The organism is Pseudarthrobacter sp. AB1, assembly GCF_014926485.1.
Classification (GTDB): Bacteria; Actinomycetota; Actinomycetes; order Actinomycetales; family Micrococcaceae; genus Arthrobacter.
Genome location: NZ_PZKO01000036.1, coordinates 55,928 through 112,579, shown reverse-complemented (window position 1 = coordinate 112,579; position 56,652 = coordinate 55,928). Strand labels below are relative to the sequence as shown.

At 64.4% G+C, this 56,652-nt stretch carries 54 protein-coding genes and 2 pseudogenes (2 of these 56 only partly in view); 22 read left to right on the top strand and 34 right to left on the bottom strand.

The annotated features are described in order from the left end of the window. The 5 genes and pseudogenes from metH to DAD99_RS10640 form a co-directional block, all read right to left on the bottom strand. A protein-coding gene (gene metH / locus DAD99_RS10660; RefSeq protein ID WP_193341514.1) for a methionine synthase crosses the window boundary here: on the bottom strand, window positions 1–1,136 show its 5' portion. The gene continues 2,515 nt to the left of window position 1, outside the view; 1,136 of the gene's 3,651 nt are visible here — the first part of the coding sequence; its start codon is at window positions 1,134–1,136; its stop codon lies off the left edge, out of view. 186 nt (window positions 1,137–1,322) lie between these two features. Then, window positions 1,323–1,616 carry a type II toxin-antitoxin system RelE/ParE family toxin gene (locus DAD99_RS10655; RefSeq protein ID WP_193341513.1) on the bottom strand — a complete coding sequence of 98 codons (294 nt, stop codon included), beginning with the start codon at window positions 1,614–1,616 and terminating at the stop codon, window positions 1,323–1,325. Beyond that, window positions 1,613–1,888, bottom strand: coding sequence for a type II toxin-antitoxin system Phd/YefM family antitoxin (locus DAD99_RS10650; RefSeq protein WP_193341512.1), 276 nt, complete (start codon window positions 1,886–1,888; stop codon window positions 1,613–1,615). The genes DAD99_RS10655 and DAD99_RS10650 overlap by 4 nt, the downstream gene beginning before the upstream one ends. A gap of 66 nt (window positions 1,889–1,954) precedes the next feature. Next, window positions 1,955–2,671 (bottom strand): annotated as a pseudogene (locus DAD99_RS10645) (ROK family protein); the annotation flags it as partial. Between the two features lie 564 nt (window positions 2,672–3,235). Then, window positions 3,236–4,120 (bottom strand): annotated as a pseudogene (locus DAD99_RS10640) (ABC transporter ATP-binding protein); the annotation flags it as partial. Between the two features lie 514 nt (window positions 4,121–4,634). Between DAD99_RS10640 and DAD99_RS10635 the strand changes: the two are divergent. After that, complete coding sequence (locus DAD99_RS10635) at window positions 4,635–6,074, top strand: GntR family transcriptional regulator (RefSeq protein ID WP_185261742.1); 1,440 nt, start codon at window positions 4,635–4,637, stop codon at window positions 6,072–6,074. A gap of 21 nt (window positions 6,075–6,095) precedes the next feature. Here the strand turns inward: DAD99_RS10635 and DAD99_RS10630 are convergent, their stop codons facing one another. The 4 genes from DAD99_RS10630 to DAD99_RS10615 form a co-directional block, all read right to left on the bottom strand. Beyond that, window positions 6,096–7,916, bottom strand: a complete 1,821-nt coding sequence (locus DAD99_RS10630; RefSeq protein ID WP_193341510.1) for a glycoside hydrolase family 15 protein — start codon at window positions 7,914–7,916, stop codon at window positions 6,096–6,098. A gap of 400 nt (window positions 7,917–8,316) precedes the next feature. Further along, window positions 8,317–10,356, bottom strand: coding sequence for an ABC transporter ATP-binding protein (locus tag DAD99_RS10625; RefSeq protein WP_375372208.1), 2,040 nt, complete (start codon window positions 10,354–10,356; stop codon window positions 8,317–8,319). Next, entirely contained in the window at window positions 10,353–12,101 is a 1,749-nt protein-coding gene (locus DAD99_RS10620; protein ID WP_193341509.1) for an ABC transporter ATP-binding protein, read from the bottom strand. Before DAD99_RS10620 ends, DAD99_RS10625 begins: the two co-directional genes overlap by 4 nt. Before the next feature lie 187 nt (window positions 12,102–12,288). Next, window positions 12,289–12,597, bottom strand: a complete 309-nt coding sequence (locus DAD99_RS10615) for a hypothetical protein (protein ID WP_193341508.1) — start codon at window positions 12,595–12,597, stop codon at window positions 12,289–12,291. Between the two features lie 322 nt (window positions 12,598–12,919). Between DAD99_RS10615 and DAD99_RS10610 the strand changes: the two genes are divergently transcribed. Then, window positions 12,920–13,222, top strand: coding sequence for a DUF4193 domain-containing protein (locus DAD99_RS10610; protein ID WP_193341507.1), 303 nt, complete (start codon window positions 12,920–12,922; stop codon window positions 13,220–13,222). Between the two features lie 79 nt (window positions 13,223–13,301). Here DAD99_RS10610 and DAD99_RS10605 read toward each other — a convergent pair whose 3' ends face one another. Continuing rightward, the gene (locus tag DAD99_RS10605; protein WP_185261747.1) at window positions 13,302–13,631 is read right to left on the bottom strand and encodes a hypothetical protein; all 330 of its coding nucleotides are present in this window, start codon (window positions 13,629–13,631) and stop codon (window positions 13,302–13,304) included. Window positions 13,632–13,859: 228 nt separating this feature from the next. Continuing rightward, window positions 13,860–14,123, bottom strand: a complete 264-nt coding sequence (locus DAD99_RS10600; protein ID WP_193341506.1) for a GlsB/YeaQ/YmgE family stress response membrane protein — start codon at window positions 14,121–14,123, stop codon at window positions 13,860–13,862. A 153-nt stretch (window positions 14,124–14,276) separates the two neighbouring features. On the opposite strand from DAD99_RS10600, the gene DAD99_RS10595 reads away from it, so the two are divergent. Beyond that, on the top strand, window positions 14,277–14,450 hold the full coding sequence (locus DAD99_RS10595; RefSeq protein ID WP_185261749.1) for a CsbD family protein: 174 nt from the start codon (window positions 14,277–14,279) through the stop codon (window positions 14,448–14,450). A gap of 109 nt (window positions 14,451–14,559) precedes the next feature. On the opposite strand, the gene DAD99_RS10590 is transcribed toward DAD99_RS10595, so the two are convergent. The 3 genes from DAD99_RS10590 to DAD99_RS10580 all read right to left on the bottom strand — a co-directional run bounded on the left by DAD99_RS10590 (window position 14,560) and on the right by DAD99_RS10580 (window position 17,786). Continuing rightward, complete coding sequence (locus DAD99_RS10590) at window positions 14,560–15,165, bottom strand: hypothetical protein (protein ID WP_227007902.1); 606 nt, start codon at window positions 15,163–15,165, stop codon at window positions 14,560–14,562. Between the two features lie 93 nt (window positions 15,166–15,258). Next, entirely contained in the window at window positions 15,259–16,191 is a 933-nt protein-coding gene (locus DAD99_RS10585) for a glutaminase (protein WP_185261751.1), read from the bottom strand. After that, complete coding sequence (locus DAD99_RS10580; protein ID WP_193341505.1) at window positions 16,188–17,786, bottom strand: CdaR family transcriptional regulator; 1,599 nt, start codon at window positions 17,784–17,786, stop codon at window positions 16,188–16,190. Before DAD99_RS10580 ends, DAD99_RS10585 begins: the two co-directional genes overlap by 4 nt. 281 nt (window positions 17,787–18,067) lie before the next feature. Here DAD99_RS10580 and DAD99_RS10575 point away from each other — a divergent pair, with 281 nt between their 5' ends. Both DAD99_RS10575 and DAD99_RS10570 read left to right on the top strand, forming a co-directional pair. Then, window positions 18,068–18,577, top strand: a complete 510-nt coding sequence (locus DAD99_RS10575) for a thioredoxin domain-containing protein (RefSeq protein ID WP_193341504.1) — start codon at window positions 18,068–18,070, stop codon at window positions 18,575–18,577. Window positions 18,578–18,592: 15 nt separating this feature from the next. After that, complete coding sequence (locus DAD99_RS10570; protein ID WP_193341503.1) at window positions 18,593–19,405, top strand: cytochrome c biogenesis CcdA family protein; 813 nt, start codon at window positions 18,593–18,595, stop codon at window positions 19,403–19,405. Between the two features lie 21 nt (window positions 19,406–19,426). Here DAD99_RS10570 and DAD99_RS10565 read toward each other — a convergent pair whose 3' ends face one another. Continuing rightward, on the bottom strand, window positions 19,427–20,317 hold the full coding sequence (locus DAD99_RS10565) for a response regulator transcription factor (protein WP_193341502.1): 891 nt from the start codon (window positions 20,315–20,317) through the stop codon (window positions 19,427–19,429). A gap of 514 nt (window positions 20,318–20,831) precedes the next feature. On the opposite strand from DAD99_RS10565, the gene DAD99_RS10560 reads away from it, so the two are divergent. Further along, window positions 20,832–21,824 (top strand): hypothetical protein, encoded by a 993-nt coding sequence (locus tag DAD99_RS10560; protein WP_227007901.1) that lies wholly within the window; start codon window positions 20,832–20,834, stop codon window positions 21,822–21,824. An 89-nt stretch (window positions 21,825–21,913) separates the two neighbouring features. Here the strand turns inward: DAD99_RS10560 and DAD99_RS10555 are convergent, their stop codons facing one another. Beyond that, entirely contained in the window at window positions 21,914–22,078 is a 165-nt protein-coding gene (locus DAD99_RS10555; RefSeq protein ID WP_185261756.1) for a hypothetical protein, read from the bottom strand. A 5-nt stretch (window positions 22,079–22,083) separates the two neighbouring features. Next, entirely contained in the window at window positions 22,084–23,133 is a 1,050-nt protein-coding gene (locus DAD99_RS10550) for a glycosyltransferase family 2 protein (RefSeq protein WP_193341501.1), read from the bottom strand. A 466-nt stretch (window positions 23,134–23,599) separates the two neighbouring features. Here DAD99_RS10550 and DAD99_RS10545 point away from each other — a divergent pair, with 466 nt between their 5' ends. From DAD99_RS10545 to DAD99_RS10535, 4 genes are all read left to right on the top strand, one after another. Further along, window positions 23,600–24,073 (top strand): sensor histidine kinase, encoded by a 474-nt coding sequence (locus tag DAD99_RS10545; RefSeq protein ID WP_193341500.1) that lies wholly within the window; start codon window positions 23,600–23,602, stop codon window positions 24,071–24,073. Between the two features lie 117 nt (window positions 24,074–24,190). Further along, complete coding sequence (locus DAD99_RS22030) at window positions 24,191–24,325, top strand: hypothetical protein (RefSeq protein WP_255482181.1); 135 nt, start codon at window positions 24,191–24,193, stop codon at window positions 24,323–24,325. A gap of 98 nt (window positions 24,326–24,423) precedes the next feature. Then, on the top strand, window positions 24,424–25,062 hold the full coding sequence (locus DAD99_RS10540; protein ID WP_193341499.1) for an SRPBCC family protein: 639 nt from the start codon (window positions 24,424–24,426) through the stop codon (window positions 25,060–25,062). 139 nt (window positions 25,063–25,201) lie between these two features. Next, window positions 25,202–25,540 (top strand): hypothetical protein, encoded by a 339-nt coding sequence (locus tag DAD99_RS10535; protein ID WP_185261760.1) that lies wholly within the window; start codon window positions 25,202–25,204, stop codon window positions 25,538–25,540. 121 nt (window positions 25,541–25,661) lie between these two features. Here the strand turns inward: DAD99_RS10535 and DAD99_RS10530 are convergent, their stop codons facing one another. Beyond that, window positions 25,662–26,060: a cupin domain-containing protein gene (locus DAD99_RS10530; RefSeq protein ID WP_185261761.1), complete on the bottom strand. Its 399-nt coding sequence runs from the start codon at window positions 26,058–26,060 to the stop codon at window positions 25,662–25,664. A gap of 319 nt (window positions 26,061–26,379) precedes the next feature. On the opposite strand from DAD99_RS10530, the gene bcp reads away from it, so the two are divergent. From bcp to DAD99_RS10505, 5 genes are all read left to right on the top strand, one after another. After that, on the top strand, window positions 26,380–26,859 hold the full coding sequence (gene bcp / locus DAD99_RS10525) for a thioredoxin-dependent thiol peroxidase (protein WP_193341498.1): 480 nt from the start codon (window positions 26,380–26,382) through the stop codon (window positions 26,857–26,859). Window positions 26,860–27,637: 778 nt separating this feature from the next. Further along, window positions 27,638–28,762 carry a PP2C family protein-serine/threonine phosphatase gene (locus tag DAD99_RS10520; RefSeq protein WP_193341497.1) on the top strand — a complete coding sequence of 375 codons (1,125 nt, stop codon included), beginning with the start codon at window positions 27,638–27,640 and terminating at the stop codon, window positions 28,760–28,762. Next, entirely contained in the window at window positions 28,759–30,729 is a 1,971-nt protein-coding gene (locus DAD99_RS10515; RefSeq protein WP_193341496.1) for a glycosyltransferase family 2 protein, read from the top strand. The genes DAD99_RS10520 and DAD99_RS10515 overlap by 4 nt, the downstream gene beginning before the upstream one ends. After that, the gene (locus DAD99_RS10510) at window positions 30,719–31,051 is read left to right on the top strand and encodes an STAS domain-containing protein (RefSeq protein WP_185261765.1); all 333 of its coding nucleotides are present in this window, start codon (window positions 30,719–30,721) and stop codon (window positions 31,049–31,051) included. Before DAD99_RS10515 ends, DAD99_RS10510 begins: the two co-directional genes overlap by 11 nt. Further along, window positions 31,044–31,466 (top strand): ATP-binding protein, encoded by a 423-nt coding sequence (locus DAD99_RS10505; protein ID WP_185261766.1) that lies wholly within the window; start codon window positions 31,044–31,046, stop codon window positions 31,464–31,466. The genes DAD99_RS10510 and DAD99_RS10505 overlap by 8 nt, the downstream gene beginning before the upstream one ends. Here DAD99_RS10505 and DAD99_RS10500 read toward each other — a convergent pair whose 3' ends face one another. Continuing rightward, entirely contained in the window at window positions 31,467–32,702 is a 1,236-nt protein-coding gene (locus tag DAD99_RS10500; protein WP_193341495.1) for a GAF domain-containing sensor histidine kinase, read from the bottom strand. 167 nt (window positions 32,703–32,869) lie between these two features. Between DAD99_RS10500 and DAD99_RS10495 the strand changes: the two genes are divergently transcribed. The 3 genes from DAD99_RS10495 (at window position 32,870) to purM (ending at window position 36,138) form a co-directional block, all read left to right on the top strand. Continuing rightward, window positions 32,870–33,178 (top strand): hypothetical protein, encoded by a 309-nt coding sequence (locus DAD99_RS10495; RefSeq protein ID WP_193341494.1) that lies wholly within the window; start codon window positions 32,870–32,872, stop codon window positions 33,176–33,178. Window positions 33,179–33,280: 102 nt separating this feature from the next. Then, entirely contained in the window at window positions 33,281–34,969 is a 1,689-nt protein-coding gene (gene purF, locus DAD99_RS10490; protein WP_193341493.1) for an amidophosphoribosyltransferase, read from the top strand. Next, the gene (purM, locus tag DAD99_RS10485; protein WP_193341492.1) at window positions 34,966–36,138 is read left to right on the top strand and encodes a phosphoribosylformylglycinamidine cyclo-ligase; all 1,173 of its coding nucleotides are present in this window, start codon (window positions 34,966–34,968) and stop codon (window positions 36,136–36,138) included. Before purF ends, purM begins: the two co-directional genes overlap by 4 nt. Here the strand turns inward: purM and DAD99_RS10480 are convergent. After that, the gene (locus DAD99_RS10480; protein ID WP_193341491.1) at window positions 36,135–36,914 is read right to left on the bottom strand and encodes a VOC family protein; all 780 of its coding nucleotides are present in this window, start codon (window positions 36,912–36,914) and stop codon (window positions 36,135–36,137) included. The genes purM and DAD99_RS10480 overlap by 4 nt on opposite strands. A 235-nt stretch (window positions 36,915–37,149) precedes the next feature. Next, on the bottom strand, window positions 37,150–37,383 hold the full coding sequence (locus DAD99_RS10475) for a DUF3073 domain-containing protein (RefSeq protein WP_185263854.1): 234 nt from the start codon (window positions 37,381–37,383) through the stop codon (window positions 37,150–37,152). 273 nt (window positions 37,384–37,656) lie between these two features. On the opposite strand from DAD99_RS10475, the gene DAD99_RS10470 reads away from it, so the two are divergent. Beyond that, window positions 37,657–38,298 (top strand): septum formation family protein, encoded by a 642-nt coding sequence (locus DAD99_RS10470; RefSeq protein WP_193341490.1) that lies wholly within the window; start codon window positions 37,657–37,659, stop codon window positions 38,296–38,298. A 29-nt stretch (window positions 38,299–38,327) separates the two neighbouring features. Here the strand turns inward: DAD99_RS10470 and DAD99_RS10465 are convergent, their stop codons facing one another. From DAD99_RS10465 to DAD99_RS10425, 9 genes are all read right to left on the bottom strand, one after another. Next, entirely contained in the window at window positions 38,328–38,630 is a 303-nt protein-coding gene (locus DAD99_RS10465; RefSeq protein WP_309233244.1) for a lipopolysaccharide assembly protein LapA domain-containing protein, read from the bottom strand. Between the two features lie 228 nt (window positions 38,631–38,858). Continuing rightward, a complete protein-coding gene (locus DAD99_RS10460) occupies window positions 38,859–40,043 on the bottom strand; it encodes an MFS transporter (RefSeq protein WP_193341489.1) in 1,185 nt (394 codons plus the stop codon). A gap of 41 nt (window positions 40,044–40,084) precedes the next feature. Further along, complete coding sequence (locus tag DAD99_RS10455) at window positions 40,085–40,714, bottom strand: DUF624 domain-containing protein (protein ID WP_193341488.1); 630 nt, start codon at window positions 40,712–40,714, stop codon at window positions 40,085–40,087. Further along, complete coding sequence (locus DAD99_RS10450; protein WP_193341487.1) at window positions 40,711–42,696, bottom strand: DUF4962 domain-containing protein; 1,986 nt, start codon at window positions 42,694–42,696, stop codon at window positions 40,711–40,713. The genes DAD99_RS10455 and DAD99_RS10450 overlap by 4 nt, the downstream gene beginning before the upstream one ends. Beyond that, entirely contained in the window at window positions 42,693–44,516 is a 1,824-nt protein-coding gene (locus DAD99_RS10445) for a heparinase II/III family protein (protein ID WP_193341486.1), read from the bottom strand. Before DAD99_RS10445 ends, DAD99_RS10450 begins: the two co-directional genes overlap by 4 nt. After that, window positions 44,513–45,313 (bottom strand): SDR family NAD(P)-dependent oxidoreductase, encoded by an 801-nt coding sequence (locus DAD99_RS10440; protein WP_227007900.1) that lies wholly within the window; start codon window positions 45,311–45,313, stop codon window positions 44,513–44,515. The genes DAD99_RS10445 and DAD99_RS10440 overlap by 4 nt, the downstream gene beginning before the upstream one ends. Before the next feature lie 7 nt (window positions 45,314–45,320). Further along, the gene (locus tag DAD99_RS10435) at window positions 45,321–46,256 is read right to left on the bottom strand and encodes a carbohydrate ABC transporter permease (RefSeq protein ID WP_193341485.1); all 936 of its coding nucleotides are present in this window, start codon (window positions 46,254–46,256) and stop codon (window positions 45,321–45,323) included. Beyond that, a complete protein-coding gene (locus tag DAD99_RS10430) occupies window positions 46,256–47,212 on the bottom strand; it encodes a carbohydrate ABC transporter permease (protein WP_193341484.1) in 957 nt (318 codons plus the stop codon). The genes DAD99_RS10435 and DAD99_RS10430 overlap by 1 nt, the downstream gene beginning before the upstream one ends. 36 nt (window positions 47,213–47,248) lie before the next feature. Then, a complete protein-coding gene (locus DAD99_RS10425) occupies window positions 47,249–48,526 on the bottom strand; it encodes an extracellular solute-binding protein (RefSeq protein ID WP_193341483.1) in 1,278 nt (425 codons plus the stop codon). Window positions 48,527–48,830: 304 nt separating this feature from the next. Here DAD99_RS10425 and DAD99_RS10420 point away from each other — a divergent pair, with 304 nt between their 5' ends. From DAD99_RS10420 to DAD99_RS10410, 3 genes are read left to right on the top strand one after another with little or no spacing between them, the layout of a single operon-like run. Then, window positions 48,831–49,928 (top strand): LacI family DNA-binding transcriptional regulator, encoded by a 1,098-nt coding sequence (locus DAD99_RS10420; RefSeq protein ID WP_193341482.1) that lies wholly within the window; start codon window positions 48,831–48,833, stop codon window positions 49,926–49,928. Between the two features lie 34 nt (window positions 49,929–49,962). Beyond that, window positions 49,963–50,622: a bifunctional 4-hydroxy-2-oxoglutarate aldolase/2-dehydro-3-deoxy-phosphogluconate aldolase gene (locus DAD99_RS10415; protein WP_193341481.1), complete on the top strand. Its 660-nt coding sequence runs from the start codon at window positions 49,963–49,965 to the stop codon at window positions 50,620–50,622. Then, the gene (locus tag DAD99_RS10410) at window positions 50,619–51,569 is read left to right on the top strand and encodes a sugar kinase (protein WP_193341480.1); all 951 of its coding nucleotides are present in this window, start codon (window positions 50,619–50,621) and stop codon (window positions 51,567–51,569) included. The genes DAD99_RS10415 and DAD99_RS10410 overlap by 4 nt, the downstream gene beginning before the upstream one ends. A 65-nt stretch (window positions 51,570–51,634) precedes the next feature. On the opposite strand, the gene clpB is transcribed toward DAD99_RS10410, so the two are convergent. From clpB to modA, 4 genes are all read right to left on the bottom strand, one after another. After that, a complete protein-coding gene (clpB, locus tag DAD99_RS10405; RefSeq protein WP_193341479.1) occupies window positions 51,635–54,289 on the bottom strand; it encodes an ATP-dependent chaperone ClpB in 2,655 nt (884 codons plus the stop codon). A gap of 207 nt (window positions 54,290–54,496) precedes the next feature. Beyond that, a complete protein-coding gene (locus tag DAD99_RS10400; RefSeq protein ID WP_193341478.1) occupies window positions 54,497–55,558 on the bottom strand; it encodes a sulfate/molybdate ABC transporter ATP-binding protein in 1,062 nt (353 codons plus the stop codon). Then, the gene (locus DAD99_RS10395) at window positions 55,555–56,418 is read right to left on the bottom strand and encodes an ABC transporter permease (protein ID WP_193341477.1); all 864 of its coding nucleotides are present in this window, start codon (window positions 56,416–56,418) and stop codon (window positions 55,555–55,557) included. Before DAD99_RS10395 ends, DAD99_RS10400 begins: the two co-directional genes overlap by 4 nt. Before the next feature lie 67 nt (window positions 56,419–56,485). Continuing rightward, on the bottom strand, window positions 56,486–56,652 hold the 3' portion of the coding sequence (gene modA / locus DAD99_RS10390) for a molybdate ABC transporter substrate-binding protein (RefSeq protein ID WP_193341476.1). 649 nt of this gene lie beyond the right edge of the window; 167 of the gene's 816 nt are visible here — the last part of the coding sequence; the start codon falls outside the window, past its right edge; the stop codon is at window positions 56,486–56,488.

The window sequence follows — 56,652 nt, the reverse complement described above, 5'->3', positions numbered from 1 at the left end:
GCCTTCGAACCGTTCGCGTTGGTGCGTTCGCCGATGGCGAGGTACGCGGATTCCTGGTCGAAATTCACGTGGTGGTAGAGGGAAGCGATGCCGGCTTCCCGCTCGGTGGGAACGCGGCCGCCGTCGGCGCCCCGCCCGCCGCTGGTGACGGCGCCGTTGGCGCGGAAGGGCGCAAGACGTTCGACGACGGCGGCCATGTGCTCCGGCGTCGTACCGCAACAGCCGCCCACCAGGCCCAGGCCGAACTCGCGAACGAACTGCTCGTGTGCGGTGGCGAGTTCGGTGGGCGAGAGCGGATAGTGCGCGCCGTTGGGACCAAGGACGGGCAGGCCGGCGTTGGGCATGCAGGCGATGGCGACGGAGGACTGCTTGGAGAGGTGGCGCAGGTGCTCGCTCATCTCGTCCGGCCCGGTGGCGCAGTTCAGGCCGATGGCGTCGACGCCGAGCGGCTCGAGGGCGGTGAGCGCGGCGCCGATCTCGGAGCCCATGAGCATGGTTCCAGTGGTTTCGACGGTCACCGTAACGAAGATGGGGAGCCGGATGCCGCGGGTGACGATGGCCTGCTTGCAGCCATTGACCGCGGCTTTGGTCTGCAGGAGGTCCTGGCTGGTTTCGATGAGGAAGGCGTCCGCGCCGCCGTCGATGAGGCCCTCGGCCTGCAGGGCGAAGGTCTGCTTGAGGTAGTCATAGCTGGTGTGTCCGAGGCTGGGGAGCTTGGTGCCCGGCCCCATCGAGCCGAGGACCCAGCGCACGCGGCCGTCTGTTGCTTCTGCCGCTTCGGCGCGTTCCCGGGCAATTTCTGCGCCTTTGCGGGCGAGCTCTTCGATCCGGTCGTCGATGCCGTAGTCGGAGAGGTTGGACCAGTTAGCGCCGAAGGTGTTGGTTTCCACCGCGTCGATGCCGGTGGCGAAGTACGCGTCGTGGATGTCCGCGAGGACGTCGGGCCGCGTGGCGTTGAGGATCTCGTTGCAGCCTTCGAGCCCCAGGAAGTCGTCCTCGAGCGAGAGTTCCCGGCCCTGCAGCATGGTGCCCATGGCCCCATCGGCAATGACGACACGGTGGTTCACCGCATCCAGGAGTTCCTGGGCGCGGACAGGGCGGGGGACGGAGTCAATATCAAGCGCGAAACGAGGCATCTAAACAGGTTACGGGTGGGGGCTGGAACGTTGCGCTGTGTGTCCGTGTACTACGACGGCGGCTGGTGGCCTCGCTAGGACCTTCAGGCAGCGCCTGTGAGTTAACGCACAACCGATAGCGGACGTTTCGTCAGCCTGAGCTGGGGGAGAGGCGCCCAAATGGCACAAATTCGATGAGTTTGGCTGCTAACGGGGTTTGTAGACATCCGCACGGTGCTCGATGCGGTGGACGTATAAGGTGTGCTCTTCAATGTCGAGGGTTAACAGCACGCGGTAGTCACCACGGCGTGCGGTGCGCAGGCCAAGGAGTTCGTTGGTGAGGGGCTTGCTGAACCGGCGCGGATTATCGGCCAGGACACCCGTAACGAATTCCACGATAGCGGCGGCAGCCTTCTCCGGCAGCCGACGAAACCCTTTCAGTGCAGGGCTGGTGACCTCGATTTTCCATAACCCGCGCCCATTGGATGATTCCTCGGTCACCTCGACGGCAGTCCAAATTCGCGGCGCAGCTCATCGCCGCTGACCGTGTTGCCTTCGGCGATGTCGTGCCGGGCCTGGTCCAAATCTTCGCGGATACCCGGACGTGAGAGCCAATGGATCGTTTCCTGCAGGGACTCCAGATCGTCAGCGGACATCAACACGGCTAGTGGATGCCCATGGCGCGTGATCTGGATGATCTCATGCGTCTTGTCTGCTTCCTCTACAAGCGCGGAAAGCTTGTCCTTGGCTTCGCTAAGAGGTACCGTTCTCATGGCATAAATATAGCCTGAAACCAGGCTAATCACTAGCCTGACTTTTAGCCGATAATAATGATTGTGTCAAGCTGAAGTCGCAGTCAAGGCCTCTAGGTTTGCCGGCTCGAGAACATGTTCAATAGCCATGATGCCTGCCCCGATGACCCCGGCGTCGGCCCCGGTACGGGCTTGAACGATTGAAAGGTGCTGGGTAGCCAGAGGGGTGGAGCGTGAATAGACAACTTCCCGCATCCCCGCGATGAGCTGTTCACTCGCTTCAGCCATCGAGCCGCCGATAACAATAAGGGACGGGTTGAGGATGCTGACGCACATGTTGAGGACCTCGCCAATATCCCTCCCCGCCTGGCGCACAGTCTGGCTCGCCAGGAGGTTTCCTTTTCGGACCAGGGCAACCACGTCGCTGTCGCGCTCAAGCTCTACGCCCTCAGCCCTCAGAGCCGCCGCTATAGCCGGCCGTCCGGCAATGGCTTCCAAGCACCCGATATTCCCGCACCGGCAAGCGATGCCTGCCGCCCGCCCGATTGCAATGTGCCCAACATCGCCTGCGGAACCGTCGGCACCGCGCTGCAGCTGTCCGCTGCTGATGATTCCGGAACCGATGCCCGTGGCGACTTTGAGGAAGATCATGTTCTCGGACTCCGGCCACGCCACGGCCCGCTCGCCGAGAGCCATGATGTTGACGTCGTTATCCACCAGGACCGCCACCTCGTAGCTGCGCTGGACATAGCGGGGAACGTCGAATCCGTTCCAACCCGGCATGATGGGCGGCTGCGAGGGTCGCCGCCGGCGGCCACCGCCCGTATCGAATTAAACAGACCAACCATGCCTAAATGCGAAGGGCCAGATTACCCCGGAAATGCAGCACATATGTAAAAGCGTGTTAGGAGGGGAACCAGTGAGCAAAGTGCCGCCCACTGCATCCCATCGCGCCTTGTCTGGAAGCTGCCGGGCCAACGAGCCACAAAGTGGCAGCAGGGGTTAGGCTCAAACAATTGTCCAGACAGTGGCTGGAAAATTTGGGCTGGAACGTCAGAGCTGCCAACTGGGCCTTCAGAGGCATCACATTCCTCCGTTGGCGAGCGTCCTCCGGTTCCCCTCGGCGATGGCTAGAAGGTCTGGGTCGATCGGTCCGTTAGAGTTTGTCACCGCCGCGACCCATTCCAAATATTCGGTGTGGTCAGGATGCATCGGGTCAGCGAGGGCCCTCCTTTCGTATCCGGAGAGGCCCCCAGAGATTTCCAGCTGCCTAGTTGTGGTGCTCGCGCCGGAGCACGTCGTCGACGAGGGTCACATAGAAATTTAGTTTGCCAAGATCAGGCTGAGGTAGTCGGCAGTCTCACATACTCAAACCTCCGCCACCGGAGCCGCGAACTGCGCCTCGTACAGCCGCGCATAGGCCCCGCCCGCGGCCAGCAACCATGCGTGCGTCCCCTGCTCCACGATCTGCCCGGCCGCCATCACCAGGATGAGGTCGGCGTCGCAGATCGTGGACAGGCGGTGCGCAATGACAAAAGACGTCCGGTCGGACCGCAGCGCACGCATCGCCTTCTGCACCAGCACCTCGGTCCGGGTATCCACCGACGACGTCGCCTCATCCAGGATCAGCACCGACGGCCGGGCCAGGAAGGCCCGCGCAATCGTCAGCAGCTGCTTCTCCCCCGCGGACACATTCGAGCCTTCATCCTCCAGCACAGTGTCGTACCCCTCCGGCAGCGAATGCACGAACCGGTCCACATGCGTCGCCCCCGCAGCCTCCAGAATCTCGGCCTCAGACGCCGAAGGCCGGCCGTAGGCGATGTTGTCCCGGATGGTCCCGCCGAACAGCCACGTATCCTGCAGCACCACGCCCAGCCGCGAGCGCAGCTCCCGCCGCGGCACCGAAGTGACGTCCATGCCGTCGAGCGTTATGCGCCCGGCATCCAGCTCGCAGAACCGCATCATCAGGTTCGCCATCGACCCCAGCTGCGCCAGCGGCATAGTGAACTGCCGCGAGTACTGGATGAACGCCTGCATGTCGCCCAGCTGCATGGCCCCGGTCGCCACCTGCAGGCCGCCCATCACGGCGATCCCCACGTACACCAGTTTCCCGATGAACGTCATCGCCGGCATGATCAGCCCCGAAATGAACTGCGCGCCGAAACTCGCGTCGTACAGCTCCACATTCTTCTGCCAGAACCGCTCCTCCACCTCGCGCTGCCGGCCGAACACCTTCACCAGCGCATGCCCGGTCCCCAGGAGGCTCCCGCAGCCGAAATTTGTCTACGCCGCCGTACGCCGCAAGAGTAAACGTACGACGGCGGGACTTCCCGCCGTCGTACGCTGGAGGCTTGGTGCCTTTGTCATCCGGGAGCAAATTATGGCCATCGCCGTGGACAGGCCACGCGGCGCTTCAGCCTCTGACAAGCTGCGTGGACCCGTTGGTCAGGCGCCCAATCTAGTGGTGGGTGCCCCGCCTGCTTTGAGGCAAACACGTGAAAAAGGAGGGCTGCTCAACTGGCGCAAGCGGGACGACGAGCCACTGGCCTCCATAGAACTCGACGTACGAGTCTGAAGGGCAACCTGCATAGGCTTCTTCACGTGTCATGCCGATCATTCCTTTCAAGAACCCGGTTGTGGAGAACATCTCTCCTGTCCTTCAACAAGTCTTAGACCTTTAACCTTATATGTCAATAGACATTTGAAGTTAAAGGTTAGATAATAAAGATGGCGGTACCAAGCACGCCCGACGAAGGAGCAAGGGTCCATGACCACGTGGAGAGAGCAGCTCGCCTTCGCCCCCTTAGCAACCTTTGACCGGGGGGAAGAGGTGGGAAGGCGGCTCAGGTATGCCATCGAACTCGGGGTGCTTGAAGACGGGACCCAGTTGCCCAGCGAAAACGAGCTGGCAGCCAAGATGGGCGTGTCGACGCTAACCCTTCGCGCGGCGCTGGCCGAGCTGCGGGGGCGCGGCTTGCTCGAGACGCGGCGGGGCAAGGGCGGCGGAAGCTTCGTCAAGGCCAGCACAGGCGACATCATCAAGGCGGAGCGTGAATCGCTCATGGCCTATTCTCTCGATGACCTGCGCGACATCCGTGACTACTGGGCCGTCTTGGCGGGCTCTGCAGCGGCTGCCGCAGCGGAGCGGAGTGGGCGGCTTTCCCTCGGGCGCCTTGCGTCCATGGCGGTGAAGATCGCGTCGTCTGAGGATTCTGCGCAGGCGATTCGCGACGACAGCAGGTTTCACATCGAGCTTGCCGCCAGCTCGGGTTCTGTCAGACTCACACGCGAGGAAATGGCGATGCAAGCCGAGGTTGGGCCGCTGATCTGGGCAGCCCCTGCCGGATACGGCAACGCAGCAGCAGAACATGCGTCTATCGTGGAGGCCATTCGGTCCGGAGACGGGATGCTTGCCCGGGCTCTGGCCGAGGAGCATGTCCGGTCGGATATGAACCGGGTACTCGATTTGCGAATGAGCGTCGATGCATCCCGCGAAGAATCCTTTCCTGACCCCGGCAAGGAAGAACGCGAACTGGCATTGATCGGATCCTTCACCGAGCTTCTGGCAGATACGGCCTCAGCTTCGATCCGTTCGATCGAACACGCGGTGCACGTTCAGCTCGGCTCTAAGCGGCAGGGAGACAGCTCTGATCTGGACGCAATCTACGACGCTTCGCGACAGACTCTTGAGGGAGCCGTTCCACTGTTGTACGGAGCGGGCTTCCTGCCTGACGTTTCATTCGGCCCTGCGGGCGCGGCCTGGTGCCACGCCCCGTCGGGACCTCAGTCACTTCAGCGGCTGGTGATCGACTGGGACTTATATGAAGGCGGCACCGCAACGTGGCGCCCCGAGGACTACGGCGACGGAGCCATCCACATCAGCCATGCGTACCTGGATGCCAACGGGAGTAACGAAAACATCGTCACTTTCAGCAAAGCCGTTTTCGTGGGGGAAGAAATGGTCGGGATCGTCGCTGCGGATGTACTGGTCCGGGGAATCCAGAGCCACCTCGAACCGCACCTTCGGGCCTTATACCCGAATACGTGCCTCGTCGACCAGAATGATGTGATCATCGCAACCAACACCGGCCGCTTCATGGGGGGAATCTACTCACCCGCGCAATACGCCGGGAAGCAGATCGACCTCCACGCAATGCCCTGGAGACTCTTCGTGGGCACCCCTACTGCAGGCTCCCCTGGAGAATGAGGCACCTTCCAGGACGTGCCACTAAACGAGAGCGTCGACGGCAAGACTGAGGCGGTCAACCCCGTGCATGGCATCTGCCGCCCGGACCAGGGTCAGGTGCGAGAAGGCTTGCGGAAAGTTCCCCGCCATCCGATCCTCGTCTGTTGCGTACTCCTCGCTCAGCAGACCAAGCTCGTTGGCAAGCCCCACGAGCTTGTCCATCAAGACCTTCGCTTCCGCTTGGCGACCTGTCCGCGCGTACTGCTCCACAAGCCAGAAAGAGCATGCGAGGAAAGGATGTTCACCCGGTTCCAGGCCGTCAACGCCGCTCTCTGTCCGGTAGCGCAGCAAAAGGCCGTCGTCGGTCAGGAGTTCCTGTTCCAGCCGCTTGACTGTGCTGAGCATGTGCTCGTCGTTATAGGGGAGAAACCCGACCTGGGGCATGACGAGCAGGGCCGCATCTGTTTGCGTTCCGCCATAGGTCTGCGTGAAGGAATTGATGCTCCGGTTGAAGCCCTCGCGCATGATCTCTTCCCGTAACCGGTCCCGGAGTTTCTCCCACTTTGTGGCATCGCCTGGTAGTCCGTGGATCCGTATCGCCCGGATCCCGCTGTTGAAGGCGGCCCACATCATCACGCGGGAGTGCGTGAAGTACTGTGCTTCGCCGCGCATCTCCCAGAGGCCGAAGTCCTTGTCATCGATGTGTTTTTCGACGAATCCCAGGAGCGCCTTCTGAAGCGCCCAGGAGAAATGGTCTTCCTTGCCTCCGGCCATCCGCAGCCGTTCCAATGCCACCATCACTTCGCCGACAACATCAGCTTGGAACTGCGAGACTGCGGCATTTCCAATGCGCACAGGCTTGGAGTCTTCGTAGCCGGGGAGGTGGGCCAGTTCGCGTTCAGGGAGTTCCCGTTCTCCTCCCACCCCGTACATGATCTGCATCTGCTCAGGATCGCCAGCGAGGGCCCGAAGAAGCCAGTTGCGCCACTGCAGCGCCTCCGTTTCGTAGCCATGGGTCAGCATTGATTCCAGTGTCAGGGCCGCATCGCGCAGCCAGCAGTACCGGTAGTCCCAGTTCCGCGGACCGCCGAAATCCTCGGGGAGGGAAGTTGTGGGCGCTGCGACGATGCCGCCCGTTTCAAAATGCGTCAGGGCCCGCAGCACCAACAACGAGCGCTTGACCGCACCGCCATAAACGCCGTCCTGCCGGCAGTGGCTTCCCCAGCGGCTCCAATAGTCGGTGGCCTCCTCGAGGGCAACATCAACGTTAGAGGCTGCGGGCAAGGGGCGGTGCGAGGGGAACCACGTCAGTTCGAAATCTAGCTGCTCGCCCTTCGACACAACGAATTCTCCCTCGTGCCCGTGCGCGTGGGCATGCGGAAGATGAGGCCCCCTCAGTGCAAGGGCATCCGGACCGGCCATCGCCAACAGGACCGGTGCCGCCCTCGGCTCGTGGTCGCGAATCCGGCTCATCCAGGGGAGAACCGTTGAATATCCTGGCCGGATCCGAAGTTCCTGGCGCATTTCTACGCTGCCTTCCACACCGGTGACGCGGCGGACCAGGGAAGATCCGCTGTCCCCCAACGGCATGAAATCGGTGACAATTACGGATCCGCTGCCGGTCTTCCAGATGGTTTGGAGCACAAATGTCGAGTCAATGTAGTGCCGGTCGACAACGGCAGCGCCGGCTTCGCTGGGCGCCAGCAGCCAGTGGCCGTGCTCATCGGTGCCCAGGATTCGGCTAAACACGGACGGCGAGTCGAAACGGGGGAAACAGAGCCAGTCCACGCTGCCATCCCGGGAGATGAGAGGCCCAGTTTGAAGGTCCGATAACAGCGCATAGTCCTCGATGGGGGAAGCCATGCTCCACTCAATCACAATTTGTTCATCTGGGTGAGGCCCGGCTTCACGCGTTCAGCTGTCGTACCGGCCCGCCCACAGGGCCACCTACCAAAAGGGGTGGTTCAAACCGTCCGGAATCAGCGTTTCGCCTACCTGCCGATGACGGGACGATGGATGTCAAGCCCACCTACGGCGAAAGAAGAAGAGCAGTTCCCACCTACCAACGCATTACCTAACGGGAAAGACTGAGCGACATGACACGAGAAGAAGCCTACGCACGGTGCCCCTCGGATTCGTATGTGGAATTTTATGGCGGCCAATGGCTGGTTGTCCCACTTGCACCCGTCCAGCAGCCTGCCTTTTTCACGTGCATGCCCGGCGAACGCCGCAGCACCCGCCATTGATCGCAAGGGCAGAAGCCCTAAACCTCCGCCACCGGGGCCGCGAACTGCGCTTCATACAGCCGCGCATACGCCCCACCCGCAGCCAGCAATGAAGCGTGCGTGCCCTGCTCCACGATCTGCCCGGCCTCCATCACCAGGATGAGGTCGGCATCGCGGATCGTTGACAGGCGGTGGGCGATCACAAAAGACGTCCGGTCGGACCGCAGCGCACGCATCGCCTTCTGCACCAGCACCTCGGTCCGCGTATCAACCGAAGAAGTCGCCTCATCCAGGATCAGCACCGACGGCCGGGCCAGGAAGGCCCGCGCAATCGTCAGCAGCTGCTTCTCCCCCGCGGAAACGTTGGAACCCTCGTCCTCCAGCACAGTGTCGTACCCCTCCGGCAACGAGTGCACGAACCTGTCCACATACGTCGCCCGCGCCGCCTCCAGAATCTCGGCCTCGGACGCCGATGGCCGCCCGTACGCGATGTTGTCCCGGATGGTCCCGCCGAACAGCCACGTATCCTGCAGCACCATGCCCAGCCGCGAGCGCAGCTCGTGCCGGGGCACCGAGGTGACGTCCACGCCGTCGAGCGTTATCCGCCCCGCATCCAGCTCGTAGAACCGCATCATCAGGTTCACCAGCGTGGTCTTACCCGCCCCCGTAGGCCCCACAATGGCCACCGTCTGCCCCGGCTCCGCCACCAAAGACAAAGAAGAAATCAGCTGCTTGTCCGGCGAATACGAGAAGGAGACGTCCTCAAACACCAGCCGCCCCCGCCCGAAAACGGGACCAGACGAAGCAACAGGCTCCGCAGACTCCTCCTCCTCATCCAACAGCGAGAACACCCGCTCCGCCGACGCCACCCCGGACTGCAGCAGGTTCGCCATAGACCCCAACTGCGCCAGCGGCATAGTGAACTGCCTCGAGTACTGGATGAACGCCTGCACGTCGCCCAGCTGCATTGCCCCGGACGCCACCTGCAGGCCGCCCACCACCGCAATCCCCACATACACCAGGTTCCCAATAAACGTCATGGCCGGCATGATCAGCCCGGAAATGAACTGCGCACCGAAACTCGCGTCGTACAGCTCCACATTCTTCTGCCGGAACCGCTCCTCCACCTCGCGCTGCCGGCCGAACACCTTCACCAGCGCATGCCCGGTGTACGTCTCCTCGATCTGCCCGTTCAGCTCCCCCGTGTGCTTCCACTGCGCCACAAACAGCTTCTGCGAGCGCTTGGCGATCAGCGCCGTGATCCCCAGCGTCAGCGGAATGGTGACCAGCGCGATCAGCGCCAGCGTGGGCGAGAGGATCACCATCATCACCAGCACACCCACCACGGTCAGCACCGATGTGACCGCCTGGCTGATGGACTGCTGCAGGCTCTGGGAGACGTTGTCCACGTCGTTGGTCACCCGGCTCAGCAGCTCACCGCGCTGGATCGAATCGAAGTACCGCAGCGGCAGTCGGTGGATCTTCGCCTCGATCTCCCCGCGCAGCCCGAACACCGTCCGCTGCACCACCCCGTTCAGCACATACGCCTGCACCCACATAAACGCCGACGCCAGCACGTACAGCACCAGCGCCCACAGCAGCACACTGGACAGTGCCGCGAAGTCGATCCCGGTGCCCGGGGTCAACGCCATGGGCGTGAGCATGTCCGCCCGCTGGTTCTCCCCCGCGGCCCGCAGCTGCGCGATCAGTTGCTCCTTGCTCACCCCGGCGGGCAGCTGCCGGGACACCACCCCGGCGAAAATCAGGTTGGTGCCCTCCCCCAGCAGCCGCGGCCCGATCACCGAGAGCGTCACGCTGGCCACGCCCATCACCAGGACCAGCAGCAACCACGCCCGCTCCGGCCGCAGCGTGCCCAGCAGCCGCTTGGCCGACGGCCCGAAGTTCATCGCCTTCTCTGCCGGGACGTTCATCCCCGCGAACGGTCCGCCGCGTCCCGGTCCGCCTGCCGGACGCGGAATGCGTACGACGTCGGCAGTGGCGGTTTTGGAGGCCGCTGCGGTTCCGCCGGGGGCTGCTGGGTGGGAAGCGCCCGACGTCGGCCGCTGCGGCGCGCTCACACCGTCTCCTCCGCTGCCAGCTGGGAGGAGACAATCTCCCGGTACGTCTCGGAGTCCTCCAGCAGCTCCCAGTGCGTTCCGCGCGCAACGATCCTGCCGTCGTCGAGCACTAAAATCTGGTCCGCATCCACGATACTGGACACCCGCTGGGCGATGATCACCAGGGTGGCGCCGGCCGTGTTGCGCTTGAGCGCCTGCCGCAGCCGGGCGTCGGTGCCGGTGTCCAGAGAAGAGAACGAGTCGTCAAAGATATACAGTTCGGGCCGTTTCACCAGGGCCCGGGCGATGGCCAGCCGCTGCCGCTGCCCACCGGAGACGTTGGTGCCGCCCTGGGAAATGGGTGCGTCCAGGCCGCCCTCCATCTCCTCCACGAAGTCCCGCGCCTGCGCAATCTCAAGGGCGGACCAGCACTCGTCCTCGGTGGCATCTGGTTTGCCGTACTGCAGGTTGCTGCGGACGGTGCCGGTGAACAGGTAGGGCCGCTGCGGCACCAGCCCGATGTGCCCCCACAGCAGGTCCGGGTGCAGCTCGCGCACGTCCACCCCGTCCACCCGGACCGAGCCGGTGGTGGCATCGAACAGCCGCGGCATGAGGTTCACCAGGGTGGTCTTACCGGCACCGGTGCTGCCGATGATCGCCGTCGTCTGCCCTGCCCTGGCGGTGAAGCTGAGCCCGGAGAGGACGGGCTGATCGGCACCCGGGTAGGCGAATCCGACGTCGCGCAATTCCAGCTGCCCGCGGCGGTGCCCATCGGACGCCACCGCACTGCTGAGCGGATTCTTCGGCGGCCGGACGCTCGACTCGGTGCCCAGCACCTCGCCGATCCGGTCCGCCGAGACAGCGGCGCGCGGGATCATCACCGCCATGAACGTGGCCATCATGACGGACATCAGGATTTGCATCAGGTAGCTCAGGAACGCGATGAGCGTGCCCACCTGCATGGAGCCGTCCTCGATCCGGAACGAGCCGAACCAGATCACGGCCACGGACGAGACGTTCAGCACCAGCATCACCACGGGGAACGCGAGCGCCATCAGCCGGCCGGCACGCAGCGCGGTGTCCGTGACGTCCTCATTGGCCTGGGCAAAGCGGGCGCTCTCGATGTCCTCCCGGACGAACGCGCGCACCACCCGGATGCCGGTGAGCTGCTCCCGGAGCACGCGGTTTACGGTGTCGATCCGGACCTGCATCTTCCGGAACAGCGGCACCATCCGGCTGATGATCAGGCCCACCCCGATCATCAGCACGGGCACGGCGACGGCGATCAGCCAGGACAGCTGCACGTCCTGCCGGACGGCCATGATTACGCCGCCGATGGCGAGCATGGGCGCGGCCACCATCAGGGTGGCCGCCATCAGCACCAGCTGCTGGACCTGTTGGACGTCGTTCGTGGAGCGGGTGATCAGGCTGGGCGCGCCGAACTTGGTCACTTCCTGTTCGGAGAACTCCCCCACCCGGGTGAAGATGGCCCCACGCAGATCCCGGCCCACCCCCATGGCCGCCTTCGCCCCGAAGTACACGGCAATCACGGCGCAGATGATCTGCAGCAGCGTAATCGCCAGCATCAGGCCGCCCAGGCTGAGGATGACGCCGGTGTCCCCCTTGGCCACGCCCTCATCAATGATGTCCGCGTTCAGCGTGGGCAGATACAGCGACGCGATGGATTGCGCCAGCTGGAAAATCACGACGGCGATCAGCAGTTGCCGGTGCGGCCGCAGGTATTCAACAAGCAGTTTCCAGAGCAATGCGGCTCCAAAGGTTCTGTCCCGCTGGAAGGTTTAGCTAGGGGTGGTGCGAAGGTCAGTTTACGTCCGGTGGCTGGGATAAAGGCCGGCAGCTTCGGGAGAAATGCGGCCGGTTCTCCCAGAGCGTATTCGCCTGGCCGGTGGGAGCGCCGCCGTCGGCTTGTCCGCGAACTACCGGGCGATGTCCTTAGCCCGGACTCCGCTGCGACGCCAGATCTCCTGCCACCTCTACGACCTTTTCAGCTGGCACTCCGGCGGCCAAGGCGGCAGCAATCTGCACGTCGCACGCGGCTTTTGCCTGGTCAAGGGCCCATTCAGCGGCCTCGACCTCGCCGACGCGGGTGGTCACTGCGGCCAGCAAAGCGTTGTGCAGAGCTAAGAGGTCTGCGGCCGCCTTTTTGGACCCGGGTGACGCCAGCCCGTGTTCGCCGTAAAGTGTCCAATCAACCTGGGCGATGGACAGAGGCGGGGTGTTTGAATTAATGAACGGTTCCACGGGGCGGCCTTCTACGACTGGCGAAGCAAGGCTCCCGGTCGCTGAGCGGAATCAGGTCTCTGAGGACCACCAGACTGAACAAGTCTGTCTACTAAGTCAGAGACTACACAGGAGCCTGTGAAATACGAAGCGTCGTCGGTGACACGTCTGGCGGATCGCTGCCCTCGCATTGGGTGTCGCGGGGAACGCACCGGCGCGGTCCCACGTTACGGCGTGGCCCTTACGTCCTCCGGGCCTTTGATGCGGGAACAACGGCGCAGTGGTGTACGTTGCAGTCTCGTCAGAAAGATCGTAGAACCGTCAGAAATGAGAAGCACCCAAAGTGGCAACCGATTACGACGAAGTCCGTTCCGACGTCAAGGAAACCCAGGACCGTTCCCTGGAGGCATTACAGTCCGCGAACGCCCCGGATGCCCGCAGCGTCGTCAATGAACTGGACGAAGCGGATGCATTCGATGAGGGCCTGACTCCCGGTGGAGAGATCGTCGCCGAGGAGCTCATCGTTCAGGTCATTCCCCAGGCCGCGGACGAGTTCACCTGCTATTCCTGTTTCCTCGTCCGGCACCGGTCTCAACTCGCCCGCGAAAGCAACGGCCGCTCATACTGCATCGAGTGCGAGGGTTAAGGCATCCATTCGCCAAGGCGCAGTATCCGCGGTTCATCGTGGATTTTTTGCCCTGCTGCGGGGAGTTGGTTGTGGCCGCTCACGCTGCCTGTGCAGCCATTGGTGCCAGGGGCGCCGCGTTGTCAGGGGCAAGGATACTCAGCCTGTAATCGGACTGGAGCGGATCGACGCGGGCAGGCAGATGGTGGGACCTCGAGCAGGCGCGCAGTTCTTCCAACGCGTCGGGCTCGATGCGGGCCCGGGTCATATCGAGTTCCAGGGCCATGCCCGTGGTGAGGGAGTTGGCGCGCTTCATGACGGCATACAGGCCGTGCACGCTTTGGGATGTCACGTGGCCCTGCGCCGCTACCTGGGCCGTTGCGCAGTCGAGGTCCACCCGGACCAGCACCCGAAGCTTGTCTGTCGTCACGAAAATTCCCCGCTCTAAGTTGGGTGCCACAACGCTGTGGCGCCCCGGATAACCATAGACCAAATGTGATCCAGGCAACACACTTGCCGGTATTGGCCTTTGCCAGCTCCGGCCCGGGACGCGGGAGCGGACTGCGCAGAGAGCGTCTGTACGGCAGGTGAACGTGACGGCGGTCCCCGGGAAACAGCATTGGGTCGTTATGTGTTTCCCGGGGCATGTCCGTTCGGGTCAGGCGTGGCTCCTGCGGGTCACCGCCCCGTAGATTCCGAGGACGACCAAAGAGCCAAGAATGGCCAGCAGCCAGGTCCTCAGGTCAAAAAATTCCGCGAGGCCACCGCCGAAGATCAGCGAGCCAATCCATCCCCCGAGGATCGCTCCGACGACGCCAAGGACCATCGTGACCAGCCAGCCCCCGCCTTGCCGGCCGGGGAGTATGGCCTTGGCGATGGCTCCTGCAATCAGGCCGAGCAAAAGAAATCCGAGAATTCCCATGACGCACTTCCTTCCAAAGGACCACCAGCGTCGCCGTGACGCCATGGCAAGATTTTAATCAGCATGCTTAGCATCTGGCAAGGATTCGATTTACGATTAAATAGTGAGCCGCAGGCAGCCCGCCGGCGGCAACCAACCTGAGGAAGTGACACTGTGGGTTTGGACGACAAGATCGAGAACACCGCCGAGAAGCTTGGCGGCAAGGGCAAGGAAGTAGCCGGCGAAGCCAAAGGCGATCCGGGCCTGAAAGCCGAAGGCAAGGGCGACCAGGCCAAGGCAGACCTGAAACAGGCCGGCGAGAAGGTCAAAGACGCCTTCAAGAAGTAATCCACCTCAAACCGGGAAGGGTGCGGCGCGAACACGCGCGGTACCCTTCCCGCGTTGACCGTCCTGATCCCGCGCGTGGACATCCTCAGCCTGCTCCATCCTGTGGGTGCTATTGGCCGAGCAGGGAAACGGCATGGGCGATGACGAGCGCCAGCAGCACGAAGCCGCCGAAGGCTTCGAGGCCCATGAGTGATTTTGCCCGGGCAGAGAGGGGCATCGTGTCCGTTGGGCTGAAGGCCATGGAATTAGAGAGCGAGAAGTAGACGTAGTCAATGAACGACGCCGTCCAGCCGCTCTTTGCCGAAGACCTGGCGGCAACTTCCTTGACGGCGTCGTGGTCTTCATCCTGGGGGAACCGGAAGTCTGCCTGTGGCAGTTCTTGGCGCGTGGTGTGCCGGCGGGACACAGGGCCGCCCCTGTCCAGTTCCCAATAGACCAGCGCAAAGGCGATGACGTTCGTTACCCAAACCTGAAGTGTGGCGAGCAGAAGGTTTGGACCGTCAGTGTTGTTAGGTCCTGCGAGGGCGATGACCAACTGCACCAGGGCAGCCTCATTCGCTGCGACCAGCAGCAGTGCCTGACCTACGGAAAGATACCTCGACCAGCGCGTTTGGCGCGTGAGACGGCGGGGATTCAGGACAACAAGGGGGATCAGGAGGCCCAGCCCAACGATGACCACCGCATAGCGAACGCCCTCCAGGAATGCTGTGGGCAATGTCGCGTACAGGCTCAGGGCAACGAGCAGGCCAACGACGGCAGGCCAGCGGTGCTCACGTACGTCGTGCCGCGTTGCACAGCACCGGCCAGGTCAGAAAACGGACCAGCCGGTGCGGTCGGAAAGGTCGGCGAGAGCCGCGGTGCCGGCCTGGGAGTTTCCTTTGGCGTCCAGCCGCGGGCTCCAGACACAAATGGCGCAAACACCTGGAACGATCACCAGGATCCCGCCGCCCACACCGCTTTTTCCGGGAAGGCCCACGCGGTACGCGAATTCGCCGGCGGCGTCGTACATCCCGCACGTCAGCATGATGGAGCCGATGCGTTTCGCGTCGCTGGGGGACAGCACACTTCCGAGCGCTCCCCGGCCGTCGCGGGCGAGGAAGAGTCCGGCTTTGGCGACTTCAACGCAGGTCATCATGATGGAGCATTGGCGGACGTAGTTTTCCACCACTGACTCCGCGGACTGCCTCAGGTTGCCGAAGCCCTTCAGGAAGTGCGCCAACGCCAGGTTGCGGCTGCTGCTGGATAACTCGCTGGCTGCGGCGGCCTCATCGATGAGGGGCCCTGGGCTGCCGGCCTGGTCGGTGAGAAACCGCAACACCTGCGTGGCGGCGTCGGACGTTTCTTCCATCAGATGATCGGTGACCACCAGGGCACCGGCGTTGATGAAAGGGTTCCGCGGGATGCCGTGCTCCAGTTCCAGCTGGACCAGAGAGTTAAACGAGGTGCCGGACGGTTCGCGCAGCACGCGGGACCACAGCGATCCGGAACTGTCGCCTCGAAGCGCCATTGCCAGTGTGAACACCTTGGAGATGCTCTGGATGGAAAAGGGGACGTCGGCATCGCCGGAACGGAACACCCTTCCGGAAGTGGTGGCGACGGCGATCCCGAACCTGTCGAAGGGTACCGCTGCCAGGAGTGGGATGTTGGCCGGGACAGCACCGGTTTCCTGCTGTGGCCTGTGGCTGCGGACGATGTCGTCCAGTATCCGGTCCAACGGTGGTGCTTTGAGTGCTGTGGTCATTTCCTGCCCAGTTGTTCTTTAGGTGTGCCGGCCCATTCCTGGACATGGAGCAGGGCCACCAGCGAGTCCCGCGGGTTGCCGAAGTTCAGGCCGGTCGCCCGGGATGCCTTGCTGATCCGGTAATAGACGGTGTTCTTGTGCAGCCCCATCCGGCTGGCGCATTCGGCAACATCGAGCGAGGCTTCAAAGTACGCGTGCAGGGTTTCCGCGAGTTCGGCATCCTGCCGCAGCAGTGCGGAAAGACTGCGGTGGCGGAACGTCGAGGACGTGAAATTCTGGACCGCCTCGCGGAAGAGAATCTCTCCTTCGAAGTCGTCCACCGTGGCAACGTCCCTGTCCGGAGACGTGCCCACACAACTCAACAGGGCCTCGGTGATTTGGCTGGTTGAGTGCAGGGACAGCAGGTCCGAGACTACCGGACCGACGGCTGCGAACGGGTTGATGCTTAGGTGCTTAACGGCATCCCGGACGATGGACTCGGCCAGGCTCCGCAGCCCGGGCTCCGCGGCGGTTGACTGCAGGCCAGGAACAATGACGGCCGTGTCACCCTTGAACTGGCCCACGACGGCGGACGCTTTGTAGGCGGCTGCGTGGATGGATGCCAGATTGGCGAGTTCGCCGTGCTTGAGTGCTGCGTCGTCGGCTTGGGCTTCGGAGTCGGGCATTCCTATCAGGATCAATGCGGCCGGGCGCTCAGCGGAGATCTTCTCGCTGTAAGCACTGGCAGCGGCTTCCGCCGAACCTGACAGGATCCGCACAACGCGATCCTCGCGCATGTGCACAGACTGCTGGTTGCGGTGTCGGATCAGCTCCGCGGAGGCCCGGGCAACAGATCCTTTCAGCACATGGTCAATGTCGGGGCCGAAGCCGTCCCCGGTTTCCTGCAGCCAGATGTAGCCCATGATCCGGTCCCCGGCGAACAGTGTGACGGCCACCCGTTCCCGCAGCCCGTCCTGGGGCCGGGCCGGTACCCGCACCGGCAGCCGGGTCCTATGCAGTTCACGGTAGGCGCCCAGGTCCTTCAGCAGCAGCTCGTATTTACGCGGACCCCGCCGGGCCAGGATGGAGGCCTTGCGCAGTTCGTCGATGTCGTTCGAAACGGTGGAGTATGCCAGGACCTTGTTGGCGGCGTCTTCGATGACCACGTGGCTGGAGGTGAGCCGGGCGGTGGTCTGGGCGATGGCAAACAGGTCCTCTTCCAGCAGCGTCAGCACTTCGCTCTGGTAGCTGCGCGGCTGGATGCGGTCCTTGGCAATGGACAGCAGCCTGTCCCAGTCAGCCTCCGGATCCACCAGGAGCAGGCCAATGCCGGCACCACGGAGCAGTTCCTGGGCTTCGGTGAGCTCTTCGAGCCTTCCCTTGACCGCGACCACCGGCGGAGGGTTCTTCAGGAGCCGCCGCAACGCGGGCAAAGCCGAGCGGCCGCGGACGCCGATCAGCAGGACAAAGGCCGCGCCGCCGTCGGACGTTTCATCATCCGCATCCACTATCAGGAGCCGTTCGATCGCAGAGCTGGCGGCGGCAGGCCGGAGGATGAGGCTGGCGAAACCCAGAGGGAGGTCCGAGAGAATATCGTCCACCGTAACCGCTGCCATGTGTTTCCTTCTGCCTCGCCCTGTCCGGACGGCTCTGTCCGGTCTCTTCATGCTATCGAGGCACGCTCCCCCAAAATATGGAAGGGAACCCAAATGGAGTGGCAGCTTTTCGGTTGGCGGACCAAGTTTCCACGGCGCATGGCCCTGGATGATCTGTTTCCAGCTGCTGACCTCTGACCCGCCCGCCGTTGTGTGTGCTGGGACACAGAAGCCGGTCCAGGGCCTTGCTACGCTGGGGCAGAAGTCGGCGGAACCTTCCGCCGTCGCTGAAAGGTGCACCTGTGAAAAAGCCGCTTCTGTCCATCGCGTTGGCGGGCGTCCTGGTTGCCCTGGGCGCCTCGTCCTGCGCCGCACCCGGCAGCACCAGTACCGGCTCGTCCGCCGCCGGCGAAACCACCGCAGCGCAGGCCACTTCCCCGGCAAGCGCACCGTCCGCAGCGGCGCCCGACACGGCGCCGCCAGCGGCAAGTGCCGGACAAGCGGGCAGCTTCACCACCTACACCCCCGAGGCTGTATCGTCGGCGTCGGAGACGGAGACGGTCGTTCTGTTCTTCCACGCCACCTGGTGCTCCACCTGCAAGCTGCTCGCCTCCGACATCGAGGCAAATGCCGCCAGCATCCCTGCCGGCATCAAAATCCTCAAAGTGGACTACGACTCCGAGACCGCGCTCAAGCAAAAATACGGCGTGACCCTCCAACACACCCTCGTGCAGGTGAAGCCGGACGGCTCGCAGATCGCCAAGTGGAGCCTGAGCCGGGATCTGAATGCTCTTGTCAAGGAGATCCGCTAGCGCCGGCGGTACGTCATGGAACTCCTGCCGCTCGCGTTCCTCGCCGGCATCCTCACCGTCCTCTCCCCCTGCGTCCTGCCGCTGCTGCCGGTGGTCCTCGCCGGCTCCGCTGCCGAGTCGAACCGCCGGGCACCCTACATCATCATCGCCAGCCTGGCCGTCTCAGTGGTGCTTTTCACCCTGTTGATCAAGGCCACCACCGTGCTGCTGGGGGTGCCCAGTGACGCGTGGCTGATTATCTCCGGGGCCCTGGTGGCGTTCATCGGAGCATCGCTCGCCTTCCCCCGGGCCTGGGACTGGATCTCGGAACGGCTCAAACTGCAGGAAGCGTCCGGCCGGCTGTCCGCGGGCACGGCTTCGCGCAGCGGGACCTCCCGCAGCGTTCTTCTCGGGTTCTCCCTTGGCCCTGCTTTTACCAGCTGCAGCCCCACCTACGGGCTGATCCTCGCCGTCGTCCTCCCAGCCAACTTCACCGTCGGCCTCAGCAACCTCGCCGCCTACACGCTGGGCCTGGCGGCTGTCCTGCTGTTCGTGGCCCTTGGCGGACGCAAAGTGACCAAACGCCTGGGTTGGGCCACAAACCCCCAGGGCACGTTTCGCCGAGGCCTCGGCGTCTTCCTGATCCTGGTGGGGCTGCTGATCGCCTCCGGGCAGGTCCGCGCCGTCGAAACCTGGCTGATCGAGAACGGGTTCCTGGGCACCGTGTCACTGGAACAGAGCTTCCTCGACTCGTCACCGGACCACCAGGACCAGTTGGGCGGCCGGGGCCAGCAAGGCGTGGCCGGTGGCCCGGACGCCGCTGTGGTCTACGGCCCGCAGACGGGGTAGGGCGGCGGGTCAAAACCCCTGCTACGGCACCAGCTGCCCGGCTGCCAGGTGATCCCCGATGTTCGCGGGAGCTGACGGCACCGAAGGCAAACGTTGGAACGCCATCCGGTACCCCACTCCACGCACGGTCTCGATCCAACGCGGAGACCGGGAACTGTCACCGAGCCGCTTGCGAAGGTTGCCGAGGTGGACTTCGACGGCGCGCTCCTCACCGGCAGTAACGAAAGAGCCGGTGTTGTACGGCTCATTCCGGAGCCGGCGGACCAGGTCCGCCTTGGTCTGCACCACTCGTCCGTTCTCCATCAGGACAAGAAGAAGATCAAACTGCGTACGCGTCAAATCCAACGGCACCCCGTGGATGGCAGTGGACCGTGTGCCTTCGTGCAGGGTCAGGCCATTGTGCTCAAAATCGCACAGGAGGGCTGCGCCGGTGTGGGCAAGTGGAACGTCAGCGACGGCGGCGGGCACAGCTTGAGGCGCGCGTTGCTGCACCGCCTGCGGAGGGTGAGCCGGGGCAGTGACGCCCGCCGCGGAATTCCGCGAGCGCGGGCGCCGGAGCATGGCCGCGATCCGGGCACGCAGCTCCCGCGGACGGAACGGTTTGGTGAGATAGTCGTCTGCGCCGGCCTCGAAGCCCATCAGCGCATCGGCCTCCTCCACCCTGCCCGAGACGATGATGAGGTACGCGTCGCTGAACGTCCGGATCCGGCGCGCGGCTTCGATCCCGTCAAAATCCGGGAGGCCAACGTCCATGGTCACAATGACGGGGTCGTGCTCCCGCACAGTCTCCACGCCTTCCATCCCCGAGGACGTTGCGAAGACGGCAAAGCCAGACTGCTGGAGCACCTCTTTGAGGGATTCCCTGACGTCGTCGTCGTCTTCGACCACAACTGCGATGCCCCGCTCTACCATCCATGCTCCCCATAAATTTTCGCTGCTGCGTCCACGCCGGGTTCGCCCCTTAGCGGAGCCCCGCGACGTGCCGGACAGAGCCAGCATGTCGCTGCGCCCTTGGAATTGTTCCCCGGCAAACCCTCCAAGCTATTCCACGTGCAATTCGTTGTCACTAGCCATGCGGATTGGCTTTTCAATAACGATTAACGATATCGCGCAGAATATTGAGCCTACACACAGCCATTGCCTTTTTTTCGGGATTGAGGACACCTTGCCCAATTCTTGAGCTTGAGCAAATACTGCGCATTTCTTGATTAGTTGATTTACGCCAGGCCATCGTCCGGAGGCTATTGCTTTCTGTGACTGATGTGACTGATGATCATCGTGTGCTCAAAGGGGGCGCAGGATTCTCACTAAGAACGAGACGTCAGGGGCACGCATGGCTTCTTTTCGGTTACCCGTTTCAGGTTCCGCCCGTCCGCTCAGGCCGCTTGCCATGCTGGCGGCCGCGGGCTTGGCATTGCTGGCGAGCATGCCAGCCGCGCAAGCAGCGGACGCCACTTCCCCCGATCCCGGCCCCGCCGGAAGCTTCTCCTGGAAGGGGTTCAACTGGGAAAAGCGCTTCTGGGGCGGGGCTCCGCACTACAACGGGCTTTTTGCCGCAGCGAACGTCGTCAATCCGGACTCCAACGGGCATGTCACGCTGAAGCTAACCAACCCTTCCGGAGACGCGCCGGTGGGGGCTGAATTCCAGTCCACCCGCAAAGGGTTCGGCTATGGCACCTACAGCACCACGGTGGAGAAAAACCTCAGTCTGCTGCAGAAGGAAGTGGTGTGGGGGTGCCTGTTCACCTACGATCCCCTCGCCGAGCCCGGCCATAACGAAATCGACCTTTGCGAGGCGTCCGCCTGGGGCGGAGGTGCCGCCTACGGCCAGTCATGGCCGGTCGGACAGGGCCACGGATATTGGTTCGACGCCACCAAAGCGCCCGGCGAAGGCAACAACACCGTGGTCTTTGACGTGACGGCCAGCCCCATAACCACCCACCGGATGGTGTGGGAGCCGGGCAAGTTGACCTTTGAAACCTACGCTGGCGAGGGCTTCGCCGGCACCCTCCTGAAGCGGACGGTCCTGCAGGGTTCCACCGTGCCGGTGCCGGCCCAGGAGCAGGTCCACTTTAACCTCTGGGTCACCGGCGGCGGAGGCGGGGATCCCGCCCACGTAAAACCGGAATCGGTCACGGTCCGGGACTTCTCGTTCGTCCCGGCGGCCTCAGCCCCGGCTCCAGCGCCTTCCTCGGCCATCAAGCTCTCAGCCACAACTTCCAAGACGAAGGGCGTTAACACCACAACACTGAAGTGGTCCGGCGCCACGGGCAATTACGTAACGCTCTGGATCAACGGCGTCCAGAAATCCGTGCCTAACACCGGCAGCTTTGCCAATCAGTTCAAAGGCGGCAACACCACCACTTATAAGGTGTGCGACTCCGCCGGATGCTCCAGCATGCTGAGCGTCGTCACCTGACCACGTCCGGCCCAAACATATGGCCCAGGTCGTCCGGATTTCCGGATGTCCTGGGCCTATGTTCGTTTGTTGGCTCCTGCGACAGAACGCTAGGACTTATCGCCTCGGACCGGAACAATCCGTTTGATGGCCAGACCCAATGCCAAGAGGGCAAAAGCTGCCAGTGCAAACCAGAAAATATCACCCGCACCGGTCATGGCAAGGGTTCCGGAACCCATTCCGGCTGCGGCCGGAGCTGCTGGGTTGTCATACATAATTGTTACCAGGCTTTCTTTTTGTTGAGGGCTGCGTCCAGGTACGCCTTGGCATGGACCACCTGCAGGAACAGGTCGATCACCAGCTCGTACATGGTGGCGGCCGCGAGCATGTATTTCCATCCCCGCAGCCGGACCGTGACCACACGTTCGATCACGAAGACACCGGTCACGGCCAGCCAGAACGGCTGAATGTTCAGCCCGGCCCCCGTGCCCAGTGCAAACGCCACCGTGCCGAAGTAGGCCAGCGTTATCAGGACGCCCACCAAGGCCAGGAGTTGCCGGCCCCAGTATGGGCGCGTGACCCGGGTCCAGCCGTACTGCACGCAGTTCTCCACTGCTCCGCGCTTCCACCGGAGCCGCTGTGCCCACAGTTCGCGCCAGGTCGGCATCACCTCGGTCACCAGCTTGCAGTCAGCAGGCGATTTGATCCGGTACCGCAGGGTCAGCAGGGCAAACGACAGTTCGTTATCCTCGGTCAGGACGGAGGTGTCGTACACCCCGCCGCGGCCGTTGCCCGGCGGCAGTGACCCGTCCAGCCTGGCCGCGATGACATCGCGGAGCGTACGCGCCCGGAACAGGGCCGCGGTGCCCGTCACCACCAGGCACTTGCCCTTGAGCCGCTTCACGTCGCGGGCATACCGTGCATATTCGTTGCGCTGCAGGTGCCCAACGAACCCACCGCCGTGACCGCCGCGGAAGACGCCACCCACGGCGCCCAGCCGGGAATCGCACCGCAAGTGGGCCACGGCCCGTTCCACAAAGTCATGGGCCAGCTGGGAATCGGCGTCCTGGATGAGGATCAGGTCTTCGGGCCCGGCGCCAGGCAGGAGCCCGCCCAGGGCGAAGTTCAGGGCACCCGCCTTCTTGTCTGTATTGCCTTCGGTGCGCAGAACTTCGGCGCCCTCGGCGAGAGCTATCGCCTCCGTGGCATCAGTGCAGTTATCTGCCACCACGATCACCCTGTCCGGGCGGCGGCTCTGCGACTTTAAGGAATTCAGCGTTGCACCGATGCCCGCCGCCTCATTGTGCGCCGGAATCAGGACCGTAATCACGGAAACGCGGGCAATGATTTGGCCGCAATAAAGGCCGGTATTTCCGGGTGAGGCGGGTGAACAATTTCATGAAATTGTGACGCGGCACGCATTAGCTTAATTATCTCCACATAAAAGGGTCATCGAATCCTGCTGTGCTTTGACTCTTCCAAGGGCAACGCAATCCACCGGCAGAGAACCGGCAACAAAAGTACAAGCTTTGGTAAAGAAGATCTCAACGCGGCCGGGCTTAGCGCAGGCGGTGCTGAGAAGGCGCAGGTGGCACTGAGCTGGCGCCCGCCGTCGGACGCGCCGCTCCTCTATTCACAGGTTCTGCCCAGGACCATCCGCCGCCCTGGAGCAAAACGACGCCGATCTGTCCGTAAAATTTTGATCTAATCTTGAGCCAACCCTTCGCAACCCATGCATTTGGCGGTCCACGCTGGAGCTAGCAACACAAAAGAACAGCGGGGAAGCAGGAAGATTCATGGGGAACGAATCAGCTCTGGACGAAGTCGATGTGGTGGATGGCGTGATCACTGATCATCACCCGCTCGACTTTCACACCTTGGGGCTGGCCGGTTGCATTGACCGGTTGACCGGGCCTCTCCGTCAGCAGGGAACGGCAGTCCGCTGGGATACTCCGCACTGGGGCATCGAGATCCCGGCGGACTGCGCGTCCCTCCTCTACCAATCAGCGCGCGAAGCGCTGAGCAACGCCTTCAAGTACGCCCGCGCCGGCGAGCTCACCGTTCAGTTATCCGCAGTTAGCCACGGCGTCCGCCTGGTGGTGTCCGACGACGGCACGGGCTTTGATTGCGAACTCGCCTCGAGCGGTAGGAACCACGGCTACGGGCTGCGGCTGATGTCCGTGGCGGCGCAAAAGGCCGGCGGGACCGCAAGCGTCCGTTCGACGCCAGGGCAGGGCACCACCGTGACGGTCACCCTTCCTCTGGACTGACGTCCGCGGCAGCTCTGCCGTGGCGGGCCTGGCCCGTTGAGTGGTTATTGACACCCGGCTGTGGGAGGCGCTGAATGATGAATGAGGCACATTCCACACACCACGGGAGAGGTTGACATGAAGGAAAAGCCAGTAGCGGCGCAGCGGATCCACAGCGAGGCTCCGGCCGAAGGGGACGAGACAGCGGATCCCACCGACATCCGCATGCATTCCCAGGAACCTGCCGAGGGCGCCGACACCGACGAAGACTAGCCACCCTCCCCTCTGGCTCCAGGGCCCCGACGGCGATATGGTAAGCCTACTGTTTATATTCAGTTTGTCATCAGATCGTTCCAGACAAAGGAGACGTTGTGAGCAGCAAAGTGGAGAAGCGGATTGTGGTTGATGTGCCGGTCAGCACGGCCTACAACCAGTGGACTCAGTTTGAGGATTTTCCACGGTTTATGGGTGGGGTCGAGAGCGTGACCCAGCTCAGTGACAACCGACTGAAATGCGTGGCCCACATTGCCGGAGTCCGTCGGCACTGGGAAGCCACCATCGTGGAGCAGATCCCGGACCGCAGGATTGAGTGGGCGTCCACAGAGGGGGCCAGGAACTCCGGCGCCGTGGAATTCGCCGACGCCGGCGGCAACAAAACCCAGCTTTCGCTCACTCTGGAGTACCAGCCGGAGGGCATGGTGGAGAAGGTCGGCGACCTGCTCCACGTCGTGGCCCGCCAGGCGGAACACGACCTGAAGCAGTTCAAGGAATTCATCGAACACGAGGGCCACGCCACCGGGGCCTGGCGGGAATCCGCCCCGACCAGCGAGCCGTCCCCGTACAACCGCTACGCGCACCCTTTCGACCAGACCGGCGGCCTGGTGGACCTGGAGGGCGAGTCGGACGGAACAGCCGACGGCGAGATTCACAGCGCGGCTGAACGCAAGGGCCACAAACCCCACGACGGCGGCGCCATCCCGCCGCTCAGCGGAAACCTGGGCGACCGCTGACTGGCCGCTGCCCGGCCCCGCGCAAGCGGTGGAAGCCGCCTCCTTGCGCGGTCACACTCCGCCCTCCTGAGCCCCCGGATCGGCAAGCTGCTTAGGTCTCTGCTTACAATCGAGACCTCAATCGACTACTGAGGGACCCATGAAGAAACTCGCCACCGCCCTGATCGCTGCCGGCCTCGTGCTTTCCGCTTCAGCATGCACAACGCCCACCAAACTTTCCACCCCCGAGACCTGCGATCGCGTCAAGGCTGTCCTGTCGAACCCCGCGACCAACGTGGGCAAGACCGGCCTGGTGCGACTCGCCAACCAGATCCGACCCATCGAAGTTGTGGCATCGGATGACCTCAAGCCTGCGCTTGGGTCCATCATCGAGTTCACCGATGAGTCCGCCAAGGAAACCCCGGACGAGGCCAAGCTCGCCGATCTGGGGCCCAGGTACCAGGAAGCCGGCGCCGCCTTCACCAAGTTCTGCAGCTGACGAAGTCCTGCAGCTAGGACGCCTCCAGCGTTAGTGTTCGATGGCGGCTGGCCGGCCGCCATCGAACACTAACCCTTGGCACGAGGCAATCTTTCACTCTCGGCTCCGGCGCTCCGCGGGCTCAAATCAGCGCGTGCAGTCCCCTGCTCCGCGGCCGGCCGAAGGACGCCGCGCCCAGGAACTCAATGGCGACGAAGGGTTCGGAGCCAACCACCCACTCATCGTGTCCGGGAGGCAGCGCATAGGTGTCATGGGCATGGATGGTGGACCTCACGCCGTCGGACGTCCGAATCTCCAGACTGCCGGAGACACAGTAGCCGAGGTGGTTGTGCTCGCAGAAGTCCGTCAGTTCCATGGGCTTGGCAGACTCGGACCAGCGCCAGCCTGGTGAGAGGATGAGGCGGGCCACGGAGTAGTCATCGACGGTGACGAAATCGAACTCGGCCTTGTCCGGACACCGTTTTCTGTCGGGGATATCCAGGGATTTAACGGCCAAAGCTCTGATGAAATTTGCGGTCATGGGGACACAGCCTAGGGATTATTTTCGGCGGGCGCTTAGGGCTGGGACCAAGCGGTTGTAAGTGGATACCGGCAGGCGGCAAAGTAGCGCGGATCACGTACTGCGGAGACCAATCAGGTGTATCTCTAACCGTATCCATCCGGCGCCTCAAGTCAATGGGTCCGCCGGACGGTCGCGGGGCCGAAGAAGGTCCCCTGCATAGTTCGCAGCGCTGGACCAGCCGGAATACTTCAAATGACACCGGAGTTGTCGTTCAAAGTGGAAAGCAGATTCACTGGTTTCCTGTACTTCTGCCATCAGAGTCTCCCGAAGGAACGCCATGAGCCCCCAACTGACCATCAAACTTCAGCCAGGTACCCAGGCCCCCGATTTCACCCTGCAGGACGCCGCGGGCAAGGAAACCTCGTTGGCCAACTACCGCGGCAAAAACGTCATCGTGTATTTCTACCCGGAGGCGGCAACCCCCGGCTGCACTACTGAGGCCTGCGATTTCCGCGACAGCCTTTCATCCCTCCAGGGCTCCGGCTATGAAGTCCTGGGCATCTCCCCCGACGCCCCCGGGAAGCTGGCCGATTTCACCGGCGACTTCACCCTGACCTTCCCGCTGCTCTCCGACGAGGACCACGCAGTAGCCTTGGCCTACGGTGCGTGGGGCGAAAAGCTGGTCGACGGCGAGATCGTCGAAGGCCTGGTCCGCTCCACCGTGGTGGTGGACCCCGACGGCAACGTGGCGCTGGCGCAGTACCAGGTTAAGGCGCCGGGCCACGTCGCTGCCCTGCGCGAGTCCCTGGGGATCTAGTCCGGCGGGGCGCAGGCGCCCACAAACGGGAGTCAGGCATAGCGACAGAAATAAGTCCGGGCGCCGAATCAGGGCTTTTTCCGCCAGTTATTCGGCCAGTCGATGTCGATCAGCCACAAGGCCAGTAGCAGCGCGTCCATGGTTATGAGTCCCGCCAAGAAGTACGCCCACCCGGTAAACCAATGCACAGCAATCTCCTGACCTGGTTTCCCCCAGCCACTTGATTGTCCTCCAGTGTGGCACGGAAAGGGTCAGCAGGGAACGGCTGCTTCGTGAGGCTGCCAGACGGCCGTGAAGTTGGGTTTCGCGGTTCAGGAGGCGGGTCAGCTGTTCGACCTTGTCCGAGAGTTCGATGCCAACCGCCAGCCGGTCCCCGGGCCAGCTCGAGGCCTCCCAAGACTCACCCAGGGCCTGGGCCAGCGAGCGGGACAGTGAGCGGAGCCGCCAGAAATGGCTCAGGTAGTGAACGGTGCTACGCGGGCGGCGGCCCTGTTTCAGGAGCCGCCACGAGCGTGCCTGCCTGCCCGGCAGCCTGACGGATTCCGTTGCTTCCATAACTCCTGCACCGTCCTCCGGCAGTCCGCGTTTTCCTTCGTAGTTGGTTCTTCGAGTGTGGCCACGGAGCCTCAAGGACCCATCAAGGGCAGGCAAGTTTTCCGGCAAGACCGGGCCACGCCATGGCCGCCAGCCCCGGGTTGCCCGGAGCCTGAGCGATTTCCAGCCCCCTTGTCATATCTATGACATGCTTCACCGGCCCCAATACTGTAGAAGTAGAGTCATGCCTTCCATGCCCGAACTTCGCCGTGCCGTTGTGATTGAGGACGATCCGGACATCCGGGGCCTACTTGTGCGGATCCTCGTCAAGCAGGGTTTCGAGGTCACCCAGGCCGAGGCCGGGCTGCCCGGTGTGGAGGAAGTCCGCCGCGCCAAGCCTGACCTGATCACGCTGGACCTGAACCTGCCGGACCTGGACGGGCTGGAAGTCTGCAAGCTCCTGCGTGAATTCTCCGATGGGTTCATCGTGATGCTCACCGCCCGCGCCGACGAACTGGACAAGCTCACGGGCCTGGACAACGGCGCCGATGACTACATCAGCAAACCGTTCAGCCCGCGCGAACTCCAGTCCAGGATCAATGCCCTGTTCCGCCGCCGGCAGCCGTCCGTGGTGGACACAGCCGCGGAAACAGCCGCGGCCAGCGAGCTGGAACGCGCCACCGAGGTCCAGCAAAGCCTGCTGCCCCAGGAGGACGTCCGGGTGGACGGGTACGACGTCGCCGGAGTCTTCCGCCCCTCCCGCAGCGTGGGTGGTGACTTCTACGACTGGTACAGCACGCCCGAGGGCCTGCACCTGACGTTCGCCGATGCCATGGGCAAAGGCATGGGCGCCGCCCTCATCGCGGCCACCGTGAGGGCCGTTATGCGGTCCACGGGACAGGGCCAGGACCTGGACGCAGCCTTCGCCGCCGCCAGCAGCACCATCGCGGCGGACCTGGATTCCTCCAACTCGTTTGTCACCCTCTTCCATGCCCGCCTGGACGCCGCCTCCGGCGTCGTCAGCTATGTCGACGCCGGCCACGGACTGGCGCTGCACATCACCGCAGAAGGCTCGGTGCACCGTCTTCCCAGCGGCGGCCCGCCGGTGGGCGCCTGGGCCGGGTCAGCCTGGCCCCAGTCCGCCGTCGGCCTGGCCCCGGGCGATTCCCTGGTGGTGGTCAGCGACGGCGTACTGGACGTCTTCGACTCGGTGGAGAAGTTCACCGGGTCAGTACTCGCCGCCGCTAACGGCCAGGTTTCCGCGCAGTCCGCCTGTGACGCCATCCTGGCGCTGGCGCCTGCCGAAACTGCCGATGACGATGTCACCGTGGTGGTGGTCCGCCGCCTGTCCGAGGCGGCAACCGCATGACCCGCTTCTGGACCCGCCTGGTAGTGGTTCTGACCGTCGTCCTCGGGCTGAACTACGTGTGCTGGCGCTGGGCGGCGTCGCTGAACTGGGATGCCTGGTGGATTGCGGTGCCCCTGGTGGTGGCCGAAACCTACAGCCTCATCGACGTAATGCTGTTCGGTATGACCGTGTGGCACCTCAAGATCCGCAAGGGAGCACCCGCCCCGCCGCACGATGCCACCGTTGATGTCTTCATCACCACGTACAACGAAGACCTGGACATGGTCATGACCACGGCACTGGCGGCCCAAAACATCCGACACCCGCACAGCACCTGGATTCTTGACGACGGCGCCCGCCCGGAGCTGAAGGCCCTGGCCGAAGAGCACGGGCTGGGTTATGTGACCCGCAGCGACGCCTGGACCGCCAACGTGCCGCGGCACGCCAAGGCCGGCAACCTGAATAACGCTTTGATGGTCACGCACGGTGAATTCCTGCTGATCCTGGACGCGGACCAGATCCCCGAGCCGGACATCCTGGAAAAGACCCTGGGCTATTTCAACAACCGCCGGGTGGCCCTGGTCCAGACGCCGCAGTACTTCAGCAACGTGCCCGCCCACGATCCACTCGGCAGCCAGGCACCGCTGTTCTACGGGCCCATCCAGCAGGGCAAGGACGGCTGGAACGCGGCGTTCTTCTGCGGCTCCAACGCCATCCTCCGGCGCGAAGCCCTGATGCAGCTGGGCCTGATGGGCTACGTCAAGGAGACCGAAAAAAGCATCCGCCGCGCCCTCACGGCCTCCCGCTCCGCCATCCGCCAGGCGCGCAAATCCGCGGACACCAGCACCCCGCTCGTGGCCGAGGTGCTGGACGAGGTGGAGGCAGCCACGCTGGAAGCCCAGGCCCAGCTGGCGGGTGGCGAAGCCATGAGTGAGATCACGTACCGGGTCCGCCGCCGCGTGGACGCGGCCGTGCAGACGCTGGTCCAGGCCGACATGTCCGCTCTGCAGGCCGACCTCGAAGAGATCGCCGCCATGGAACTCGCCCATGTGGGTGCCACCGGCGTCCCGGTGGTGGCCGACGACGCCGTCCAGCGTATGTCTGCCCGCGACTGGTCGCCGCTGGGCGCGCTGGAATCCGTGCAGGCAGTCCTGGACGCCCTGAACGTGGAGCGGAACGACGAAGCGCAGCCGGTCATGCCGCTGGCCACCATCTCCGTCACCGAGGACATGGCCACGGCCATGCGCATGCATGCCATGGGCTGGGAAAGTGTCTATCACCACGAGATCCTGGCCTACGGCCTGGCGCCCGAGGACATCAAGACCATGCTGACCCAGCGCCTCCGGTGGGCGCAGGGAACCATGCAGGTGCTGCTCCGCGAGAACCCGCTGGTGCAGAAAGGCCTGAAGATCGGCCAGCGCCTGATGTACTTCGCCACCATGTGGACCTACCTCAGCGGGTACGCGGCGGTCATCTACTTCGCCGCCCCCATCATCTACCTGCTGCTGGGTGTCCTGCCGGTGTCCAGCCTCAGCTGGGACTTCTTCCTGCGGTTCATCCCGTTTATGGTCGCCAACCAGCTCCTGTTCGCGGTGGCCGGCCGCGGAATCCCCACCTGGCGCGGACAACAGTACAGCCTCGCGCTGTTCCCCACCTGGATCAAGGCGTGTTCGACGGCGGCCCGGAACGTCTGGTTCGGCCGCCCGCTCGGGTTCGCCGTCACCCCCAAAGCCCGCCAGACCGGCGGCCCCAGCTGGAGCCTCATCCGGCCCCAGCTTGTGGTGAGTGTGCTGCTGGCGGTGGCCTCGGTGGTCGGGATTATCCGATTGGCCACAGGACTGGCCGAGCCGCTTGGCACGCTGGTGAACGTGGCCTGGGTTATTTTTGACCTGGTGGTCATGAGCATCCTAATCCGGGCCGTTTTGTACAAGGGCTACGAATCGGCTGTGGACGTTGATGCAGGAGAGAGGAAATCCGATGGAGTTTAGTTACGAGGTCAAGGATTCGTACGCGGAGGTCAAGGCGGACGGGCGGCTGAATATGGTGTCGGCGCCCAAGCTGCGCGAATTCGTCACCGACGTGATCGCCGGGGGTTCGTCGCGGATCGTGGTGAACCTGGAGAACACGGCGTTTATGGATTCCTCAGGACTCGGCGCGCTGATCGGCTGCCTGAAGGCCGCCCGCCAGGCCGGCGGAGACCTACGCATCGCGGCCGTTCAGCCGCAGGTGAAGATGGTCCTGGAGCTGACCAGCATGGACCGGGTGCTGACGTCCTACGCCTCGGCTGACGAAGCGTTCGGCAATGACTGAGGTCCTGGCCCGGCGGACGTTCCGGGGATTGTCCACGGCCGAGGCCATCGACTCCGTCCACAACGAGCTGGACAAGCTCTGGGAGGACGCCCCGTTCGTCCAGGCCATGGACCAGATGACGTTCACAACGGCGGTGGTCGAATCTGCGTCCAATATCGTCCAGCACGCGCATCCGGCGGCGGCCCGGCCGGTGGAGCTCGGGGTGGACATCAGCGTGCGGACCACGCAGCTGCAAGCCAGGGTCAGTGCCTACCACGCCAAGCCTCCGTTCGGCCCTCTGGAACCGGGAACGGCCGACGACGACGCGGAGTCCGGCCGCGGCCTTGCGCTCATCGAGGCGCTGGTCACCACCGTGACGTTCGAACGGCAGGACGGCACCAACACATGGGTCCTCACGAGGACATCACAGAGTTAGCTACGCGGCGATCCAGACGGAAACGGTGGTGCCGCCGCCCGGCGTTTCGCTGATCCGCAGCTCACCCCCGTGGGCCTTGGCGATGCGCCGGCATGTGGCCAGGCCAAGCCCTGACCCGGGACCGTCCCCGGCCCGCTGCAGCCGGACCAGCGGTTCCATTGCGCGCTGCCTGTCTGCCGCTTCGATCCCTTTGCCGTTGTCCGCCACCGACACGGCCGTTCCCGTCTCGCCAGTCACCGCGCTGATGCTGATGTGCAGGGCATGTTCGGGGCTCCTGTAGTTCAGGGAGTTGGCAATGAGGTTCTGAAGCAGGGTCCGTATTTGCGCCCGGTCGGCCACGAGCTCGGCGTCGTCGCAGTGGATGCCGCTGGTGCCGCCCAGGGCCTGGCCCAGGTCACCGGCAGCCTCGGCAGTGACGGCCAGCAGCGAGAACCTCTCCCGGGAGAGCTGCCCTCCCACCTTGGAGTAGTCCAGGACGTCCTCCAGGGTGGCCTGCATGCGGCGGCCACTGCCGGCGATCCGCGATAAGTACTCAGCGGCGGCGCTGCCCTGCGGAATATCAGGGTCGTCCTCGGCAAGCTCAACGTACCCCAGGATGGTGGTCAGCGGAATGCGGAGGTCGTGGCTGACCCGGCCCGCAAAGTCGCCCAGTGCGGTGTTGCTGCGTCGCAGTTCCGCCAGCGCGTCGTTCAGCTGCAGGGTGCGGTGCTGGAGTTCCAGCAGCTCCACAACCTGTTGGGCGAGAACCTCGAGCATCGCAATCTGTTCGGCCTGCGGGCTGGCCGCATCATCGGAGAAAACGCAGAGCGAGCCCAGGACCAAGCCGGAGGCAGTCTGCAGCGGAACCGAAGCATAGAAGCGGACCTTGGCGATCTCGCCCGTGACAAAGGGGTTCCCGGCGAACCTCGGGTCCTGGGAAGCGTCCTGCACAACCGTGGTTGTCCCCGGGAGGAAGACCTGGGCGCACATTGAGTCCTCGCGGCTGCAAACGCTGGCGTCCACGCCGAACGCCGCAATCTGGATTTGCTGGCCCTCGGTAATGACATTGACCACGCTGTAGGGAACAGCGCAAAGCCGGGCTGCCAGCTGGACCAGGTTATCCAGCGCCTTGGCGGCTTCTGCGTCGGGGAGCGAGGGGGCTTCGCCAGCCTCTGCGGGCACCAACCCGTATTCCCTCAAACCGGTTGTCCTGGCCGACTCCGCGGCTTCGTGGCTGTAAGTGACTGCGCCGTTCATGCTCTCCTGTCCCCACTGTGATCAGCACTTTCATCAGCGCTGCTATCGGTCCCCCGGCTGATGATATCCGTCCGCCCGGATGCTCCGTCATTCCCAGCTCCCGTTCCGCCGCCGTTTTGGCAGCGACAAGTGATAGGGCAACCGCAATGGTGGGTAGGCTTGAGGGCATGGCTTTTGAAGAAACCCCCGCTGAACGCCGCGAGGTCACCGTCCGCCGGGCACCGAAATATGTGCCGTTCCTCATCCTCGGCGCCCTGGTGGGCGCAGCGGTGGCTGCCGCCGTCGCGTACGGGCTCCCCGGCGACGAATCCTTTGAGCGCGGCTCAGTGTTCGGCTTCTTCCTGATCATGTTCGGCGCCGTCGGCGCGGTGTTGGGCGCCGTGGCGGCCCTGCTGCTGGACCGGCGGAGCGTCAGGCGGCAGAAACGCGCCATCGTCGAAGCGGTCCCTGATTCAGAGCCCGACGACGGCACGTAGCCCTGGGCATCACACAGGAACCAGCGCCTTCGCCCGGCCTGCGGTCCGGTCACAATGGCCGCGGCGGAAAAGTCTTACCTCATCTCATGAGATAATCGACCAGTGGCACGCGGCGATGGAAAACTTTCTCATGATCTTCTCCCTGGCGAAAAGGGACCTCAGGACGCTTGTGGCGTTTTCGGGGTCTGGGCGCCAGGTGAAGAAGTAGCAAAACTCACCTATTACGGGCTGTATGCATTGCAGCACCGCGGTCAGGAGTCGGCTGGTATAGCTACCAGTGACGGCAAGCGGATCAACGTCTACAAGGACATGGGGCTCGTTTCCCAGGTCTTTGACGAGACCACGCTGAACACCCTGACCGGGCACCTGGCGGTGGGACACTGCCGCTACTCCACCACCGGAGCCAGCCATTGGGCCAACGCCCAGCCCACCCTCGGTGCCACCAGCACCGGCACCGTTGCCCTGGCGCACAACGGCAACCTGACCAACACGGCCGAGCTCAACGCCATGATCCTGGAACGCAACGGCGGCCAGCTCAGCGGCGAAATGAAGCAGGGCAACACCTCGGACACCGCCCTGGTCACGGCACTGCTCGAAGGCGAAGCGGGCAAGACCCTCGAACAGACGGCCCTGGAGCTGCTGCCGAAGATCAAGGGCGGCTTCTGCTTCGTGTTTATGGACGAAGGCACCCTCTACGCAGCACGCGACACCTACGGCATCCGCCCGCTGGTGTTGGGCCGGCTGGAGCGCGGCTGGGTGGTCGCCTCCGAGCAGTCAGCTCTGGCCACCGTGGGAGCCAGCTTCATCCGCGAAATCGAGCCGGGCGAATTCATCGCCATCGACGAGGACGGCGTGCGGTCCAAGCGCTTCGCGGAGGCGACGCCGGCTGGCTGCGTTTTCGAATATGTCTACCTCGCCCGTCCGGACGCCGCCATCGCGGGACGCTCCGTGTACGAGTCCCGTGTTGAGATGGGCCGCCAGCTTGCCCGCGAAAACACCCAGGACGCGGACATCGTCATCCCGGTCCCGGAGTCCGGTACCCCGGCCGCCGTAGGCTACGCCGAGGAATCAGGCATTCCCTTCGCGCACGGCTTCGTCAAGAACTCCTACGTGGGCCGCACGTTCATCCAGCCCTCGCAGACCCTTCGCCAGCTGGGCATCCGGCTCAAGCTGAACGCCCTCGAGTCCGTGATCCGCGGCAAGCGCGTGGTGGTGGTGGATGACTCGATCGTCCGCGGCAACACCCAGCGCGCCATCGTCCGGATGCTCCGCGAGGCCGGCGCCGCGTCCGTCCACATCAAGATTTCCTCCCCGCCGGTCAAATGGCCGTGCTTCTACGGCATCGACTTCGCCTCCCGGGCCGAGCTGATCGCCAACGGCGCCACCATCGAGGAAATCTCCCAGGCCATCGGCGCCGATTCCCTCGCGTACATCTCCGAAGACGGCATGATCAACGCGACCATGCAGCCGCGGGAGCGCCTCTGCACCGCCTGCTTCACCGGCCAGTACCCCATCACGCTCCCGGGCGCGGACAAACTGGGCAAGAACCTGCTGGAGCGCACCGACCTCGGCGGCCTCACGCCGTCGCCCTCTGCCCTCCCCGGCGCAACGGCCGCGCTGACGGTCTCCTCGATCGACGACGAGGAGGACCCGGCGGAGAAGGCCGGCGCCACCGGCTGCGATCCGGGACCGGACGCCGAGTTCGAGAACCTGCTCACCGACGAAGACCACGTGCCCGCTATCCACCACGTAGCCAACACCCCCGGCGCTGAAAAGAAAGAGTCCGTATGACTTCCGCAACCCCCGCCGCCGCCGGCAACAGCCCGCTGATCCCTGCAGGCATCACCTACGCCTCCGCCGGTGTTGACGTTGAAGCCGGCGACCGCGCCGTGGAACTGATGAAGGGCGCCGTGAAGGCCACCCACAATTCCTCCGTGATAGGCGGCGTTGGCGGATTCGCCGGCCTGTACGACGTCTCGCGCCTGCTGACTTACAAGCGACCGCTGCTGGCCACGTCCACCGACGGCGTGGGCACCAAGGTTGCCATCGCCCAGGCCATGGACATCCACGACACCATCGGCTTTGACCTGGTGGGCATGGTGGTTGACGACATCGTTGTGGTGGGCGCCGAGCCGCTCTTTATGACCGACTACATCGCCTGCGGCAAGGTTGTCCCGGAGCGCATCGCGGACATTGTCCGTGGCATTGCCGCGGCCTGCTCCGTCGCCGGTACCGCCCTGGTGGGCGGCGAAACGGCCGAGCACCCCGGCCTGCTGGGCGAGCACGAATACGATGTTGCCGGTGCCGCCACCGGTGTTGTTGAGGCTTCCGACCTGTTGGGCCCGGACCGCGTCCGCGCCGGCGATGTTGTGATCGGCATGGCCTCCTCCGGCCTGCACTCCAACGGCTACTCCCTGGTCCGCCGCGTCATCAACCACGCCGGCTGGGCACTGGACCGCCAGGTCTCCGAACTCGGCCGCACGCTGGGCGAGGAACTGCTGGAACCCACCCGCGTCTACGCTGCAGACTGCCTGGACCTGGCCCGCGCCTTCCCGGTCAGCGGCTCCGCCGGAGGTGCAGCCGTGCACGGCTTCAGCCACGTCACCGGCGGCGGCCTGGCCGCCAACCTTGCCCGCGTCCTGCCGCAGGGCCTTGTGGCCACCGTGGACCGCGCCACCTGGGAGCTGCCAGCCATCTTCAAGCTGGTCTCCGAGCTGGGCAACGTGCCGCTGGCAGACCTGGAGCGCACCCTGAACCTCGGCGTGGGCATGGTGGCCATCGTGTCCGCCGAAGCTGCCGACGCCGCCGTGGCCCGCCTCAACGACCGCGGCGTGCCGTCCTGGATCATGGGGACCGTCACCGCGGACTCGGATTCCATCCTCAAGACCGGACCGGACTACGTCCAGGGCGCCAAGGGAGTAGACGGCGGCGCCGTCCGGTTGGTCAACGCGTACGCCTAAACCTCCAGCAGGCTGAACACCCCGCCCTGCGGGTCCTTGAGGGTGGCCGTAGCGCCGGGCGTATCGTCGTCATCCGGCTCCGGTGCGATCAGGACTTCCGCCCCCGCCGCCACGGCCTTCCGCACGGCATCGGCCACGTCGGTGACGCCGAAGTAAATCTGCCACCTGGCAGGCGCCTCGGCCGCGACGATCCCGGCCACCTCCGCACCGTTCACCATCAGCGTGCTGTACGTGCCGCCGTCGTCCTGGGGATACTCGGTCACCTCGTGGCCGAACAGCTGCTGGAAGAACCCGACGGCGGCCCGCGGTTCCGGCGTCAGCAGTTCCGTCCAGGACAGCGCACCGGCCTCGTTGTAACGGCCGGAGCCCGCGTGCGTCCCGGGCTGCCACACGCCGGTGGTCCCGCCGCCGGGAGGATCCACAAACACCATCACGCCGGTGTCCGCCACTTCCTCGGGGCCGAACTGCACTTCACCCCCCGCGTGCGGGACTTCTTCAGCCAGCGCACCTGCATCCTCGGCCGCGAAGTAGATGTTCCATTGGGCGTGCGTACCGAGTGATTCCTGGTGCGGGTTCTGCGGCGCCACCACGGCCACGAGGTCCTCCCCCACAAACGCCTGGGCATAGTTGCGGCCATCGGGCGTGGGCAGGTCCTTGAAGGTCCACCCGAACACCGCTGCGTAGAAGGCCTTGGCTGCTTCCACGTCCCGGGTCTGGACATCAGCCCAGCACGGTTCACCGTGGCGGTAGCCGGGGGATGAGGGGTTTCCTGACATGGGAGGTCCTTTCGCGGGCGGCACAGCGCATCAATGCCTCCAGTCAACACCAAAAAGCCCGCCGCCGGCACCGGGTTCCGGCGCAGGCAGCGGGCCTGATAACTGAGGCCAGCACCGCGGGTCCGTTGGGATCCGGGTGCTGAAAAGAAGTGCTGTACTCACGAACAAATGCGGCGTCCGAACGTACTGCAGTGTCGCGGGCCGGGCGCCTTGCGGCGGGACCGGCGTGCGGCAGCTAGCCGATCCGACGGGTGTCTACCTCGTCGTCGTCTTCTTCCAAATCGTCCGCGTACTTATCCACATAAGCCGAATAGTCCGGTTCAACCGGGTCATTCGCGAAATGGCTCGTGGCACGACCATCAGGACCTTTGAGCTCGCGCTGAAGGGCCGAATAGTCAGTGTTCGGGGAATAGTACTTAATATCCCGAGCCTGCTTGGTAGCTTTTGCCTTTTGACGGCCGCGCCCCATGGCGTGACCCCCTTTTGTACTCGGACCGGAGGTGGTCACCTTGGCTATCGGTGAGGCCCCGGAATGTTTGGTCAATTTGTCGTAACACCTAGATTACATGCTTTCCGCGCCCGGTGCTGCCCTGCCCATGCGCGTGGACGACATGTCGGGTACCCTTACCGCCGCGATGCGCAACGTTCCCGGCTTTTTTGTTGGATAGAGTCTGTTCATCAGATGCCGATCCGGTCCACGGTGCAGGCGGCATGCCGAGGCGAAACCCAGGAGGGTATCCGGATGGACAACCAGGAATTGCGTCCCATCCCGCCCAAACCTGGCGCTCCGCCCACCGCGGAGTTGCCGCAGGAGGCAGTCGCGGCACCTGCAACGGAGCCCTCGCCCCGGAAGCGCCGGCGGGGCGCATCAACATTCCTGAAGGCACTCTTTGTGGCGGTTCTGCTCGGCGTGGCAGGAGGCCTGGTGTGGCTCGCAGTCTGGCTGGATTCCGGGGCGCCCGAGTCATCTGGCGACGGCGGCTCCGGGGTCGTGGAAATCCTGCCCACTCCGCTTGCCACCCCGCTCCCCCTTCCCCGTGAGGGCGTGGGGCCGCCGGACTACCGGCTGGGCGACTGCTTCAAGGATTTTGACCCCGCGGCGTTGCGGTCAACGGTAGTGGCCTGCGATACCGGCCACTCGGCCCAGCTCGTCGCCGTCTTCCGCTACCCCGCCGTCGGCTCCTATCCTGGCCGGGAGGCCCTCGCAGCCAAGGCCCTGGAAGCCTGCCAGGCGGCCAGGCTGGCGCCGGCAGCCAACGAGTACACGCTGAACTTCCAGCGGGCCTACCCCAGCAGCACCAGCTGGGAATCGGGAGACCGGCGCGTGGACTGCTACGTCACCGCCGACGGCGGAAACGTCATCAACGCCAGCGTGCTGCCCTAAAATTGTGCGACTCGTCGTTGTCTTCGGCGTCAAAGACCGGGCTTGGATTCGGGCCGGCCTGCTGCCGCAGGTCCCGGCGAAGCTGGCGGCGGGCCGGGCGCGTGGCGGCGTTGGCTTCTCAGCTGGAGGATCCGGGTTGCTCCGGCGATTGCGACGAGAATTCCGCCCGCCACTGCCGCGATGAACAGCGCCATACCCAAGGAAAGCTCACCGGCAACCCCAAGATAACTCACGGTCACGCGATCCTGGTTCTGCAGAATGAAGATGATCAGCAACACCAAAAGGACCAGCCCTGCGCTGACCGCAACCCAGATCATCCCGGCCCGTGTCACATCCGCGTCTCCGGCCCTGTCCTGGGATGGTTTCCGGGGAAAGCGTTTTGGCTTGGAAGGCGCAGGTTTCTTTACCGGACCCGAGGCGGGGCGCGGCCCGGTTGACGGACTCGACGCAGAATCAGCAGCCACGTTTTTTCATCCCCTATACCCGAAGCAATCCGTCAATGCCGGACGGATATATCAAACGGTACTCCTCCACCAGGCCCGCGTCCCCTGCCGGGCCCTTCATCGCTCGGGGCTTGCCGCCCCGCCGGTGTCGGATCCCGGGAGAGCGGACGGCTTTGGTCCCAGAGTCCAGAAGGCTGCGGCCATCACGCCGCCCCACAGCAGGAACAGGAACCAGGGCAGGTCCGCGACCGGCCCGCTCCCCTGGGCCAGGGTGTAAAGCAGCCCGCCGGCGAGGTTGCCGATAATGCTTCCTACCGCCTGGGCCAGGCCGAAGACGCCGAAGTGGGAGGCGATGGACCCGGCTGAGGCGAAGTCAGCGGTCACGGAGTTCATGACGGGCTGTGACAGTATCTGGCCGATCGTGAAAAGTCCGGCCCCCACGAGGAGACCCGCAACGGTCCCCCAGAGCCCCATGACCGCAACCCCGGAACCCAGTGCCACCGCGCTCACACCGAGAATCCCTCGCGGCGACATATGCCGGGACGCGAAACCGGTGAGGGGAAGCATGATGGCCACCATGAGTACCGCCCCGGCCGTGTAGACGATGCCGACGCCCAGCGGGCCGGGAAGAACATCGCCCGCCCGGACCGGGACAACCAGATACAGCTGCGAGACCAGCAGCCAGAGACCGGCCGCGAGCGCGCAGTACCGGACGAAGCCCTTGTTGGCAAGCACTTTCCGGATAGTCGTAGGGGCATTCCGCTCCGCAGAGAGCCCCGAGGGCAGGCCCAAGACAGTTACGAAGAAGGCAATGAGAAACAGTGCCGCCGCACCATAGCTGACCCATTTAAAGTCCAATCCTGCCAGTAGCCCGCCGGTCATGGGTCCAATGATGAATCCGATGTTGGAGACCATTTCCCTGGTCGAATAGACCCGCAACGGGTCCCGGCCTTCCGCCAGGGCGGAGTATGCGGCATAGCTGGCGGGGTGGAACAGTGCCCCTCCCAGCCCCGTCAGGACGGACGCGACGACGAGCCAGCCGGCGGACTCCACGGACCCGAGCAACGCGAAGCCGGTGGCACGGATCAGCACGCCCACGGAGATGGCCGTTTTGTACTTGATGCGGTCGGCAACCCAGCCGGCCAGCGGCATCAGTCCGTTCTGCGAGGCTGAACGGACTGCCGTGACGAACCCGACGAAGGCGATCGTGAGTGAGAGGTTTTCGAGGAAGTGCAACGCCAGCAGGGGAATGAGCATGTAGAAGCCCACAGCCATGATGAACGTGTCGGTATAGAGCACCATCAAGGCTTTGGACGTTCCCCGGGGGCCTCCGGCAGGCGCGGTCACCGCGGACTTGAGTCGCCGGCCGGGGTACCCCACAAGACGACTGCCGCATAGATCGGGACGGACATGCCGGCAAAAGGCACCAGGGTCGGCAGCGCGATACAGGCGAGGAGAACGGTCAACAACACAACCAGCATCCCCAAAGACGCCAGTGGTTTTGCCACCACGAGGCCGACGGCCGCGCCGATCCATTGGCGCGCCGTCGCATCCCGGTGCTGCGCGGCAGCCACGGGGATGGACAACAGCACCAGGCTGACCACCGCGCCGATGGGGATCACGGCCGCGCCGACCAGAATGACCGGTTGGGGTGCGCCGCCGACGGTCAGCTGGGTAACCAGGAAAACGATGTCCGCCACCAAGATGACTATCACCACGAGGGATACCAGCCCTATCACCAGGCTTCGCCGCCACGTTGCACCGAACTCCCGGAAGGTGTTGGTGAAGACCGCGTCGTTTCCTGTCTCACGCCAAGTCGCGAAGGCCCTCGCCAGCGCAATGGACGCCGGTATCAAGGTAACCAGCGGCAACGCCAGGACAAATGCCGCCACCCCACCCAGCGCAATATTTGCCGGGTAGGACAGGAAGCCGAGCACTTTGTGCTCCCAGCGCTGCCGAGGAGGATTGGTCACGAGGGCTGACCCGCCAACGAGCTGTCGAAGGAGCGTCCGGCGAACCCGGATCCCGCCAGGTCCGGGTCAGCGCAGTCGGGGCTCCCACCGTCGAGGTCGATGGTAATTTCTTCCACCGTTCCGCGCAGCATGACCTTGACCGTGATGACCCGGCCGGCGGTCTCCGCCTCAACTTCGGCCACGTCGTCGTCGTTCCATGCAGTCGGTTCCAGCACCGTCACGAAGCGTGCGGACGGGGTGCTCTCCGCTGTGCGCTTCAGCGTGTACTGGACCTTTTCGATGGCCAGGTGCGGCGTCGAGGACGTCGGGTTGGCGTGGATGGCTGTCCGGATCACTTCAGACGTGGCGACGTCGTCGAGGGCGGTGATCTTCAAGTTGCCCCGTCCAGCCTCCGCCACCCAGGTTGAGGGGGTGGTTTCACGGGCCGGGTTCTGGGTCTGGAGCAGCATGGTCCAGGACCTGGGCGCGTCTGCTTCCAGATCGTCGACGACCACCACAACTCCGCGGGGTGACATCACCAGGTGGCGTTGCACCTTCTTCAGGCCCAGTGACCGGTCATACATGGGCGTTGTATCACTCACCGCATGCACCCAGCCGCCGCCGAGGGTCGCCGTCGTGATCCTGGCACTGAACTCGTGGCCCAGGTTCTCGAACACGTGGTAGCGGTCCTCGTTCACGAATCCGTGGCCGTCCACGAGAATCGAGTTGTGGTGTTCGGTCTTTTTCCTGGACGAATACCCTTCATCCAGTGCAAGGTACGCGTTGTGCCCGATCAGCACAAACGATCCGGCGTCCGGGTGGTGGTGCCCGGCGTTCAGGGTGATCCAGTTCTTTTCCTGCTTGATCCGGTGATGCGTTTCCCAGGCCTTGTGGCCGCCGCCCGGTGAGGATTTGAACGAGACCATCGTGGCGTCCTCGTCCCAGGACGTCCGTCCGACGACGAGGCCAAGGTCCTCGAAATACCGGCTGGTGGGCAACTCTTCCGGTCCTTCGGACGGAGCGGAGGGGTCGAACCACAGGAATTCCTGGTACGCCTCGGCGCGCACCCCCGGACGTACATCGCTTTCATACGCTTCGCGCCAGAAGAACTCCGTCGCCACCTTGCGGGCAAGCCACTGAGCCTGCGGAATCCTGTATTCGGCTGCGAGCTTGTAGTACATCGCCACCGGGTGGCCGCTGCGCCGGTCGTGGCAGTCGCCGTGGTCCACAATGCGTTCCATGTCCGGCGCGGCCTGGTAGAGCCGGTACCAGAAGGTCTCCCGCAGGTAGTCATTGGTCGCGAACCAGTCGATTCCTTCGGCCTCCTTAAGGACATCGAGGTAGCTCACGAGCCACGGGACCCCGTAGCGCCAGTACACGACGCCCTCGTTGTTGGAGCCGTCTTCGGGGAGCATGGACAGCACAGTCTCGAAGTTGTCCTTCGCCCGCTCCGTCCATGCCGTAGCTTCGGGGAATTCTTCACGCAGGACGTAGCCGGCAGTGGCCAGGCCCGCGTAGCAAATCCAGTTGTGGTTCTGCCAATACGATGACGACCACCAGCCGCCTTCGCTTTCGATGGCGAACTCGTAGAGCCGCCTGCCCTGGAGCAGGAGCTTGTCCCGCAGGGCGATGCGCTCGTCCTGCGGCAGGGCCTCGCCGGCCCATGAGTAGGCGAGGGAAAGACCGTGGAGCAACCAGCCGGCGTCGAGGTCGTGATCGGGCATGTTGGCCTTGCCCCAGTGCGGGAAGGACAGCGGCGGCGCCAGCCAGCGGCGCAGTTCGGTCAGGTAATGTTCCTGTCCGGTCATCCGGTAGGCCAGCGCCAGGTTGGCGGCCCCGGGTCCGAAGTACGTGATCGACGCAAGCGGGTGCTCGGCGGGCAAGGACACACCGGGGTAGCGTTCGCATTCCTCAAGGAGGCGGCGGAACTGGGGGCTGCGCACACCCGTGCTCTCATCGCGCAAGCGTTCTTCGTGTCCGGCAAGCAGGAGCGGGCGGGTCATGAGGGCACCTCTACGGTTGTAACGTCCTCCGAAGAGGAACGAATGTGGATAGATACAGCATCATCACCGGTAAACCGGATATCGACGCCGGCAGGGCGGTTAGCGGGGTCAAAGGAGTAGACGGACACAAATGTCACGTCTTGTGCCTTCGCTTCCCAGTCCGAGACGGGAAGGATGACCGACGGGTCGTCGGAGGGGCCGCGCCCCGGTTTCAGCACCATTGCCGCCGGCACTGATGCACGGTGGAATCCGGTCAGCACTGCCCCCGTCCCCTCGGAGCCGGTCGGTGCGCCGGTGGACCCGGTCCAGGTCGACATGGTCACGCCGTCGGAGGTCTGCAGCGCAAACCCCGTCGACGGTCGCAGCGCCAGCGCAATATCATGGTCCACGCCGTCGGTGGCCGATACGCGCATGACGTCGATGAGCAGCCCGCCGCGGATCATGAGCTCACGCTTGAGCGCGATTCCGGGAATAACCTCGTCCGCGCTGGCGATGAGGTGATTACCTGCCTCGTCCCAATGGTCAACGCTTCCGGTGCCCTCCTTCTGGTCCTGGCCGTCGACCCGGACTGTGGGATGGGCCAGAGTCCGGGCGTAGTGGCCGTGCCGCAGCGGGCTGGCGTAGGGCGGCACGCCCGGCGCGGGCTGCCACGGTTCCTGCCCGTAGAGATATAGGGCGAGTTTGTCGAAGTGCCCGTGGGAACCCCCGTGGGGCCCGGCGTCGATCACGGCCTGGAACCGGTCGTCGTCGTCCCGCAGAACGGCGTACCCCACGTTCGGGTAGTAGACCGAGCCGCGCGTTGCCGTGGCACCCGCAACCGGATCCCCGGTGAACCAGCCGGTCAGCAGGTCCTCCGGCTCGGACTCCCGGACGCCCAGCCTGTTCCTGGCCCAGCCGCCGACGGCGGCGAGCCCGGTTTCCTTGAACAGCTGCCCCGCCAGCACGACAATTTCCAGGACCTCGCGGTGCATCGGGGCCCGGTCGTAGGGTCCGTCATGCAAGATCGGCAGCCGGCCATCCGGTGCGGCGATTTCGGCGAGCACCCGCACCATGGCTGCCAGGATTTGCACGACGTCGGCGGGAATCTCCGCCGGCACTGTGCCACGCAGGCCGAGCAGATAGGCCCGCAGGACAAAAACATGGTAATAAGTGGACCCCTCCCATTCCCAGCCGTCGTCGCCGACGGCGATCCTGACGTGCTGGTAGCTCCACTTCACCCATTGCTGCGTTTCGACAGTTTCGCCGCAGCTTCGCAGCGCCTGGGTCAGCAGTAGCCCAGCCGCATTGAGCCACGCGGTGTAGTTGCTGCGCTCATCGCTGCGGTCATCAACCAAGATTCCGCGGGCGGCGACGATCGTCTCCAGCAGTCCCTTAAGCATTTCGACGACGGGCCGTTCGACGCCGGCGCCCCTTCCTGGGCCGTTCAGCGAGAGGACCGCATGAGCGATCTGTACCGCCCATTGGGCTTCGGTCAGCGCCTGGGAGAAAAGTTTGCCCTTGAGCATCCACCCCTCACTGCCCTCGTTCCACCCGCTCCCGGAGACCTCCGCATAGAAGGAAGCGTATTCATTCAGGATCTGATGGGACTGGTCCCGGCGATCCTCCATCCCGTTCGTGGCACCGCGGGCCAGGAAATGGGCCTCACGTGCAAGAGCCTGGTGCCGGTAGACGAGCCAGGCCGCGGCATAGGGCTCCCCGTGCAGCTCGCACCCGTGCGGGCAGGGATAGACGCCGTCACGTTCGGACTCCAGCTCGGTTCCGTGCGTCGGACAGACGTAGTCGTGCCACCAGCCGCCGCGTTGCAAGGGGACAATGCTCATCGGAAGTTCAGTCCTCCATTAATGTCGATGACCTGTCCCGTGACATACGATGACAGATCGGAGCCCAGGAAGACGGTGACCCCTGCGACGTCCTCGACGGTTCCGGCCCGGCCCATGGGGATGTTCGAGACGATCCCTGCCTGCGCGCTGGCCGGTGTAAAAGCATCGTGGAACGGGGTGTCGCCGATGAATCCGGGCGCCAAGGCGTTCACGGTGATTCCCTGCGGTGCGAGTTCTTTAGCCAGGCCGCGGGACAGTCCGACGATGGCCGCCTTGGCAGCCGCGTACGCTGCGGAGCCGGCGCCGCCGCCGTTTTCTGCCGCCAGGGACGCCATCATGACAATGCGTCCGGCTTTGGACTTGCTCAAGTGCGGGACTGCGGCGCGGTTGATGAAGAACGCCGTCGAGACGTTCACTGCGAAGACCTTCTCCCAGTGCTCATCGGACATGTCCGCGATCGTGGACCGTCCCACTAGGTGGCCGGCGTTGTTGACCACGATGTCGAGGCCGCCGAGTTGCTCTACGGCGTCCGCAACCACGCGATCAACCTGGGCCGAATCGGTCAGATCGCCCTGGATGGCGGTCGCTTCCCGTCCCATGGCCTTGATCTGGTCAACAACTTCGCGGGCGCCGTCGGCGCTGTTGGCGTAGTGGACGGCGACGTCGGCTCCGGCCTGGGCCAGTCCCAGTGCGATGGCTGCACCGATTCCCTGTCCTGCTCCGGTGACGAGTGCGCGGCGGCCGGCGAGATCTGTCTGCATGGGGTTGTGTTTTCCTGATTCCGTTGTCTGGGACATGATTTCCTTATTTGATTCCGGCATTGGTGAAGCCTTGGACGAAGTACTTCTGGGCGAACACGAACATCAGGACCATCGGGACGGTGGCCATCATGGTGCCTGCCATCAGGTAGTTCCATGACGTGTTGTCCAGCTGCTGGAAGACCGCAAGGCCTACCTGGATGACGCGGAGCTCGTTGCTCGAGGTGACGAGCAGGGGCCACAGGAAGTTGTTCCAGGTTTCCTGGAAAGTCAACAGTCCGACGGTCGCGATCCCGGGCTTGATCAGCGGCGTGTAGATCTGGGCGAAGATGCGGAACTCGCTCAGTCCGTCGATCCGGGCTGCCTCCTCAAGTTCTTTGGGCAGGGACAGGTAGAACTGGCGGAACAGGAAGATCGCTGCGGTGCTGAGGCCGCCGGGAATGATCAGTGCCCACCAGCTGTCCAGCCACCCGGTTCCGCCCTGCCCGAAGATGTCGTTGCCGCCGAACAGCGGCATGAATTTCACCAGCAGGAACTGCGGGACGATCTTGGTGTAGGTCGGGATCATCAGCATCGCCACAAAGGCGAGGAAGACGATTTCAGCGCCGCGGAATTTGATCCGGGCGAAGGCATAGCCGGCCATGGCGCCGAAGAGCAGTGTGATGGCGGTATGACCGACGGAGATGATCACGCTGTTGCGGAAATACAGGTCGAACGGTGCCGCGTCCAGGGCTGCTGCGTAGTTCTCCCAGTGCCATTCCTGGGGCCAGAACGTGGCCGGGAACAATGCCAGCTCGGCGGAGGACTTCACGGAGGTGAAGAGCATCCAGGCGAACGGAATGATCATCGCGATTGAGGAAACGGCCATCAGGACGCTCAGGACAATCTTGTTCCGGCGCTCGACGGCGGATTTCCGGGGCCCTTGACGAGGTGCTTCCGGACGCCCAGTTCCGGCCCCGGCCTTGATTTGTGAAGTGCTCATCAGTCATCTCCTCGCGTTGCCCGGCGGCTGATCAGGGTCATGACCAGGAGGAAGGCGAACAGGACGACGGATTGCGCCGAGGCCATGCCCATCTGGAATTTCTGGAACGCCGAACGGTAGATTTCGTAGGTCATCATGGTGGTTGAGTTAGCCGGGCCGCCGTCGGTGAGGACGTAGATCTGGTCGAACACCTGGAACGCCCCGATGATCGAGATGACGAGCACAAAGAACGTTGCCGGCTTGAGCATCGGGAGGGTGATGGCGAAGAACTTGCGGGCCGGCGACGCACCGTCGACGGACGCCGCCTCGTAGAGGCTTTCGTCGATGTTTTGAAGTGCGGCGATGTAGATCAGCATCTTGATGCCGATTCCGTGCCACGCGCCCACAGCGATGACCGATCCCAGTGCCAGATCCGGGTTAGCCAGCCATGCCTGTCCCGGGACACCGAATATTGAGAGTATTCCGTTGAGCAGGCCCTGCTGGGGGTTGAAAATCAGCAGCCACACCATGGCAATGGCGACCGTTGCCGTCACATGTGGAAGGAAGAACGCGGTGCGGTACCACTTTTGGAGTCGGAGCCCCTGGTTGAGCGCCACGGCAACCACCAGAGCGATCCCCATCGAAACAGGCACGGTCCAAAAGGTGTAAACCATGGTGTTCCAGGTCGCCTGGATAAAGACCGGATCCTGGGCGATGGCGACATAGTTGTCGATTCCAATCCACCGGGGCGCACTAAATATGTCGTAGTCGGTCAGGCTGAGCGCAAACGTTGCCAGAACCGGTATCGCGCTCCACAGCCCGATGTGAATCAGGGCCGGAGTGATCATCAGCCAGCCCGTGCGCCGGAGTTTTCGCTGCTGTTTGGAGCCTCCAGTCCGCTTGGGCTTCCGGACCGGTGTGTCGCGCCGGCGAAGATCGAGGTCTTCCGCCGCTGAGCTTTGATCAATGGTTTTCATGATGGCCTCATTTGTCGAGTCGCTGCTGCCGCCGGATTACTTAAAGGCCGCCGCAAGATCATCCAGGGCCTTCTGCGGCGTCACTTGCTGAAGAACTGCGGACTGGACAGTCGAACTGAAATCTCCACGGATCTTGATCCAGTTGGCCGGCCCGCCTTCGCGTTTGGCGATGGCAAGATTCTCCAGCGCAAACTGCACAAACTTGTTTGACTTGACGTAGTCCGAGTCCAGCAGGCCGGTCAGTGCCGGAACGTTCCCACGCTGCTGGTTCGCGGCGAGGGCAGGTCCGGAGCTGGTCAGGAATTCGAGGAGGGCTTGGGCCGCCTTCGGATTCTTGGTCTTAGCCGACACTGTTCCTAGAGTGCCGCCGAAAAACATGCCTGGCTCTGAGCCGGTGATTGCGAAGGGCTGGAGCTGGTCGAGAATCTCAGGCGCGGATTCCTGTGCCTGGGTGAACAGGTTGTTGTGGGCGATGCCCATGGCAGCCCGGCCGTTGAGGAGCGGATTTACCGCGGCACCCGGGGAGGAGAACCCGAGGTCTTCAACCTTGTGGGTGTTGATCAGATCGGTCATGAGCTGAAGCGCATCAACTCCTGCCTGAGAGTTGAACTCCGGCTTGGTTGCATCGGCATTGAAGAGGTTTCCTCCCGCCGAAAACAGCATGGTCTCGAAGGCCTGCCGCGGGTCGAGGGAGAGCAGGTCGAAGCCGGCCTGCTGGAGATTGCCGCTGCCGTCCCGCACCGTCAGGGCCTTGGACATCGTAACGAGTTCGTCCCATGTCTTCGGCGGGGCGGAGTAGCCGGCCTTCTTCAACAGGTCCATGCGGGCCACACCGAAGCGGGTGTCCAGCATGATGGGCACTGCGTAGACGCCGTCTTTCCACATGCCGGCGTCGACAATATTTTCCGGGTACGACTCGAGCAGCTTCTCGCGGGTCAGGCCGGTCTTGCCGAGATCCGCCAAGATCCCCTGGGCGGCGAAGTTTTCGATCCACCCGACCCCCATGAGCATCACGTCAGGCACTCCGCCCGAGACGATTGACGTGGTGAGCTTTTCATTCAGCTTGCCGTAGGTCGTGTAATCGACGTTGACTTTGACGTTTGGGTACTTCTTGTAGAACTCGGGGAGCAGCTCGTCTTCGAGTAGTTTCTGTCCCGGAGTGCCTTCGAAGATTGGCGTGAGAAGTTTGACTTCGCCACTGACACCCGCTTGGTCTTGGGATGCCTGCGTGCTGCCGGAGGAGCAGGCCGCGGTGCCCATCGTGAGTGCGATGGCGGCCGTCATGGCTGCAATCTTGGTCTTATTGAAATGCATCTTCATTTCCTGTCCGTTCGAGGGGGCTGAGGGGGTGGACGCGACGCTGCCTCCAAGCCTGATGAGCACGCCGTCGTTATTTTGTTCGCCTATCGACGGGCAAACCGAAGAAATCTGGTGTAACGATGCACTGAGATTACCGATGATCAAAGTCACATGTCAAGGAAATATTTTGCGGCATCGTCAGCGATGCGTGGCCCCGCACGGCGCACAGGCATCACTGCGTGACTTTTTTCTGATAAATCGATACAGTAAACCAATCAAGCGCCCGGGTCTGAAGGGCTAACAACACGGGAGGGTTCGGATGGGTCGCGTGACTATCCAGCAGGTTGCACGGGAAGCTGAGGTTTCGCCGAGCACCGTGTCGAATTATCTGAACGGCCGCCTGGACCGCATGGTTCCGGCAACGCGCGAGCGGATCGAAAAAACCATAGCCAGGCTTGGCTATCGACCCAACCGTGCCGCCAGGCAGCTGCGGACCGGCCGGACACAGACGATCGGCCTGATTGTGCCGTCCGTCGGCAACCCATTCTGGGGCGCCTTCGCGCATGAGCTGGAAGTGGCCGCCCTCGCCGTCGGGTGCAGCGTGCTGCTGTGCAACAGCGAACGAGTGGCCGAACGGGAGCGGGAATACGTTCAGGAACTCTGGGACAACGGGGTCCGGGGAATCGTTTTGTGCACGTCGCTGCCGTCATTGGATCATCTGGCAGATCTGGTGAAACAAGGATTGCAGCTCGTCACCTTTGACCGTCCCGCCCAGCCCAACGATCCCGAGTCGGTCGTTAGCATCAGCATCGACAACGTCGTGGGCGGTTATATGGCGGCAACCCATCTCATCGAGTTGGGTCATCGACGCTTGTCCTTTGTAGCCGGGTCATTGGGATCGGTCAACAGGGCAGGCCGTTACCGCGGCTTTGTCAGTGCCCTGGAGGCCGCCGGGCTGGATGTCAAGGACATGCCCGTGTGGTCGGGCAGCGAGGACGTCCCGTTCGGGGACGTATTCGCAGCGGACGTCGGACGCCGCGCAGCCCACTCGCTCTTTTCCGGAGACGTTGAACCGCCCACCGGGGTAGTCGCCATCAATGACATGACTGCGCTGGGCTTCTGCCGGGGCCTCCGGGATCTGGGGTTGACGGTCGGCAAAGACGTTTCCGTTGTCGGTTTCGATGACATCGTGCTGGCCGACCTCTACGATCCACCGCTCACCACTGTGCGCCAGCCGCTGGCAAGGATGGCCAAGCTTGCCATCGCAGAGGCAGTCTCGCACGACAGCGGCGATCCAGGCGAGCCAGGAAGATCGGTACTGCTGCAGCCCCAGTTGATGGTTCGAGCATCAACAGCATCCCCGCCGGCCCGCGGCCACGTCCCGGCACTGGCAGTACCCGCGGCGAGCCCGAAGTGACTACTTGTCACGCCATCACAAACTAAGGAAATCCATGGACCTCTCTCTTGCTACATCCCAGGACCGAGTCCCGCCGTCCCACGTGCTGACCAGCAGCAAAATCGTTGCGGTCCTTCGCGCCGCCGACGCCGGCGCCTACCAGCGGGTCATTGACGTCCTCGTTGAGTCCGGCATCAAGTCCATCGAGCTCACGCTGACGACGCCGGGCACTCTCGAGATGCTCCCTGAGCTGCTGCGCCGTTCCGGCAGCGACACCGAAATCGGCGTCGGAACCGTCACATGCGTCGAGGAAGCGGAGCAGGCCCTCAACGCAGGAGCCTCGTACCTCGTCACCCCGTTCACCAACCCCGACGTTATTGCCACTGCCGTCGGGGCAGGCCGCCCCATCTTCCCGGGTGCCCTGACCCCTACCGAAGTTCACACCGCGTGGTCCGCCGGCGCGACCGCCGTCAAGATTTTTCCCGCTGAAACCGTAGGCGCGGCCTACGGCGCCCACTTGCTGGGGCCGTTCCCCGGCCTGAGGTTCCTCCCTTCGGGCGGAATTCGGATGGAGGACATCGGACCCTGGCTGCGCAGTGGTGCAATCGCGGTCAGCCTCGGCGGCCCGCTCCTCGGCGATGCCCTGCGAGGCGGCTCCCTGGACGGACTGGCGGCACGCGCGCAGGCTGCCATTGACGCGGTGAACGCCGCATGACCGGCACGGGAGTAGTAACGATTGGCGAAACGATGGTGCTGGTGTCCAGCACCATCGAGGAACCTCTCCAGCACAGCAAACACATGACCCTGGGCATCGGCGGCGCCGAAAGCAACGTTGCGATCGGACTCCGACGGCTCGGTACGGACGTGACCTGGATCGGCAAAATCGGTGAAGATTCCGCCGGAGACCTCGTCGAACGTGAGCTCCGTGCAGAAGGTATCAACGTCGTCGGCATTAGGGACCCGGAAGCCCCCACCGCGCTCATGCTCAAAGAGCGGCGCTCCGCGGCTGAAACGCGCGTCTGGTACTACCGCTCCGGGAATGCCGGCTCACGCCTGGCAATCGCTGACCTGGACCCAAGGCTCATCAGCGGAGCCACGCTGCTGCACCTGACCGGGATCACACCGGCCCTCTCAGAGTCGGCACGGCTCCTGACCCTGGAGGCAATCCGGATCGCCCGTTCGGCAAGAGTGCCGGTTTCATTCGATCTCAACTACCGCCAAGGCCTGTGGGCCAGAGATGCCGCAGCAGAGTTCTACCGGCAGGTTGTCCCGCTTGTGGATATCGTGTTTGCCGGCGACGACGAAGCCGCCATCGCCGTTGGACCCGCCGCGTCGCCGGAACAGTTGGCACAGCGGCTGGTCGATCTCGGCGCCGGACAGGCCGTCATCAAACTCGGAGCGGACGGTGCCCTGGCGCTGGTCGAAGGCACGATCACCGCCCAGAAGGCCGTTCCCGTGACGGTTCGCGATACCGTCGGCGCCGGCGATGCCTTCGTCGCCGGTTATCTCGCGGAATACCTCGCGGGCGAATCAGTAGCCGCCTGCCTGGATACGGCCGTACGGGTTGGGGCCTACGCCTGCATGGCAGCCGGTGACTGGGAGGGCCTTCCCCGCCGCCGGGAACTGGCCGCACTCACCGCAACGGATCCCGTCAGCAGGTAATCCACCGGCAGACCCGGGAGAGGGGCCCTGGAGGGCACATTCATGTCTGCCCTCCAGGAAGAGCCCTATTCCTTCCGCCGCACCACCAGGCCCGAGCCGGCGGGAGCACCGCCGTCGGGCCCTGAGAGCGCCTCCAGCCCTTCGATGGTGAGTTCGTCGACGTCGGCCGCGGTGTCCACGAGCACCGTGTCACCGTCCGCAATGTCCCCGGACAGGATGGCCTTGGCCAGGCGGTCGCCGATCTCGCGCTGGACGAGCCGGCGCAGCGGCCGGGCCCCGTACGCGGAATCGAAACCGGACATGGCCAGCCAGGCCCGGGCGCCGTCGGACACTTCCAGGGAGAGCCGGCGCTCGCGCAGCCGCCCGCCAAGCTCGGCTACCTGTAGTTCCACGATCTGCGCGAGCTCCTCTACGGTCAGGGCTTCAAACAGCACAATCTCGTCCAGCCGGTTCAGAAACTCGGGCTTGAAGGACGCGTTGACCGTGGTCATGACCGCGGCGCGCTTGGCCTGTGCATCCAGCGACCGGTCCACCAGGAACTGGCTGCCAAGGTTGGACGTCAGCACCAGGATGGCGTTGCGGAAGTCCACGGTACGGCCCTGGCCATCGGTGAGGCGGCCGTCGTCGAGCACCTGCAGGAGGATGTCAAAGACCTCCGGGTGGGCCTTTTCCACCTCATCCAGCAGGACAACGGAGTACGGCCGACGGCGGACGGCCTCGGTCAGCTGGCCGCCCTCCTCGTAGCCGACGTACCCGGGAGGGGCGCCCACCAGCCGCGCCACAGAGTGCTTTTCGCCGTACTCGGACATGTCGATCCGCACCATGGCGCGTTCGTCGTCGAACAGGAAATCCGCGAGCGCCTTGGCCAGCTCGGTCTTGCCCACGCCCGTGGGCCCCAGGAACAGGAACGAACCCGTGGGCCGATTGGGATCGCTGATACCGGCCCGCGCACGGCGGACGGCATCCGACACCGCGGCCACAGCCTTGGACTGGCCGATCAGGCGCTTACCCAGCTCCTGCTCCATATGGAGCAGCTTCTGGCTCTCGCCCTGCAGCATGCGCCCGGCAGGAATGCCGGTCCACGCGGAAATGACCTCGGCAATGTCGTCCGCTGTGACCTCGTCAGCCACCATCTGGGCAGGCCTTTCCGTCACAGCCTCTTCGGCAGCGGCCGCGTTCAGCTCCTGCTCAACTGCCGGAATCTCGCCGTAAAGGATCCGCGACGCCGTCTCAAGATCACCTTCGCGCGCGGCTTTATCGTAGGCCGAGCGCAGCTCGTCCAGCTTCGCCTTCAGGTCACCCACCCGGTTCAACCCGGCGCGCTCTGCTGCCCAGCGGGCATTCAGCGCGTCCAGTTCTTCGCTTTTGTCCGCTTTGTCCGCGCGAAGGGCCGCCAGGCGCTCCACCGAGGCAGCGTCCTTCTCGTTCGCCAGGGCCAGTTCCTCCATGGTGAGCCGGTCCACGGCACGGCGCAGCTGGTCGATCTCCTCCGGCGCGGAGTCGATCTCCATCCGCAGCCGTGAGGCCGCCTCGTCCACCAGGTCGATGGCCTTGTCCGGCAGCTGGCGGCCGGAAATGTAGCGGTTGGACAGGGTTGCGGCGGCCACCAGCGCGGAGTCGGCGATGGTGACTTTGTGGTGCGCCTCGTAGCGTTCCTTGAGGCCGCGGAGGATCCCGATGGTGTCCTCCACACTGGGCTCGCCCACGTATACCTGCTGGAACCTGCGCTCCAGGGCCGGGTCCTTCTCGATATTCTCGCGGTACTCATCCAATGTGGTGGCGCCGATCAGCCGCAGCTCACCGCGGGCCAGCATGGGCTTAAGCATGTTGCCCGCATCCATCGAGGACTCCCCCGTGGCACCGGCACCCACCACCGTGTGGATCTCGTCAATGAAGGTGACAATCTGGCCGTCCGAGTTCTTGATCTCCTCCAGCACGGCCTTGAGGCGTTCCTCGAACTCGCCGCGGTATTTCGCCCCGGCCACCATGGAGGCGAGGTCCAGCGCAATCAGCGTCTTGCCACGCAGGCTTTCCGGAACATCTCCGGCCACGATCCGCTGGGCGAGCCCTTCTACGACGGCGGTCTTGCCCACCCCCGGCTCGCCGATGATCACGGGGTTGTTTTTGGTGCGGCGGCTCAGCACCTGGATGATGCGCCGGATCTCGGTGTCGCGGCCGATCACCGGGTCCAGCTTGCCTGCACGCGCCATCGCGGTGAGGTCAGTGCCGAACCGTTCCAGCGACTGGAACGTGTTTTCCGGGTCCGGGGTGGTGACCTTACGGTCGCCGCGGACACCCGGCAGGGCGGCGAGCAGCGCTTCATGGGAGGCACCGGCGTCGCGCATTAACCGCCCGACGGCGTCGCTCCCGGCAGAGAGCCCCAGCAGCAGCACTTCGGTGGAGACATACGTATCGCCCAGCCGGTCGGCCTCGTTTTTGGCGTTCTGGATGGCCTGCAGCGCGGGCCGGGACAGCTGGGCCTGCTGCGTGGAGCCGCCCGACGTAGCCGGCAGCGCCTTGATGGCGCCGCTCGCCTGCACACTGACTGCATCCGGGTCTGCGCCCGTGGCACGGAGAAGCGCGACGGCGACGCCCTCCCGCTGATCCATCAGGGCCTTGAGCAGGTGGGCGGGTTCCACCTGGGGATTTCCTGCCGTGGAGGCGTTCATGGCTGCTGCCGAAAGAGCCTCCTGGCTCTTGGTGGTGAATTTGACGTCCAAAGAGAGCTCCTTCCGGGTTTACGCATGTGCGCTAAGTTGAGTCTACTACGCTCAACTTTGAGGATGTGCCCCCTACGCCCCATGTTTGCCGACGGCGAACTGCCTGTCCAGGGGCGGCCGCCACCGACACGAGATCGATTCCCGGCACCCTCCCGCAGTTGCCCGGGCGCAACAGCAGCTCAAGGACCCGCGTGGACTCCCGCCCGTTCAGCCCGGGTAGATGGCCACGGCGCCGGCCTTGATCACGAAATACACCTGCATGCCCGGCGCCAACCCAAGATCAACAGAGGCCGCCGGGGTGATGTCCGCGCTCAGCTGCCCGGCCTCCCCGGCGCGGACCCGGATCCCGTCCCCGTGCGGCTCCAGGTCCGTGATGGTCACGGCGAAGGAGTTCCGCGGACTGCCATGCGCTTCGGTGAGGAAAACGGAAACGGCCGACGGCGGGAAAACAGCCACGCCCGGCTGCCCAGTGGGGAGCGGGGCGGCTGAGTCGTGGTGTCCATAGAGGTTGAGGCGGCCAGCCTGAAGACCGTGTTCGGTGATGTGGCCGGCCACAAAGTTGAGCCCGGCAAGCCCGGCCGCGAACCGGCTGCGGGGGCGCTGGAGGACTTCGCGGGTTGGGCCTTCCTCGCTGATGCGCCCGTCTTCGAGGATGACCACACGGTCGGCCAGCATCAGGGCATCGAGGACGTCGTGCGTGATGATGATGGCGCGGCGGCCTGCCAGCACGCGTTTAAGCAGGCGCCGGAGAAGCGGCGCGGCATGGATATCAAGCGCGGCCATCGGTTCATCCAGCAGCAGGAGCCCGGGGTCGGCGGCAAGCGCCCGGGCCACGGCAACGCGCTGCGCCTGGCCGCCGGAGAGCTCGGCCGGGCGCCGTGCCTGCAGGTCCGTCGCCTCGACCTCTCCGAGCCACCTCAGTGCGGTCTGCCGCGCGGCCTGCTTTGAAGCCCCCGCACTCCGGGGCCCAAAGGCCACGTTCTCCAGCACGCTCAGGTGCGGGAACAGCAGCGGTTCCTGGGCCAGGAGAGCCGTACCGCGCCGGTGGGGAGCCGTCCACTGGCCGCGCCCGGCGTTGAGGTTAAACAGGGTCCTGCCGTCCAGTTCGGCCGAGCCCGAGTCCGGGTAGAGCAGGCCCGCGATGACGTTCAGCAGCGTGGATTTACCCGCGCCGTTTGCCCCCATAACGGCCACCGTTTCGGCCGCGCCCAGCGCGAGGGAGACGTCGAACCCGCGGCCAGCCACGGCGGCCTGAACCGAGAACGTCACCGGACCGCACCGCCCGCGGCGGGCGCCGTCGTCGTACGTTCGCCGCTGGGTGCGGGCGCCCGTTGAGCGGCGCGGGGGCTGCGGTACGCGAGTGACACCACGGCCACCGCCACCGCCACGAGGACCAGGGACAGCGCGACGGCGGCATCGGCGTCCGTTTCCCGCTGCAGGTAGATTTCCAGCGGCAGCGTCCGGGTCACCCCCTGCAGGCTGCCGGCGAAGGTGAGGGTGGCACCGAATTCGCCCAGGCTGCGCGCGAAGGACAGCACCGCGCCGGACGCGAGTCCCGGCAGCACGAGCGGGAGTGTGACCCTGCGGAGCACCGTGGTGGGACCGGCGCCGAGCGTCGCGGCCACCGCCTCGTACCGGTTCCCGGCCGTCCGCAAGGCGCCTTCGAGGCTGACCACCAGGAACGGCAGGGCCACGAACGTCTGGGCCAGGATGACCGCCGTCGTCGAAAAGGCGATCTGCAGGCCTGCCACTTCCAGTGTCCGGCCCAGCAGCCCCTGCCGCCCGAAGGTGTATAGCAGCGCGATGCCGCCCACCACCGGCGGAAGGACCAGCGGGAGCAGGACCAGTGAGCGGAGGAAGCGCTGGCCGGGGAAGCTGCCGCGGGCCAGGACCAGGGCTAGCGGAATACCCAGGACGATGCATAGGACGGTGCTGGCCGCGGATGTGCGCAGGCTCAGCCCAAGGGCCTGCAGCGACGCTTCCGACGTGATCAGCGGGATGAACTGGGCCCAATTGACCTTGGCCACCATGGCCGCCAGCGGCAGCACCACGAACAGGCCGCCCGCGGCCGCGAGGACGTAAATCCAGCGCGGCACACCGCCGTACCCGCTGTTCCTGGCCTGTTTCATGGTCTCCTTGGGGCGGCTTCGTTACGCTGTGAGGTTGCCTATGGGCGGGGTGCTACGGGGCGGGGCGTTACGGTGCCCCGAAGCCGGCCGCACTAAGGGTTTTCTGCCCGTCGGCGCCGGTAACCATGGCGATGAAGGCTGCCGCCAGGTCCTTGTTCCGGCTCGAGCCTACTGCGGCGATGGGATAGGTGTTGACTGCCTTGCCGGATTCGTCGAACGGGATTCCCTTAACCT

Bases quoted from the DNA above. Each gene is read 5' to 3' on its own strand.
- DAD99_RS10500 (WP_193341495.1), bottom strand. From the start codon at position 32,702: ATGAACGGCGCAGTCACTTACAGCCACGAAGCCGCGGAGTCGGCCAGG.
- DAD99_RS10435 (WP_193341485.1), bottom strand. From the start codon at position 46,256: ATGAGCACTTCACAAATCAAGGCCGGGGCCGGAACTGGGCGTCCGGAA.
- DAD99_RS10650 (WP_193341512.1), bottom strand. From the start codon at position 1,888: ATGAGAACGGTACCTCTTAGCGAAGCCAAGGACAAGCTTTCCGCGCTT.
- DAD99_RS10635 (WP_185261742.1), top strand. From the start codon at position 4,635: ATGACCACGTGGAGAGAGCAGCTCGCCTTCGCCCCCTTAGCAACCTTT.
- DAD99_RS10580 (WP_193341505.1), bottom strand. From the start codon at position 17,786: ATGGCAGCGGTTACGGTGGACGATATTCTCTCGGACCTCCCTCTGGGT.
- DAD99_RS10425 (WP_193341483.1), bottom strand. From the start codon at position 48,526: ATGCATTTCAATAAGACCAAGATTGCAGCCATGACGGCCGCCATCGCA.
- DAD99_RS10515 (WP_193341496.1), top strand. From the start codon at position 28,759: ATGACCCGCTTCTGGACCCGCCTGGTAGTGGTTCTGACCGTCGTCCTC.
- DAD99_RS10630 (WP_193341510.1), bottom strand. From the start codon at position 7,916: ATGGCTTCCCCCATCGAGGACTATGCGCTGTTATCGGACCTTCAAACT.
- DAD99_RS10410 (WP_193341480.1), top strand. From the start codon at position 50,619: ATGACCGGCACGGGAGTAGTAACGATTGGCGAAACGATGGTGCTGGTG.
- DAD99_RS10495 (WP_193341494.1), top strand. From the start codon at position 32,870: ATGGCTTTTGAAGAAACCCCCGCTGAACGCCGCGAGGTCACCGTCCGC.
- DAD99_RS10585 (WP_185261751.1), bottom strand. From the start codon at position 16,191: ATGACCACAGCACTCAAAGCACCACCGTTGGACCGGATACTGGACGAC.
- DAD99_RS10505 (WP_185261766.1), top strand. From the start codon at position 31,044: ATGACTGAGGTCCTGGCCCGGCGGACGTTCCGGGGATTGTCCACGGCC.
- DAD99_RS10555 (WP_185261756.1), bottom strand. From the start codon at position 22,078: ATGTATGACAACCCAGCAGCTCCGGCCGCAGCCGGAATGGGTTCCGGA.
- DAD99_RS10520 (WP_193341497.1), top strand. From the start codon at position 27,638: ATGCCTTCCATGCCCGAACTTCGCCGTGCCGTTGTGATTGAGGACGAT.
- DAD99_RS10565 (WP_193341502.1), bottom strand. From the start codon at position 20,317: ATGGTAGAGCGGGGCATCGCAGTTGTGGTCGAAGACGACGACGACGTC.
- DAD99_RS10440 (WP_227007900.1), bottom strand. From the start codon at position 45,313: ATGTCCCAGACAACGGAATCAGGAAAACACAACCCCATGCAGACAGAT.
- DAD99_RS10460 (WP_193341489.1), bottom strand. From the start codon at position 40,043: ATGGTGCTCTATACCGACACGTTCATCATGGCTGTGGGCTTCTACATG.
- DAD99_RS10560 (WP_227007901.1), top strand. From the start codon at position 20,832: ATGCCAGCCGCGCAAGCAGCGGACGCCACTTCCCCCGATCCCGGCCCC.
- DAD99_RS10395 (WP_193341477.1), bottom strand. From the start codon at position 56,418: ATGAAACAGGCCAGGAACAGCGGGTACGGCGGTGTGCCGCGCTGGATT.
- DAD99_RS10535 (WP_185261760.1), top strand. From the start codon at position 25,202: ATGAAGAAACTCGCCACCGCCCTGATCGCTGCCGGCCTCGTGCTTTCC.
- DAD99_RS10450 (WP_193341487.1), bottom strand. From the start codon at position 42,696: ATGACCCGCCCGCTCCTGCTTGCCGGACACGAAGAACGCTTGCGCGAT.
- DAD99_RS10545 (WP_193341500.1), top strand. From the start codon at position 23,600: ATGGGGAACGAATCAGCTCTGGACGAAGTCGATGTGGTGGATGGCGTG.
- DAD99_RS10470 (WP_193341490.1), top strand. From the start codon at position 37,657: ATGGACAACCAGGAATTGCGTCCCATCCCGCCCAAACCTGGCGCTCCG.
- DAD99_RS10445 (WP_193341486.1), bottom strand. From the start codon at position 44,516: ATGAGCATTGTCCCCTTGCAACGCGGCGGCTGGTGGCACGACTACGTC.
- DAD99_RS22030 (WP_255482181.1), top strand. From the start codon at position 24,191: ATGAAGGAAAAGCCAGTAGCGGCGCAGCGGATCCACAGCGAGGCTCCG.
- DAD99_RS10430 (WP_193341484.1), bottom strand. From the start codon at position 47,212: ATGAAAACCATTGATCAAAGCTCAGCGGCGGAAGACCTCGATCTTCGC.
- DAD99_RS10420 (WP_193341482.1), top strand. From the start codon at position 48,831: ATGGGTCGCGTGACTATCCAGCAGGTTGCACGGGAAGCTGAGGTTTCG.
- DAD99_RS10480 (WP_193341491.1), bottom strand. From the start codon at position 36,914: ATGTCAGGAAACCCCTCATCCCCCGGCTACCGCCACGGTGAACCGTGC.
- DAD99_RS10570 (WP_193341503.1), top strand. From the start codon at position 18,593: ATGGAACTCCTGCCGCTCGCGTTCCTCGCCGGCATCCTCACCGTCCTC.
- DAD99_RS10415 (WP_193341481.1), top strand. From the start codon at position 49,963: ATGGACCTCTCTCTTGCTACATCCCAGGACCGAGTCCCGCCGTCCCAC.
- DAD99_RS10600 (WP_193341506.1), bottom strand. From the start codon at position 14,123: ATGGGAATTCTCGGATTTCTTTTGCTCGGCCTGATTGCAGGAGCCATC.
- DAD99_RS10510 (WP_185261765.1), top strand. From the start codon at position 30,719: ATGGAGTTTAGTTACGAGGTCAAGGATTCGTACGCGGAGGTCAAGGCG.
- DAD99_RS10475 (WP_185263854.1), bottom strand. From the start codon at position 37,383: ATGGGGCGCGGCCGTCAAAAGGCAAAAGCTACCAAGCAGGCTCGGGAT.
- purM (WP_193341492.1), top strand. From the start codon at position 34,966: ATGACTTCCGCAACCCCCGCCGCCGCCGGCAACAGCCCGCTGATCCCT.
- DAD99_RS10530 (WP_185261761.1), bottom strand. From the start codon at position 26,060: ATGACCGCAAATTTCATCAGAGCTTTGGCCGTTAAATCCCTGGATATC.
- bcp (WP_193341498.1), top strand. From the start codon at position 26,380: ATGAGCCCCCAACTGACCATCAAACTTCAGCCAGGTACCCAGGCCCCC.